Here is a 55,925-nt window from a genome sequence, read left to right on the forward strand (position 1 = left end):
CGGTGGCGGCGCCCTCGTGGGTGTCGAGCAGGCAGGTTTCGCCGGGGGCCAGCTGCACGTAGGCTTCGGCCATGCCCTGCGTGGTGGTGCGCAGCGAGGCCATGCCGGTTTGCTCGGTCATGGGGTTATAGAGGGCGGCCGATTTGGCGGCCGTTGCCAGGGGCACCCACGCGGCCACGGGCTTCTCGCCCCAGTTGGCCAAGAAGTAGGTATGCCCCCCGGCGTGGCGCCGCCGGATGAACTGCAGGCCTTCGTCGACCAGGGTTTCGCGTTTCACGCCGGCCTGGGCCAGCAGCGTGTTCACGTCGGCGCCCAGCAGCACGCGGCCCTTGCCCACGGTGGCCTGGCGCACGCCGTCCTTGCCGTCTTTAAACTTGAACTGCGCCACGAGCTTCTGAAAATTGACGCGCCGGTTTTCCAGGTTGCCATAGCCGGGCACGTCGGCCGGGGCTTGGTTTTGCAGCAGGATGGTGGCGCCGTTGGTGGCCAGGCGCAACAGCTGCTCCAGGGTGAGCAAGGGCATGAGGTGGGCGTCGGGCACCAGCAGCGTCTGGTAGCTGGTGCCGCCGGTGGCCAGGGCGGCGCCCTCGTTTTTCAGGCCCAGCACCTGCTTGTCGGAAATGAAGTCGTAGCCGTAGCCTTTGGCCAGCAGCAGCTCGCTGGTGGCCTCCACAGGCAGGCCTTTGAAGCCGTGCTCGATGCCGTCGAAGTGCTGCAGCAGCACCTTGCCGGGCCGGGTGTAGGCGTCGGACTGCGGCAGGTACAGCAGCACGTCGTTGTCGGGCTGGCCCGCCTGCAGGAACGATTGGCAGCGGGCGGTGTAGTGGTTCAGCTTGCCAAAGTCCGTCCAGAACGGGTTTTGCGGGTTAAACTCCACGGCGGCGTAGAACAGCCAGCCGGGCCACTTGGCGGCCTGCGGCGAATAGGCCGTGCCGTGGTAAAACACGTGGTTGACGCCGCCGAGCAGCATGCGGTCGATGGCCTTTTTCACGTCCGAGAGCTTGCTCAGGAAATGGTCATTCTCCCAGGTTGCGGTTTCGGCCGAGGTCAGCGGCTTGCCCGTGACGTGCGCGGCCGACGACGCAAACTTGATGCGCGTGAGGTTCTCCCCTTCCGTTTCGGGAATGTCGGTGGCCGCGTACAAATCCAGGATATTGGCCGGCGAGCCGTGGGCCTGGTTCCGAATCAGGGCGTCGTGGGTTTTGGCCCAGGCGCCCCAGGTTTTAGTATAGTTTTCGAGCAGCAGCTCCGAGATGGTTTCGCGGTAGTCGGTGAGCACGCGCTGATTTTCGTCCTCCGTGGCTTTGCCAAACAGGGCGGGCAGGTGCTGGCGCAAGTCGTAGCCCCGCCGCCGGCTGAATTCCGAGAACATCAGCGGCGTCCAGTTGGCTTCGCCCTGGGCGTCGTCTACCTCGTAGGAGTCGTTAAAAAAGGCGCGAATGGGCTTCACGTTGTGCCCCGCAAAGGCCTTGTCGAAATGCGCCAGGTAATGGTCGGTGGCCGTTTTGGAAAGGTGGTCGATGACGTCGCCCTCGCCGCCGGGGCCGGCGCGCTCCACCTGCTTGCCGTGCCCGCCTTGGAACAGGGCGTACAGCGTCCAGCTGGAGCCGGCCGGGGCCGTCCAGGCCAGCTTGCCCTTGGCGTCGACTTTGCTGGTCAGGTCTTCGGTGGCGCCTTTGTCGGAGTAGGCAATCAGGGCTTGCAGCGGAATAAGCTTCTCGTAGCGCACCTGGTCGAGGGCCAGGGTTTGCAGGTTTTTGTTGGTGGCCACGGGGTCCGACAGCTGCTTGAGGTCCACCTTGTGGCCCACGGCGTTGGCAATGGGCTTCTGCAGGAACGTGACCGGCTCGGCCAGGCTGGCGCCGCCTTTCACCTCAAAGGTTTTGTAGGTCACGTATTTGGAGGCGTCGGCCGGCGTCACCCAGGGCCCGCCGAAGGGCCAGCCCGAGGCCTGGGCCATGTCGATGCCCAGGCCCAGGCGGCCCGCTTCGGTGAGGGTGTGCGAGAGCATGTCCATCCACTTCGGTGACAGGAAGTTGATGAACTGACTCTCGGTGCCCTTCACGCCGTAGATGGTCGTGATTTCCATGCCGCCCAGGCCCGCCTTCTGGTACTCGGTGAGCAAGTGCGTGAGGTCGGCTTTGTTTACGGCGCTGCCCTCCCACCACCAGCGCGTCCAGGGCTTGGTTTGCTGGGTGATGGCGGGCCATTTGGGGGCCTGCGCGTGGGCGCCGAGCGAGGCCAGGAGAAGAAGGGCGAGGGAGCGTTTCATGGGGTGGTTGCTGTGGCGGGGCGCCAGTCGTTACTTCAGCTTGTAAACTTCGCTCCCGGCCAGCAGAAAGCAGCCGAGGCCGTAGTCCTCAAAGTCGGGCTTGCTGGTGTAGCTCACGGGCTGGCTGTCTTTGGGTTCCTTGCCGGTGCCCTGCACGTAGCCCAAAAAGCCGTCTTGGTGGATGCAGTCTTTCACCATGCCCTGCCAGGCTTTGGCGATGATGGGCTCGTACTGCTTTTTGTCGAGCAGGCCGTTGTTCAGGCCCCAGGCCATGCCGTAGGTGAAGAGGGCGGTGCCGGTCATTTCCTTGCCGCCGAAGTGCGTGGGGTCGTGCAGGCTCACGTTCCAGAAACCGTCGGGGCGCTGCAAGGGCGGCAGGGCCTGCATCATGGCCAGGTACATCTGCTCGTATTCGGCGCGGTGGGGGGCGTCTTTGGGCATCACTTCCAGCACGCGCACCATGGCGGCCACCACCCAGCCGTTGCCGCGGCTCCAGTAGCAGTCTTCGCCGTTGGGCTCCTTGTAGGGCGGCACAAAGTCCTTGTCGCGCCACCACAGCTTGTCCTGCGGGTTGTAGAGGCCGTTGCCGCCGTGCTGGGTTTTCGAGAAGTTGTAGATGGCGTACATTTTCTCGTAATAGGCGTTGTCTTTGGTGATGACGGCGAGCTTGGCAAACACCGGCATGGCCATTTGCAGGGCATCAATCCAGTTCCAGTCGTCCACTTTGTCGCTGGCCACCATGCCATCCACGGCGGCTTTGATGTCGTGCAGGCGCTCGGGCCGGGGGTCAATCTGGTAGAGCTCCAGGTAGGTTTGGCCGGCGCACTGGTTGTCGGCGTTGCGGTCGGTCACGCCGTTGCGAATGCCCCACTGGTGCTTCTGGCCCCAGTCCACGGCGTAGTCGTAATAGCGCTTTTGCTGGTCGGTGCGGTACAGGGCCATCAGGCCTTCGTAGTACACGCCCCGCGTCCAGATGTGGCTGGGACGGGCCTTGTTGGTCACTATTTCCTTGCCCGTGTCCGGCCACTTCGCCATGAAGTAGTCGTTGGTCAGGGTCATGGCCTTGAGCACGGCTTTTTTCTTGGGCAGCTTCTGGGCCGCGGCGGGCAGCGCCAGCAGCAGCGCCGCGCAGAGCAAGGATTGCAGGGTGGTTTTTAAGCGCATTGATTTTTTGACTTGAACGTCATGCAGAGCGCAGCGAAGCATCGCGCGTGCTGCCACTAATTCGTACGATTGAGTTACTGCCACATGCGAGATGCTTCGCTGCGCTCTGCATGACGGTTTGTTATTACGAACCCGTTTTCGCTATTTCCACGGCGTACACCTGCGCCTGGCCCTCAAAGTTGGCCCGGAAAATCAGCCATTTGCCATCGGGCGAAAAGTGCACGTTGGGCTCCAGCTTGTAGTCGTGCGTCTTCAGATTGGCCAGCTTCTCCGACCGGAAATGGTCGCCCTCCGGCGTGAACAGGTAAATCCAGTGGCCTTCGGCCGATTTGGCCACGGAGGTGGGGTAGCCGCCGTCGCCGGCAAAGGTCTTTTGGTCGGCCGAGCTGGTGTAGTGCACCGACCATTCGTCGCGGGTGTGGGCGTAGCTTTTCTCCTGGCCGGTTTGCAGGTTGGCGCCCGTCACCGCGAAAGTTTGGCCGCGGGGCTTCTGGTGGTCGAACCAGATGGTTTTGCCGTCGGCCCCAAACCACTCGTGGCCGGCTATTTCGCGGTCCATCGTGCGCTTGTGCACCAGCTTCACGGCCTTGGTTTTGGTGTCGAGGGTCCAGATGCGGTCCACCTTTTCCCACGGCCCTTCGTGGCAAAACATCAGGCACCGCGGGTCGGTGGGCGAAAACTGCACGTGGTTCAGCCACGCGTTGTCGGTAAACAGCTTGGTGAGCTGGCCCTTGCCGTCGGCGCTCACCATGAAGAGCGTGCGCGGCAGCTTGGCTTCGTAAATGCGATTGAAAAAGTCGCTTTTGGCCGGGTACTGCCGGTAAATTTCCTTCTCGGCATCGCTGCCCCACGCCCCTCCCAGCTGGCTTTCGTCGGCATTGAGCGTGGTGATGTCGGCCTTGAAATCGGACGGAAACACAAACACGCGGCGCGTTTTCTTCGAGTCGATGTGCGTGGCGTACACCGTGTCGCCCACCTGGTAGAACACCTCGCGGCGCTTCTTGCCCACTATTTCGCCGTGCACCCGGGCAAAGGGCCGGGTGAGGGCTTCGCTCTGGTGGGTTTTGAGATTGAGCGCATACAGCTGCTTGCCCGCCGGCGAGCTGTGGTAATACACCATTTTGTCGCCGGCCGCGCCCAGGCTTTTCACAAACGGGTTGTTGTGAAAGTAGAAGCTCTCGTTGGCGCCGTCGAGGGCCGTGAGGCGCACGATTTTATGGCCGGTGTCGGCGTCAATCCACTCGGCGGCGGGCATGGGCTTTTGCGAGCCCGTGGCCAGCTTGGTTTGGGCATGACCGGCCAAGCTGAGCAGCAGGCCACCGGCAACGGGCAGGTAGCGGTTGGTTTTCATGGGGTGGGAATGGAGGTAAGCATCTGCAAGAACCTGCGGGCCTTTGCCCAAACCTTCCTGTACTCTTCGGTGTGCCCGCGTAGCCCCCGGAAACGACAGCGCAGGCTCCAACACCTGGAGCGGGGCGCCGAGGCGGAATGGTAAACGACGGCCCGCGCGTTATCTTGCTGCAGTCTGGTAACTACAACGCTACACTCCTTCGCCTTCTGCCATGCGCCGTCGCCTGCTGTCATTGCCGGCTGCCCTCACCGGCGCCTTGTGCCTGCGGGGAGTGCATGCCCAGGCCCAGCTGCACGTCAGCGTTGGCCCCGCGCTGGGCCTCAATGTGGCCACGGCCCCTTATTTCGAAAGACGGTCTTATACCAGCGCGCATACCCAGGGGATTGAAGCAGGCCTCCGGGCTTCGGTTGGCCAGAACCACTGGGAACTGCAGCCCGCGCTGCTTTTTTCTCAAAAAGGGTTTGGCATCAACGACGACTACACCGAGCAGAACGCGGGGCAGGCAACCACCATCGTGACCAAAGGCACCTACCGGCTCAACTACCTCGCGCTGCCGCTGGACCTGGCCTACACCCAACGGGCCGACGGCCAGGGCTTCCGACTTTTTGCGGGTGGCTACGCTGGGCTTCTGCTCGGCGGCACCTATTCGAAGGGCACCAGCTACTCCGTCCGCACGCCGCATGCGGCGTCGGGTGGCTATTCGGAGGTTTCGGGGCAAGTGGCCGGGGGCGACTATTTCTCTGGCACCGTTGGCGACAACACCTACTATTGCCGAAGCTTCGATTTTGGCGTGCAGGGTGGCCTGGGCTATCGGCACGGCCCTGCCCTGGTGCAGGCGGGCTACAGCTTGGGCCTGCGCGACCTTGGCGCCACCTACAAATTCGGCAATGGCTCGACAGCAGCCGGCCCTGCTTTCCGGAATCGGACCTTTCAGCTTTCCCTGGCCTACTTGTTTGCCCTCACGAAGTAGCGGGCCTGCTGCCAGCCGGCTTCAAGGCCCGGCAATTCTACTACTGTAGCCGGGGTGCACCGCTACCGACGCCCCCGCCGGGTGCCCCGAAAAAGCCGCCCCCGCTCGTTGCTGACCAGAAAGCTGGAATCCGACATCAATACCAACCCCTCGGCCTGCCCGGTGGTGGGCAGCGCCCGGAAGCGTTTGGGCCCGTCGAACAAGCCACGGCCCGGTGCATTGGCGAATAAAAACACGCCGCCGTAGCCCAGCAGGGCCACCGTGCGCCCGTCGGGGCTGATGTCGGCCGCGGTGATGGGACGGCCCAGTCGGAGGCTGTCGCGCAGCACGGCCACGTGCCGGCCGGGGCGGGCCGGCAGCACGTAGTGCTTGGTGTACTGGCGCAGGCTGCGGTCTTTGCTGAACAGGTGCAGGCTGTCCTGGCACCAGTAAAAGGCTTCGCAGTCGAAGTTGCGGCGGCCCCGGCGCGGCGGAAACGCGTGCTGGTCGGGGTAGCGGAAGGCAATGGTGTCGACTACCGGCTGGCCCGCGCGCACGCTCATGCGGTAGATGGCCAGGTCCCGGCGCTGGTTGCGGTTGTTGCCGAAGTCGCCGATGTACAACCGGCCGGCATCGTCGCGGGCCAGGTCTTCCCAGTCGGTATTGGGCAGCGGCGCCAGGTTGAGGCTGCGCCGGATGGTGCCGGGCAGCTCCAGCTGAAACAGTTGCGCGGGCGTACCCGCATCGCCGTGGGTCCAGAAAGCGGCGACTGTGTCGGCGCGGGCCAGGCCCGAGCTTTCGCGCACCGCTCGGGGCAGGCGCCCGGCGCGGTGCACGGCGTAGCGCGCCCGTTCAAAACGGCCCCGCCCGTGGTTGGCCGGCGCGCCAACCAGCACGGCGTGCACGAAGACCAACACCGGAAAAAAAGCGTCGCGCAGCAGGTGGAGCATAAACGGGGCAAAAATCTTTCGCGTATTCCCGCTGTTACGGATGCCCGCCACTTGAGGCTCCTTTCCACCGCATGACCAACCTTCCCCGCCTGTTACGTTCGGCCACCATCATCGCGCTAGCCGGCCTGCTATTCCCCCTTATGCTGCGTGCCCAAGCGCCCAAACCCATGTCGCTGCCACAGACCCTGCGCGCAAGCCAGTGGAAGAAGCGCGTGCTGCTGGTAGCGGCGCCCAACGCGCAGCAAGCCGATTTCCGGCAGCAACAGGCCCTGCTGGCTACGCAGCAAGCCGCTTTGGCCGAGCGCGACTTCCTGGTGCTGCCGGTGCTGTATGAGCAGCTTTCGGCCGCCGACACGCAGTTTTTGACGCGCGAAATTGGCATCAAGCCGCCGGCTTTTGCCGCCGTGCTCATCGGCAAAGACGGCGGCGTGAAAGAGCGCAGCGGCCGGCCCATGAAACCGGAAAACCTCTTCGGCACCGTGGACAAAATGCCCATGCGCCGGCAGGAGATGCGGAAGTAGACGCCGTGATTGCCGCGCTGCGCTCGCACTAACGGTCCCTCCTACCCCAACGACTTCGTGAAGCCCACTTTAATCTTGAGCTGGAAGTCCGAAATGACTTTAAAAATCTCCTTCAGCGTCACCTGCTCCACTTTGGTCAGGGTTTTGGGGTCGAGGTAGTTGTCGGGCGCCACGTTGTCGCTGATGATTTGGGCGGCCTGCTTTTTGAGGCGCACGCCCATGAGGTAGTAGTAGGACTGCAGCAGCTCCTGGGTTTCGCGCTCCGTGAACACGCCCTCGGCGCGCAGGGCTTCGAGGCGCTCGCCGGTGTTGGTGGCGAAAATGCGGTGCCGCAGGGCGTACATGCGCACCAAATCGACGATGGGCGACATGGTGCGCTTGAGGTTGAACACCTGCTGCGAGCCCACGGCAAACGTCCGGATGTTGCGGAAAAACGTGAGCGGCGGCTCGTACTGCAGCGCGTTCACGGCCATGTAGTGGAAAAACCGGTCGCGCGGCTTCTGCAGCTCAGCGGCCAGAAACTCGTGCAGCTCGTCCATGATTTCGGCATCGCCATAGAGGTAGCGGCAGTCGAACGACGCCGCGAACTGCATGCCCGATTCCGGGTTCGAGTCGGTCATCCACTCCACGTAGTTGCGCTTCCAGTGCGAGAGCGAGTGCGTCCACTTGGGGTTCTTGGCCATGAAGCCGCCCTCGCAGTAGCTGAAGCCGATGGCGTTGAGCTGGTCGCTCACCATCTCGGCAAATTTCAGGAAGTAGGCCCGCACTTCCTCGCGGTGCTCGTTGGCCTTGTCTTCGTAAATAATGGCATTGTCCTGGTCCGTGAGCAGGGTTTGCTCTTTGCGGCCTTCGCTGCCCAGCACCATGTACACGAACTTGGCCGGCGGCGGGCCCAGCTCCGCAATGGCCCCCTCGATGAGCTTGAGGGCAATGGTGTCGGAGACGGTGGTGATGACCTGGTTCACGATTTCGGGCTTCACGCCGCGGTTCAGGAGCTGGTACACCATCTCCGGCACTTGTTCCCAGCGGCGCTTCAACTCGGGCACGGCCACGGCCTGCTTCACGCTCTGAATGAAGATGAACGGCGACTGGTCCTGGTCGTCAGTCAGCAGCTTGTTGCGGCTCAGAAAGCCCACGTACTCGCCGTCGGTTTCCACCAGCAGGTAGCGCGTTTTGGTTCGGAACATCAGCAGGATGGCCTCGTACACGAAGGCCCGCGAGCTGATGCTCACCACCGGCGCGTCCACGATGGTTTCGACGGGCTGGTGGGCATCGAGCAGGCCGGCCACCACCTTGTCGCGCAGGGTGATGTCGGTGACGTAGCCGATGATGTGGCCGCCCACGTCGGCGTTGGTGATGAAGTAGCAGCTGGTGCGGGCGGCGGCCATGCGCCGGGCCACTTCGTGGATGGGCGTGTAGGCCGCACACACATCCAGGGGCCGCATTTCCAGCGTCTCGATGCGGCGCGAAAACAGCTGGTCCGACGCCAGGTAGTTCTCGCCGGCGCTGCTGGCCGGCCGCACAAAGTGGGCGTACTCTTCGTTCAGCATGCGCTGCCCGTAGCGCGCCGTGAAAAAATGGAAGAATTTCTCGTAGGCCTTGCACAACGCGCGAAACTCGCGCCGGTGCAGGAAGTACACGCGGGTGTCTTTTTTGGCCCGCACGGTGCGCAAAGAGCGTTTTTTGTTCAGCAGCACCGAGATGCCACCGTAGCACTCGCCGGCCCGGCTGTGCTCAATCACGCGCTTGTTCTGCTGGCTGTCGTAAAAAAACGTCTCGTACTCGCCTTCCACAATGATGTCGATGCCGCGCAGCTTGGTCACGCCCTGGTAGTAGATGATGGCCTCGCGGGGGTGGCGCACCTCTTGCAGGCCCTCGGCCACTTCGGCCAGCACTTCCTCCGGCAGCAGGTCGAAGGGCTTCACGGTGCGCAGAAAATCGAGTTTTTCGGACATGGTATCGGGAATAATCTTCAATTAGCCAATCAGAAAGAACGCCAGCAGCAGCAGCGCCACCGTGCCCAGCAGCAGCCACGGCGCCACCCCGATGCGCAGGCGCTTGGGCCGCAGCGGTTGCGCCGGCCGCGGCTCGGGCACGGTCACGGGCTCTTGGCGGGCCACGGTTTCGTCAGTAATCAGCCCTTGGCGGCGCATCTCAAAATAGCAGCGGGCCGTGGCGCGCACGTCGACCATGGCATCGTGCGCGTTTTCGAGGGGCTCGTGAAAGAGGCGCTGGTACAGCTCGCCCAGGCGCAGAAAGCCTTGCGTGGGGTGGCGCACCAGCGGGCTGGTGGCCCGCATGGTGCAGAAGGTGGGCAGGTTCAGCAGCGGATTTTTGAGGCCGGCCCGGTGAAAACCCACGCCCATCATGTGGAAATCGAGCTGCATGAAATGGGCCACCACCAGCGGCTGGTAGTGCAGCAGGTCGCGGTGCAGGCGCTGCATCACGGCGTGGCGGGGCCGCCCGTTGGCCCGCAGAAAGTCCACGGTGAGGCCGTGCACGCGGCCCGACTCGGGGCTCATGTCGTAGTCGCTGGGCTGAATGTAGTGGTTTTCGGCTTTGATTTCGCGGCCGTCGGGCGTGCACACCACCCAGGCCAGCTGCACGATGTGCGGCCAGTTTTTGCGGCTGGCATACGGCTTGGTCCAGTCGCGCGGGATGCCCGAAGTTTCGGTGTCGACGAACAGCAGGTAGTCTTTCACGGCGCGGGCGGGCCCCTGAGCGGGCAGCTGACAACAAAAGTCCGGGGAATTCCTTCCCGGTCCTAACCGCTCCCGGCCTACGCGTGCTGCCGCCGGCCCGACGACTCGCGCATCAGCAGGTGGGGCTCCAACACGATTTTGCGGGGCGCCAGGCGGTGGCCGGCCTGCTGCACCATTTCCAGCAGCAGGCGCACGGCGGCGCCGCCCATCTCTTCGCACTGCTGGTCGATGGTGGTGAGCTGCGGCTCGGTGAGCGACGAAAACGTTTCGTTGCCGAAGCCGCCCAGGGCCACGTCGTGCGGCACGCGCAGCCCGTGCTCTTTGAGGGCCTGCAAGGCCCCCACGGCCGTAAAATCGCCGGCCGAGAAGATGGCATCGGGCCGCTCGGGCAGGGCCAGCAGCTGCCGCACGCTCACGGCGCCGTCGGCCAAAGACATGTCTTTCGAGAGCACCACCAAATCCTCTTCCACCGACAGGCCGGCTTCGCGCAGGGCCTGGCAGTAGCCCTCGTACCGGTCTTTGTAGATGTTGAGGTGCTGGGGGCCGCCCAGGTGCGCAATGCGGCGGCGGCCCTGTTGCAGCAGGTGCCGGGTGGCCAGGTAGCCCCCGGCCTGGTCGTCCACCACCACGGCGCTCACTTCGCTGCCGTTGAGAATGCGGTCGAAAAACACCAGCGGCATGTTGCGCTGGCGCACCTTTTCGAAGTGCTTGAAGTCGTGCGTGGTGCGCGCCAACGACACCAGAATGCCATCGACCTGCGCGTTTATCAGCGTTTCCACGTTTTTGGCCTCGTGGGCGTAGTCCTCGTTCGACTGGCACAGCATCACGTTGAAGCCGGCCTGGTTGGCCACGGCCTCGATGCCCTTCACCACCAGGGCAAAGAAGTGGCCGTCGATGTTGGGCACGATTACGCCCAGCGTGTTGCTGCGGCCTTTGCGCAGGGCCGCGGCCAGGTGGTTGGGCTGGTAGTTGAGCTGCTCGGCCAGCTCCCACACCCGCGCGCGGGTGGCCTCGCTGATGCGCGAATGCCCGCTCAGCGCCCGCGACACCGTGGAAACGGCGAGGTTCAGCTCTTTCGCAATGTCCGAAATAGAAGCGTGTTTGAGAGCCAAAGCAATTGAAATGAAAAGCGAAAAGTGAGGAGCGAAGGGCAAAAATACGTCTTCGCCGGGCCGGGGCTTTCCCGGCCGTAGTCATGCCAAAACCTTAGTTACCGGCTTCTTTGTAGTGCACTTCCGAGAGCTCGCGCAGGCGCCCGGCGCTGAACTCGGGCGTGACGTCGCGCTGGGGGTCGCCCAGCATCTCGTAGCCCACCATGAACTTGCGCACCGTGGCCGAACGCAGCAGCGGCGGGTAGAAATGCATGTGCAAGTGCCACTCGGGGTGCGCCTGCCCGTCGGTGGGCCGCTGGTGCAGGCCGGCCGAGTACGGGAACGAGATGTTGAACAGGTTGTCGTAGCGAATGGTGAGGCGGCGCACGGCGTCGGCCAGGGCGTCGCGCTCTGCGGGCGTGAGCTGGGTGATGTCCTGCACGGCGCGGCGCGAGACTATCAGCGTCTCGTAGGGCCACACGGCCCAGTAGGGCACCAGCACCACGAAATGCTCGTTTTCGAGCACCACCCGCTCCTGCTTTTCCAGCTCAATTTTGAGGTAGTCGCTCAGCAGCGTGCGGCCGTGCTCCTGGAAGTAGGCCAACTGCTGCACCGTTTCCTGGGCGGGCTCGCCGGGCACGGTGCGCTGGGCCCAAATCTGGCCGTGCGGGTGCGGGTTCGAGCAGCCCATCATCGGGCCCTTGTTCTCAAAAATCTGCACGTAGTTGATGTCGGGCCGCGCGCCGAGCGTTTGGAATTCCTCCACCCACAAATCCACCACTTTCCGGATGGCCGGCACGGTCATTTGCGGCAAGGTCAGGTCGTGGCGCGGCGAGAAGCAGATGACGCGGCAGATGCCCGATTCGGCCTCGGCCCGCAGCAGGCCGCCTTCGTTCACTCCGCCGGTGGGCACGTCGGCCGTGAGGGCGCCGAAGTCGTTGTTGAAGACATAGGTCGACTCATATTTCGGGTTCACCTCGCCGCCCACGCGGGCATTGCCGGGGCACAGGTAGCAGGTGGGGTCGTAGGCGGGGCGCTGGTCCTGCTCGGTTTCTTCCTGCTGGCCCTGCCAGGGGCGCTTGGAGCGGTGCGGCGACACCAGCACCCATTCGCCCGACAGGGCATTGAAGCGACGGTGCGGGTGTTCGGTGGAATCGAAGGAAGGCATGGGGTTGTAGGGTTTCGTTCAACGGTTCGCCTCACCCCCCGGCCCCCTCTCCTCAGGGAGAGGGGGAGCCACGGCGGTGCGGGCATCTAATTGAATAATCTATTCGAGTTGAATAATCTATTCGAGAATCGGCTGGCGCCCCCTATCCCTAAGGAGAGGGAGCCGGCCCCGACGGGGTCCCGTGAGGCGCCCGTTAGGCCGACGCCAGCCCCACCCCGTCCACTATCGTCGTCTGGTAGGTTTCCAGCTTCAGACCAAATTTCTCCTGGTAGGCTTTGCTCACGCTGGCGATGAATTCGTCCACCTTATCGGGCGCCACCAGGTTGATGGTGCAGCCGCCGAAGCCGCCGCCCATCATGCGGGCGCCAAACACGCCGGGCGCAGCCTGGGCCGCTTCTACCAGCACGTCGAGCTCGGCGCAGCTCACTTCGTAGTCGTCGCGCAGGCCGGCGTGGCTGCCGTACATTTCCTGGCCGAAGGCGGCCATGTCGCCGGCCAGCAGGTGGCGGCAGGCGGCCTCCACGCGGGCGTTTTCCTGCACCACGTAGGCGCAGCGGCGGTACACAGTGCCGCCCAGCTCGCTGCGGTGGGCGTCGAGCATCTCCATGGTGGCGTCGCGCAGGGTGCTCACTTCGGGGTGCTTCTGCTGCAGCACGCTCACGCCGCGCTCGCACTCCTGGCGACGGGTGTTGTACTCGGAACTGGCCAGGCTGTGCTTCACGCCTGAGTTGCAGAGCACGATGCGGCAGGCCCGGGTGTCGAAGGGGAAGTATTCGTATTGGAGCGAGCGGCAATCGAGGCGCACCACGTGGGCGTCGCGCCCAAACAGGCTGGCAAACTGGTCCATGATGCCGCACATCACGCCGGCGTAGGTATGCTCGGCTAGTTGGGCAATGCGGGCCAGCTCCATTTTCTCAAAACCAGCTTTCAGCAAGTGGTTGAGGGCGAACGCCAAGCCGCACTCAATGGCCGCCGACGACGACATGCCCGCGCCCAGCGGCACGGTGCCCGCAAACACGCAGTCGAAGCCCGGCACGTTTACGCCGCGCTGCTGAAACTGCGCGGCCACGCCCAGCAGGTAATTGGCCCAGTGCGTGTCGCTGGGGCTGATTTCGGCGGCGTTGGCCAGCTCCAGGGTTTCGTTCAGGTCGTGGGCCACCAGCCGGATTTGCGGGCCTTGGTTCAGCCCCACGGCAAACACGGCCTCCTTGTCGACGGCGGCCGGCAGCACAAAGCCGCCGTTGTAATCGGTGTGCTCGCCGATGAGGTTGACGCGGCCAGGGGCCCGCACCAGCAGCGGCGCGTAGCCGAAATGTTGTTGAAAGTCAGCCGCAACGGCCTGAGCAAGTGACGCAGACATGAGGGAACCGGGTGGGGTGAGGGAAAACGGAAAATACTGCTCCTGCGTACGCAAATCGACCAGCCACGGCCAGCCAGCTGCATTAGAGGCCGAAAGTAACACCTTGGCCGTAGAAACGCGCAAACGTTTGCCGGCACACGCGGTTTCGGTACTTTCGCCGCCCCTCCTACTGGCCGTTTTTCCTCCCGCTCCATGACGCAACGCTGTACGCTGCTGCTCGCTTTCCTTTTTTTCCTTGCTGCATCGCTGCCCATGCTGGCCCAGCCAGCGCCCAAGCAACCCGGGGGCGCGGTGGTTGTGGACAAAAACGGCGTGCTGCGCTGGCAAAAGGGCGGGCAGGAAGTAGCCCTTTTTGGCGTGAACTATACCGCGCCCTTCGCTTATTCTTACCGCGCACTGCAAAAGCTGGGCGTGAACCACGAGCAGGCCATCCGGCAGGACGTGTACCACCTCAGCCGGCTGGGCGTGGACGCCTTCCGGGTGCACGTGTGGGACGTGGAAATCACCGACACCACCGGCAATCTGCTCGAAAACGAGCACCTGCGCCTGCTCGATTTTCTGGTGAACGAGCTCAAGCAGCGCGGCATCCGCATCATCCTCACGCCCATTGCCTACTGGAACAACGGCTACCCCGAGCCGGACACCGGCACCGGCTTTTCCAGCATTTTCTCGAAGGGCGAGGCCTACACCAACCCGCGCGCCATTGCGGCCCAGGAGCGGTATCTGACGCAGTTTCTCAACCACCAAAATCCGTATACCAAAACCCTCAACCGCGAAGACCCCGACATCCTGGCCTTTGAGGTGTGCAACGAGCCGCGCTACCACCAGCCCGAAAGCGAAGTGACCAGCTTCGCCAACCGCATGGCGGCGGCCATTCGGGCCACGGGCTGCCGCAAGCCGGTGTTCTACAACGTGTCGGAAAACCCCGACGTGTACCAGGCCGTGCTCAATGCCAAGGTCGACGGGCTCACCTTTCAGTGGTACCCGCAGGGGCTGGTGGCCAACCACGCGCTGCGCGGCAACTTCCTGCCCTACGTGGACCAGTACCCCATTCCGTACCGCACCGACCCGCGCTTCACCAGCAAGGCCCGGATGGTGTACGAGTTCGAGTCGGCCGACATCACTCAGCCGGTGATGTACCCGTTCATGGCCCGCAGCTTCCGCGCGGCCGGTTTTCAGTGGGCCACGCAGTTTGCCTACGACCCCTTGGCCATTGCCTACGCCAACACCGAGTACCAAACCCACTACCTCAACCTGGCCTACACGCCGGCCAAAGCCATCAGCCTGCTCATCGCCGGCCAGGCGTTCCGGACGGTGAAGCGCGGGCAGAGCTTCGGGCGCTACCCGCAGGATTCGGTGTTTGGCGACTTTCTGGTGAGCTACCGGCGGCAGCTGAGCCAGTTAAACACGCCCGAAGAGTTCTATTACACCGCCAGCACCGCTGCCGCCCCCAAGCAGCCGGGCAAGCTGCGCCACCTGGCCGGCGTGGGCTCCTCAACAGTGGTGCGCTACGGCGGGCTGGGCGCCTATTTCCTCGACCGCCTGGCCCCCGGCGTGTGGCGCCTGGAGGTGATGCCCGACGCCGTGCCCATCCGCGACCCGTTTGAAAAAGCCTCGCTCAGCAAGTCCGTGACGCAGATTCTGTGGAACGAGCAGCCCCTGCAAGTATCGCTGAGCGACCTGGGAAGCAGCTTCTCTCTCAAAGGGCTGAACGAGGGCAACACCGCGCAGGCCCAGGCCGCGGAGGGCCGCGTCAGCGTGCGCCCCGGCGTGTACCTGCTGGCCGCCGCGGGCAAGTCGACGGCGGCCTACACGGCCAAAACCGCATTCAATCATCTTCTGCTGGGCGAATTTGCTGCCCCTGCTCCCAGCGCGCTGGGCGCGCAGGTGCGCCACACGCCCCCGGTGCAGGCCACGGCTGGGCAGCCGCTGCGCCTGCGCGCCACCATCAGCGGCGTGGGCCCCGGCGACAGCGTGCTGCTGGTGGCCCAGCACTATTACGGCCGCACCCGCACGCTGCCCACCACCAGCCCCGCCTACGGCACGGCAGAAGCCACCGTGCCCGCCGACCTGCTCTACCCCGGCCAGCTGCGCTACTGGCTGGTGCTGAAAAAGGGCGCCCAGGCGCTCACCTTCCCCGGTGGCTTCTCCGGCCAGCCCCGCGACTGGGACTACGCCCACGCCGAGCACTGGGAAGTGCCCATTGTGGCGGCGGGCACGCCGCTGCCGCTGTTTGCAGCAAGCCGCGACCAGGAGCAGATAGAGGCGCGCGGCGTGGCCAACAACGCCTGGACCGACTACGTGACCACCCCGGCCGGCACGCTGGCGCTGCGCCTGGTGCAGGGCCCGCCCCGCGCCGGCCAGCCCGCCGCCACCGGCCCGGTGGCCAGCCTGCGGGCTTTTTTTGGCGATAAGCTGGCGGGGCGGCAGGCCGATTTGGCCGGCTTCACGGAGGTGGTGGTGCGGGCCCGCAGCAGCCAGCCCGGCGCCCGCGCCAAAGTAACCCTCACCACCCGCGACGCCGTAACGTACTCGGCCCCGCTGCCGCTGGGCACCGAGCTGCAGGACGTGCGCCTGCCGCTCAGCGCCTTCCGGCCCGATGCGCTGCTGCTCATGCCCCGCCCCTACCCCGGCTTCAATGCGCTGCAGTACCAGCCGGCTTCGGCACCGGCTTTTCGGCTTTCGGAGGCGGAAGTATTGCAGGTGGTATGGGAATCGGGCGCGGCAACGAAAGCGCCGGTTCATCTCGACATCGAAACCATCGGCTTGCGATAAAGCCCCGAACAAGGCAGCTTTCTTTGCAATAAGCACAATCGTTTGCCTTAAAACTTCGTAAATTCAAATCCCTGTACCCGCCTGTCTTGTTGGGTGGGCTACGCGGCCGCCATTCCCCCTTCCTGACATGACCAAACCCGTACTCCTTTTCCTGCTCTTGACCTTGCTAGCCGTGTTTGGCGGGGGCGGGCCGGCGGCCCAAGCACAAACGCCAGTGCCCTTTGCCAAGGGGGCCGACATCAGCTGGATTACGGAGATGGAGCGGGCCAACTACCTGTTCTACAACGAGGCGGGCGTGCAGCAGGACTTGTTTCGCTTGCTGCGCGACCATGACATGAACGCCATTCGGCTGCGCGTGTGGGTGAACCCGGCCGGCGGCTGGAACGGCAAAAACGACGTCATCGCCAAAGCCATTCGGGCCCGCAACCTGGGCTTCCGGCTCATGATTGACTTCCACTACAGCGACAGCTGGGCCGACCCCGGCCAGCAAACCAAGCCCGCCGCCTGGGCCGGCCACTCCTTCAGCCAGCTGCTGACCGACGTGTACGACCACACCTACGACGTGCTGGATTCGCTGAAAGACAACAACATCGTGCCCGAATGGGTGCAGGTGGGCAACGAAACCAACGACGGCATGCTGTGGCCCGAGGGCCGGCGCTCCCTCAACCCGCAGAATTTCGCCCAGATTATTGACCGAGGCTACGCCGCCGTGAAGGCCGTGAACCCCACGAGCAAAGTCATTGTGCACATTGCCAACGGCTTCAATAACGCCTACTTCCGCAACGTGTTCGACGACCTGGTGCTGAAAGGCGCGCGCTTCGACGTCATCGGCATGTCGCACTACCCCACCGACGTGAACTGGCCCACCCTCAACGCCCAGATTCAAACCAACCTGAACGACATGGTGGCCCGCTACCCCGGCAAAGAGGTGATGGTGGTGGAAACCGGCATGCCCGCCAACCGCCCCATCCCGACCCAGCAAATGCTGCTCGACCTGCTGGACAAGGTGCGCGCCGTGCCCGGCGGCAAGGGCCTGGGCGTGCTCTATTGGGAGCCGCAGGCCTACAACTGGATGAACTACGGCCTGGGCATGTGGAGCAGCAGCGGCCGGCCCACGGCGGCGCTCAATGCCTTTCTGAACACCCCGCCCACCCGCGGCCTCGTCTACAACCCCGGGTTTGAGTACACCGGCGCCACCCAAACCGTGCTGGGCTGGACCACCACCGGCGACGCCGACGCCGACCTGACCCAGTTTTACGGCTACTCCAGCTCCTACCAGCTGGGGCACCAGCGCGCCACTCCCTACCAGGTGCGCACCTCGCAGCTGCTCACCAACCTGCCCAACGGCACCTACACCCTGCGGGCCTGGGGCCAAAGCAGCGGCGGCCAAACGCAGTGCCAGCTCTACGCCAGCGGCTTTGGCGGCACCGAGCGGGCCACCACCCTGCCCGCCACCGGCAACTGGGAGCGCGTGGAAGTGCCGGGCATCGTGGTCACGAACGGGCAGTGCGAAATCGGGCTGCGCTCCAACGCCCACGCCAACGAAACGGCCAGCCTCGACGACGTGGAGTTTGTGGCCACGGCCGTATCGGCCACCTCGCCCGCGGCGGCCGTGGCCCGGTCGGTGGCGCAGGTGTACCCCAACCCCGCCACCGGCGCGCGCACCATCCGCTTCGCCCTGGAGCGGGCCGAGACCGTGCAGCTGTCGTTGTTCAGCCTCAGCGGGCAGCTGCTGCGCGTGGTACAGGCCCCCCGCCGCCTGGCGGCCGGCGCGCAAGCGCTGCAGTGGGATGCGCCCGCGCTGGCGGCGGGCACTTACCTGCTGAAAATCTCGCTCGGCGACTACACAGAGTTTCACAAAATCGTGCAGCTGTAAAAACCAACACCCGGCCTTGCCGCTTTTCACCTAGCCTACGTTCTATTTTTTCACCTTTACACCCAAATTCCCATGAAACCTTTACGTACTCTCCTTGCGATGGGCGCCCTCACGGCGGCCTCGCTCACCGCCAGTGCTCAGTTTACGGTCGACGGCGTGGCTTCGGCAACGGAAATCGGGACGGGCGTGGGCAAGTACCAGCTGGCCGGCTCCTACACCGGCACACACCTCGACCCCGACCGCGGCCTGAAAGCCCTCTACGTGGGCTACACCGCCACCACGCTCAACCTGATGCTGGTGGGCTCGGGCGAGTCGTCCACGGCCGGCGCCTACCGCTCGTTCATTCTATATTTCAACACCCCCGCCCGCCCGGGCGTGCCTGCTGGCACCCAGCTGCCCGGCGGCCTCGACACGGGCTCGCCGCTGGCTCACCGCCCCACCCTCGACCTGCAGGTGGACTACGGCATCCGGGCCGTGGTGGGCCCCAGCGCCAGCGACGTGTACTTCAGCGCCGTGTCGTACGTGACGGGCACGGGCACCTCGCCCGTGGGCACCGACCCCTACGTGGGCCAGGGCAACAAGAGCGGCACCGTGGTAACGGCCACCACGGCCGTACTCACCGGCACGCGCTTCGCCTACACCAACACCGTGTCGCTGGCCGCCAACACCACCAATACGGGCGTCGAGGTGGAGATTCCGCTGTCGGCGCTGAACAACGGCAGCACCACGGTGGGCGCCGGCAGCCGCCTCGACTTGTTCGCGGCCTTCACCGACAGCAACGGCAATTTCATCACCGCCGACGTGATTCCGCAGGTGGCGGGCCGCACCACGGCCTTCGGCAGCAACCCCGACTTCACGGCCATTGCCGGCACGCAGGCGGTGGCGTTTGCGCTGGGCACGGGCGTGCTGGCCAACCGCAACGCCGTGGCCAGCGGCCTCGACTTCCAGGTGTATCCCAACCCGGCTTCGGCGGCTTCCTCCACGGTGGCCTACACTGTGCCGGCCGGCCGCCAGCCGGTGTCGCTGGCCGTGTACAACGCCCTGGGCCAGCGCGTGCGCTCCCTGGCCGCGGCCGAGCAGAGCGGCGCGCAGCAGTTTCCGCTGGGCAGCCTGCCCGCCGGCGCCTACCTCGTCAAGCTGCAAGTGGGCGACCAGCTCACCAGCCGCAAAGTGGTGGTGCAATAGCCGGGCAGTAAGAACAAAAAAGGGCGCTTCCGATGCGGAAGCGCCCTTTTTTATTGCCTGCTCCGGCGCTTACTGCGCCAGCGGCTGAATCTCGAACCCGGCGTCCTGCACGGCTTTCACCACCTGGCTGGCGGTGGCCTGCGGGCCGGTCACGGTGAGTATTTTGTCGGGGTTGGCGGTGTCGACCTGCCAGTTGTCGGCGCCTACTTCGCGGTTGAGCGAGGGCGTCACGGCTTTGATGCAGCCGCCGCAGTTGATGGTGGTTTTGAAACGAAGCGTGGACATGACGAAGCAAATTGAAAGTGAAGGCCGGCACGAGGCGGCCGGTCGCTGGGGTATAACCCCATTCAGCGCGTCAAAATTACCCGCTGCCGGCCCGGCCGGGGCATAAAATTGCGGCCAAAACTTGCAGAATCCAGCCCGGCTACCGGCTTAAGACTTCTTTTCCAGGTCCATGCCGCAGGTGGGGCACTTGCCGGGCTGGCTGCTCTGGCTGCCGGCGCAGCCCATGGGGCACTCGTAGCGGGCTTGGGCGGCCGGAGCCGGGGCGGGCGTGCTGGTGCCGGTAGCAGGCGCGGCAGCGGCGGGCTTCTGCTGCTCGCAGCTGCTCAGCAGCAGAGGCCCAGCCGACAAGGCCAAAAAGAAGATGGCGCGAAAGGAAAAACGCATATGGCAGGCGGTGGCAACACCCGCGGCAGAAGTGCCGGCGGCCGCACCGAACCGCAAATTTACGCACCGCGCCCCGCGCCGGCTCCATGGCCCTAGGGCTTGGCGAAGCGCGGGTCCTTGATGAAGGTGGAATCGGTAAGGGTGCGCAGAAAAGCCACGATTTTGGCTTTCTCGGCCTTGGTCAGGTCGAGGCGGGTGCCGCCCACGGTGTTGCTGGCCACTTGTATCTGCGGGTCGAGGTTGGGGGTGCCCAGGGCCACGTGCTCGTTGTAGTGGGCCAGCACCGAGTCGAGGGTGGGAAAGCGGCCGTCGTGCATGTAAGGCGCCGTGAGGGCAATGTTGCGCAGCGACGGCACCCGGAATTTGCCGTTGTCGGAAGCCTGGCCGGTGATGGCGCCCAGGCCCAAATCCGTCAGCGTGGCGTCGAGGCCGTTGTTGCTGAAGGTGAGGTTGGTTTGCAGCGGGCCGGAGTGGCAGTCGCCGCAGTTGCCGCCCCGAATGCGTTTCAACGGGTCGGGGTGGGTGGTGAAGAGCACCAGGCCCTCCTGCTCGGTTGGCGTAAGGGCGGTGCGGTTGCCGTTCAGAAACTGGTCGTAGCGCGAGTTGCTCGACACCAGCGTGCGCTCAAACTGCGCCAGGGCCTTGAGGGTATTGGCCTCGGTGATGGTGCTGCTGCCAAAAGCCTTGCGAAACAGGGCCGGGTAGGTACTGGTGGCCTGCAGCCGGGCCACGCCGGCGCTCAGGCTCTGGTGCATTTCCAGCGGGTTTTCGATGGGCAGGCGGGCCTGGGTTTCGAGGCCGGTGGCCGAGCCGTCCCACATCAGCTTGGGCTCCCAGGCCAGGTTGCTCAGGGCCATGGCGCTGCGCCGCGTCTGGCTGCCGTTCACGCCCGCGGAGCGGGCCAGACCGTCGGTGAAGGCCAGCTCCTGGCGGTGGCAGCTGGCGCAGGCCACCTGGCTGTTCAGCGACAGTGCTTTCTCATAAAACAGCTGGCGGCCCAGGGCCACGCCTTCCTGCGTGAGGGGGTTGTCGGCGGGCTCGGCGGGCAGCGTGGGGAAGTAGCGGGGCACGTCGAGCACGTAGGCCGTGGGTTTCACCACGGGGCCTTCGGGGTCCACCAAGTCGGCGTCGTGTTTGCAGCCGGCCAAGCCCAGCAACACGGCGGCGCCCGCCGCCAGCATCCGAGAAGTAAACGTGTGTAACCGCATAAAACAACGCTAACTGTGTGGCTGGCAAAGCCGAACCATGTGCCTGCAAACGTACAACGGCGCCCGCGAATAGGTTCGCAAACATCGCCCGGCGCCGGGCTTTTGTCGCCGAAATTCCCGGGCCGCTAACGCCGCAAATATCAGTCCGAAAGCGCCTCACACGTTCAGCTCGAAGCTGACGATGGTGCCCTGGCCCAGCCGCGACTGAATGCTGAGCTCGCCGCCGAGCAGCGCCACCCGGTTGCGCACCCCCGAAAGGCCAATGCCCGCCAGCGGCTGGCTGGCCAGCGTGCTCGGGTCGAAGCCGCGGCCGTTGTCCTCCACGCTCACTTCGAGGCGGTGGCCTTCGCGCACCACGTGCACCACCGCCTCGGTGGCGTCGGCGTGCTTCATCACGTTGTTGAGCAACTCCTGCACCACCCGGTACACCGCAATTTCGACCGGCGCGGCCAGGCGCTGCTCCAGGCCCAGCAGGTGCAGGCGCACGGGCAGGCCGGTGGGCCCCATGCGTTTCACCAACGCTTCCAGCGCGGTGTGCAGGCCAAAGTCTTCGAGCACGCCGGGCGTGAGCTCGAAGGAAATGGTGCGCGCAGCCCGGATGGCGTCTTCGAGGAGCTTGAGCGAGGCGTCCGGCGCCGCGGGCCGGACGGCCTGGTTTTCCAGGCTGAGCTTGGTGGCGTAGAGAAGCTGGCCCAGGCCGTTGTGCAGGGCTTCGGCAATGCGCTTGCGCTCGGTTTCCTGGGTGGCCAGAATGGCGGCCAGCACCTCTTGCTGCTGGCGCAGGCGCAGCTGGGTGGCTTCTTCGGTCAGGCGGTCGCGGTCGGTCACGTCGCGAATGATGGCCAGCACGCCGCTGGGTTCGTCCTCGCCGTCGTCTTTCAGGGGCACCAAGTAGGCGTCGAAGTGGCCGGGGCGCACGAGAAAGGGCTGGGCCAGGCAGGTCACCCGCTCGCCGGCCAGCGCCCGGCTCACCTCGAGGCAGGCGGTTTCGCTCAGGGAGGGCAGCACGTCGAACAGGGGGCGGCCCAGCACGGCGGCGGCCTCCAGCCCAAAATAGCGGGCCGCCTCGGCGTTCCAGGCCGTGATGCGGGCGTGGCGGTCGAGGGCCAGGATGCCATCGACGGAGTTGTCGAGCAGGCTTTCGGTGAAGTCTTTTTCCCGCCGCAGGGCGTTTTCGGCTTCGCGCCGGGGCGTCACGTCGTGCATGATGCCGATGAGGCGTAGCGGGTGGCCCTGCTCGTCGTGCACCACCTTGCCCAGCGCGGCCACGTAGCGCACCGTGCCGCCGGGCCACACAATGCGGTATTCCAAATCGAAGGGGCGGTGCTCGGCCAGGGAGCGTTTCAGACCCACCGCCATTTCCACCAGGTCTTGCGGGTGCACCGCGCCGCGCAGCACCTCAAACGACACCGGCCCGGGGTCGTAACCCAGCCCGAAGATGGCCTGGGCGCGGGCGTCCCAATGCAGCTGGTGGCCCGCCAGCTCCCACACCCACACGCCGCTCTCGGCCGCGGCCAGGGCCATTTGCAGGCGCTCCTGGCTGAGGCGCAGCTCTTCGCGGGCGGCGCGGGCGGCCGTCACGTCGCGCCACAGAATGTGCACCAGCGGCTGCAGCCCTCCCAGCTCAATGGGCGTGAGCACGGCCTCGACCCAGATTTCCTCGCCCGTTACCTTGGTCATCAGCGCTTCGCAGCGTTGCGAGCCCGTGCGAATGGCCGCCTCGGTGGTTTCGCGAAACAGGTCGATGGTGCGCTGGCCGCCGGGCTGGTGCTCCGGGGCGTGGGCCCAGGCGGGCCGGCCCACCAGCTGCTCTTTGGCGTGCGCACCCAGCAAGCGCAAAGCGGCCGCGTTGCAATCCACAAACTGGTGGCCCTGCAGCAGCACCACGGCGTCGTTGCTGTCGGCAAAGAGCTTGCGAAACCGGGCTTCGCTGGCCGCCAGCTGCTGCGTTGCCGCGCGCCGGGCCGTCACGTCCAGCACGGCCAGGCGGCACTGCAGCTCCTCGGCGCGCTGGGCCCGCAGGCCCTCGAGCTGGGCGTAGAAGGTGCTGCCGTCTTCGCGCTGCAAAGAAAACTCGGCACTCTGGGTACCCCCGTTGGCAAACACCCTGGCCAGAAACTGCCCGAATGCCAGGCGCTCGGCCGGCGCCACAAACAGGGCAAAGCGCCGGCCCAACAGCTGCTGGCGCACCGCGCCCAACTGCTGGCTGGCGCACAGGTTGAGCTGTTCCACCGTGCCCCCCTGGCTGAGGGTGAAGTAGCCGATGGGGGCAAAATCGTAGAGGTCGTGGTACTCGGCCCGGGCAGCCTGGGCATCGGCCTGGGCCAGCAGCAGCTCTTCGTACTGCATTTCGAGCTCAATCTGGTGCACTTGCAGCTCCTGCAGCAGCCGCCGCACTTCGTCAGGCGTGTGCTGCTCGGCGGCCTGCGTCACAAGGTAGCGGCGCTGCTCGGCGCGGGCCCGCAGGGCGCGCAGCGCCTCGTGCGGGTCGGCGGGGTTGGTCCACGGAGTCGGAGGGGTATGGTCGGAAGCCATGGCATGCGGGGAGAGAGGAGGGAAAAGATACGTAAAACCAGTACTTACCGCATAAAAATGAACGTTTTACATCCGCCAGCCCACCCTTTTTACCTAAACCCTATTTTATCTTTTTCGCACGTGCCCACCCACTTTCGCGCGGGCTTTGCTGGCCGGCGGCTGGCGGCCGTTTCCCTGCTCGTAGCCGGATGTGCAGCGGGGGCACCGCTCCTACCCCAGCCGGCCCAGCAGCCAGGCCACGGCGGCGCCCTCGTCGGTGAAGGTGCGCAGGTCGAAGGCGTGGCCAGGGGCGTAGGCGGCTTCCATCACGGCGCGCAGGGCGGGGTCGTCGCGCAGGTTCTCGGCGCGCACGGGCGCCACCAGGAAGGCCACCCGCAGGCGCGCGGGGTTCAGCAGGGCCGCGGCGCGGGGCAGCCACTCCCCGGTGACCCAGCGGGCCGACTCCAGCGTAATGATGGGCCGGCGGCGCACGTCGAGTAGCCAGTGCGGGGTGCCCAGGGCCTCGGGGGCCTGCAGCAGCAGGTTGTATTCGGCCTGCGTGGTGGCGGCGGCCTGCGTGAGGCTGAGCCAGCGGGCAGTGAAGAGGTCGAGGTCGGGCCGGTAAGCGAATTCCACGGGACAACAACTAAAAAGCAAGACGGCCACCACGGCCGGGGCCAAAGCTACACACGGCCCGGTGCCGGGCGCCGGCCTTCAAGTGCCGGCGGGCGCCAGCAGCCACGCCAGGGCCAGGGCCTCGTTCTCGAACAGGCGGAGGCGGTAGGCGCCGGGCTGGCGCAGCAGCTCTTCCACGCGGGCGTTGAGGGCGGGGGCGGCGCGGCGCAACACTTCGCGCTGCGGCGGCAGCCAAAAGGCAATGCGCAGGTCGGGCGGCGCCACGCCCAGGAGGTGGGGCAGCCAGGTGGTTTCCATCCAGTCGGTGAGGCCCACGGGCAGGGCGGGGCGCCGGCGCAGGTCGAGCAGCCAGCGCTGAGCGCCGCAGTAGAGGCCTTCTTTCAGGAGGTCTTCGTAGTCCTGGCGCAGCTGTTCGGGGTCGGGGTCGAAGAGCCAGCGGCCGGTGAGCAAATCGAGGTCGGGCCGATAGTCGAGGTGCAGCGAGGGCGAACCGGGCATGGGGAATGGCAGAGTGGCAAGGGAAGGGAGCGGCAAGTTATTCGCCGGAGGCATCGGGTGTAGCCCGGTGGCGCGTTTTTTTGTGTGGACCGGCAGCGGGCGGTAGGGCCGCTCCCCGGTCCGGCCCGGGGCCGCGCGGACTTGTTTTCGGTGGGCGCGAAACTACGCAGAAGGTCAACCGACGGCTCCGGCACCTTTCCGAACAAGGAACCGGCCGGGCGCGGCGTTTCGCCCGCATTTTGGGTATTTACCACCTTCAATATCCGTATTAGCCCTTTGGCGCGCAAGCAGTCCTCCCCGGAAATTTGCCCTGCGCTTTGGCTCCTTTCCATCCACGGCGTTCTACCAATGCCTCACGACCCTCGTTTCGGCCCCAATGCCCAAACGCCGCAGCAACGCGCCAACGTGCTACGCCAGCTGCAGCTCACCCACCCCCGACTCAAAACCAAAGCCACTCCCTTCGCCCAGCACCTCTACGCCCGCTACGTGGCCGGCGAGCTGAGCTGGCCCGACGTGCGCCGCGCCCTCGACGAAGCCGCAACCTAAACGCGGGCCCCTCGTTTGGTAAGCATATCTGCTTATACTAATAAGGCGTTTTTCTGCCTCGTGTGGTTTTCGGCTTATGCGTATTCCTCCCTTTTACTCGCCCCTGCGCGGCATCGCCCTCACCGAGGTGTGGCACGACAACGACGAGTGCCCCGTGGCCCGCAGCATTGCCCCGGCCGACCGCGTGCCCGGCACGGGCCAGCCCCGTCCGCGCTGCCCCTACTGCTCCCTGCTCGACCGCCCGGTCACGGCGTTTTCGCCCGCGCATCGGGCCGGCCGGTAGCGGCCCGCTACTCTTCCTGCACCTCGCGCACGCCCAGCAGCAGGGGCCCCGTGCGCGCGCCGTGGCTCATCAGGCTGCGGCCGTAGAGGCGCAACGCGCGCCGCCCGGCCCGCGGGAACTCGGCCGCGAAGGCAAAGTCCTCGAAGGGCGCGCCGGGGTGGGCCAGCGCCTCGTCGAGGCGGCGGCGCAGCACGGGCTGCTGCCACACGCCGCCGTCGAGCTCGCGCAGGGGCTGCCCTTTCACCGCCGCCGCGTCGAGGCCAAAAAGCTCGGCAAACGCGCCGCTGATGGCCAGCACGCGCTGCTGGGCGTCGAGCACGAGCAGGGGCTCGCGCATGGTTTCCACAATGCTTTCGGCAAAGCGGGCGCTTTCCTGCAGCTGGGCTTCGAGGGTTTTGAGGCCGGTGATGTCGGTGAAGGTGATGACGGCCCCGCTGATGTAGTTGTCGAGGGTGCGGTAGGGCAGGATGCGCATGGCGTACCACTCGCCGCGGGTGGTCTGGATGTTGGCTTCCACGCTCACCAGGCGGTCGAGCACCTGCTGCACGTCGGCGGCCAGGCTTTCGTGGCGCAGCGTGCTGGCAAAGTGCGTGATGGGGCGGCCCACGTCGGCCGGCAGCAGCGAGATGATGCGGTGCACCGGCGGCGTGAAGCGCTTTATCACCATGTCGTTGTCGAGGAAGATGGTGGCAATCTCCGTGGCATCGAGCAGGTTCTTCATGTCGTTGGCGGCCTGGCTCAACTCCTCGGTTTTGCTCAGGTACTGCATGTTCAGGGTCATCAGCTCCTCGTTCAGGCTCTGCATCTCCTCCTTGTTGGTCATGGCCTCCTCGTTGGTGCTTTGCAGCTCCTCGTTGGCGCTTTGCAGCTCTTCGTTGGTGCTCTTGAGCTCCTCCACGCTGCTTTCCATCTCTTCGATGGTGGTTTGGAGGCGGTGCTTGGTGTATTGCAGCTCCTTTTCCAGGGCTTGCAGTTGCGCGTCGTGGCCGGGGTCGGTGGCGAGGCGTGCTTTGCCCAGGCGCACCTTGTGGGGCGTGGGCTGCTCCTCAAACACCACCAGCAGCAGGCCCGCCAGCTGCTCGCTTTCTTCCAGGGGTTTCACCGTGAGGCGCACCAGCTGCACGCCGGTGTCGAGGCGCAGCTTCACGTGGTCGGCCACCACGGGCTCGCGGGTGGCGACGGCCTTGTGCACGGCCGCGCTCAGCTCGTAGTTGAGCTCCTCGCGGGCCATGTCGAAGACGTTCATGCCCGAGAGGCCGGGGGCCGGCTCCAGGTAGCGGCCGGTGCGGCCGTTCACGTACATGATTTCGCCCTTGCCGTTGATGACCACGGCGGGCGGGGTGTAGTGGCGCAGCAGCACGCGCTGCACCAGGGTGGCAAAGGTGCCTTCCTTGCGAACGGAATTCGGGTTCATGGAGCCGGAAGCGGATGCGGGCGCGGAAGGGGCTTGCTGCCGGGCCAGGGTGAAGGGAAACGCCGCGAGGCGCGTGACGGAGGAAGGCGTGTCGGTACGCCGCGAAATCTTCCACTTCACGTCCAGGCTCTGAAACAAGTCCTGGAAACCGGTGAGGTTTTCGCTGGGCCCCAGAAACAGCAGCCCGTTGGGGTTGAGGGCGTAGTGAAACACGGGGATGAGGTTGCGCTGCAGCTCGGCGCTCAGGTAAATGAGCAGGTTGCGGCACACCAGCAGGTCGAGCTTGGTGAAGGGCGCGTCCTTGTTGAGGTCGTGCACGGCAAACACCACCGCGTCGCGCACGTCCTTCTTGATGCGGTAGCCTTCGTCGGTTTTGGTGAAGAAGCGGCGCAGGCGCTCGGGGCTCACGTCGGCCACGATGTTGTCGGGGTACAGCCCGGCCCGGGCAAACCCAATGCCGTCGGGGTTGATGTCGGTGGCGAAGAGCTGAATCTTGAGGTACTTCTGGCGGTCCACGCCGTCGAGGCACTCGAGCAGCGTCATGGCCAACGAGTAAGCTTCCTCGCCGGTGGAGCAGCCCGGCGCCCACACGCGCACCACGCTGTCGGCGGGTTTCTGGCGCAGCAGCGGCAGCAGCCGCGCCTTGAGGATATCGTAGGCCTCGCGGTCGCGGAAAAACTTGGTCACCCCAATCAGCAATTCCTTGAACAAGGCCTCTACTTCGGCGGGGTTTTCCTGCAGGTAGCGCACGTAGAGGGTGAACTCCTGAATCTGGTGCGAATTCATGCGCCGCTCGATGCGCCGAAACACCGTGTTGCGCTTGTAGTAAGAAAAGTCGTGCCCGGTCTGGGCCCGAACGAGCAGGAAAATTTTCTGCAGGGCGTGGGCGGGCTTGCTCACGCTTTCGGGCTCGTCGCGGCGGGGGCGCGTGTCGGGGTGCCGCACGTAGTGCAGCAGCTTGGCCGGCAGCTGCTCGGCGGGCAGCACGTAGTCCACAAACTCGGTGGCCAGCGCCGAGCGCGGCATGGCGTCGTACTCGGCCGTGGCGGGGTCCTGCACCATCACCATCCCAAAGTTTTCCATCACCATCTTCAGGCCCAGGGTGCCGTCGGTGCCCAGGCCCGAGCACACCACGCACACGGCCCGCTCGCGGGCGTCCTTGGCCATGCTCTGAAAAAAGATGTCGATGGGCAGGCGGCGGCCCGGCGGCTGGGTGGGCGCAAACAGCAGCAGCGTGCCGTGCAGGATGCTCATGTCGCGGTTGGGCGGAATGACGTAGACGTGGTTGGGGCGCACGCGCAGGCCGTCCTCGGCTTCCAGCACCGGCATCGGGGTGAAGCGCTGCAATACCTGCGGCAATTCAGAGGGCTGGTCGGGCAGCAGGTGCGTCACCACCACGAAGGCCATGCCGCTGTCGGGCGGCATGGCCCGAAAAAACTGCTCGAACGCGGCCAACGACCCCGCCGAGCCGCCGATGCCCACCAGCGGGAACTTGTCGCTCGCGGCTTCGTCGGGGCGGCTGGCCTCGCGCAGCAGCGCGGGCGGGCCGACGCCGTCGCGCGGCAACTCTTCGGGCGGCGTGACAACGATGCCAGGCTCGTCGGTGGAGGGCGTCAGGTCGTTGGGGTTCATCGGGTGGGGCATGGGCAGCAGGACCGGCGGACCGGAAAAAACAAATGCGCAACGGGGCCAGAGCCCGTCGGCTGCCTGCAACAAATTTATCTTTTTATCTTAAAAACCTGCCACCAACGCCCCACTTGCCCAATTTTGCGTAGTACGCTAGCTCCGTTTCCTGCCCTGCTCCATGCCCGCTCCTTCCCACCTGATTGTAATCGGCACGTCGGCCGGCGGCATGCCGGCACTGGTCCAGCTAGTGGGCCAGCTGCCGGCCACGCTGCCCGCCGCCGTGCTGGTGGTGCAACACTTTTCTACCGATGCCGACGGCCAACACTTCGTCGAACGACTGGCCCGCCACAGCCCCATGGCCTGCCGCCTGCCCGCCGATGGCGACCCCATTGAGGCCGGCACCCTCTACCTCGCGCCCCCCGACCGCCACCTGCTGGCCAAAGACGGCAGCACGCCGCACCTGCTCGTGACCAAGGGCCCGCGCGAAAACCACTACCGCCCGGCCGCCGACGCCCTGTTCCGGTCGGCCGCCGTGGCCTTCGGGTCGCGCGTGGTGGGCGTGGTGCTCACCGGCATGCTGCACGACGGGGCCGCCGGCCTCGAATTCATCAAGCGCTGCGGCGGCCTCGCCGTGGTGCAAGACCCCCACGAGGCCGAATACCCCAGCATGCCCGAAACCGCCCTCCGCAACGTGGACGTCGATTACGTGGTGCCGCTGCATATGATGGGTGCGCTGCTGGAAGAGATAACCGCCCGCCCCCTGCCCGAACGCAAAGGAGAAGTACCCGAAGACCTGAAGCAGGAGGCCGCCATTGCGGAAAGAGTTGTGGGAACCACCGACGAGGTACTGCAAATTGCACATCCCGTGCCCCTCACCTGCCCCGATTGCGGCGGCAGCTTGTTTGAGGTGAACAACGGCAAGCTGCTCCGCTACCGGTGCCACACCGGGCACGCCTTCACGGCCGATGGCCTGCTGCACAGCGCCCAGCAAACCCTGGAAGAAACCCTCTGGGTGGCCCTTCGCATGATGGAGGAACGCAAAAACCTGCTCAGCAGCATGGCCGCGCGCGGCGCGGGCCCCTACCCGGTGCAGCAGGAAGAACGCATCGAAGAAATCAAAAAGCACATCAACCGCCTGCGCGAGTTCTTGCTGAATGGCAACACGGGCAACGCCCCGAAGGGCACGTCCGCAGGCTGAGCGCCGCACGGGTTTCCGGAAAGCCCGCGGCCGAAGCGGTGCCTAAATGATGTTGCGCCGGTTTAGAAACTGGCGGTAGTTCTGGTGTTCCTGCGCCATTTGCTCGCGCACCTGGTCAATGGCTTGGGCCAGCGTGATTTCGCCGCGCACGTAGCGTTGCAGCGACGCCACGGTATCGGCGTTGGCCGGGGTACCGGTCAAGGCCTGAATGTCGAGGGTGTTGCGGGCGGTGAGCTGGCGGCGCTGCCAATGGGCGCGCTGGTCGGCCGGCAAGTCGTCCGGAATCGGACCAAAGAAGGCGGGTAACATAAGAATGAACTGCAGCTGAATAGGGATAAGGCGAAGGGAAGCAACCACTCAGACGGCTTGGTCGTCGCGCTGCTGGGCCGTTTGGCGGGCGGCGTCGAGCAGGGTGGGCACCATGCAGGGCGCCGGGCCCAGCTCGCGCTTCAGCAGGTCTTTTTTCACACGCTCGGGCACGTGCACCAGCACCAGCTGGGAATGTTTTTCTTCGAGCTGGTGGTGAGCGCCCCACAGCAGCTGAGCCGCTTCGTCGGAGAGGGAGTGCAACATGCCGCAGTCGACCCACACGGCCGGTTTGCCGCTGCGCTGGGCGCAGTGCAGGGAGTGGGCCAGGGCGGCTTCGGGTTCGTCGGAGCGGCTGGGGGCCAGGATGAGCAGGTAGCTGTCGGGCAGCAGTTCGTGATACACAACGGTCATAAAACGGAAAGGGAATAAGGACTCGGCAGCCTGAGAATCGGTAGCGTGGCGCCTGGCACAATATGTTCAGCGAGAGGGTGCTACCCCTAGCTTTACAAATTTCCGTAATCCTATATTGTAAAAACAGGGGATAAGTACGGGTTTGTGCCTGCGAAAAATACTGAAACTCAACCTCGGATAAATTCCATTTGGCCCATTCCTTGGCAGGCCTTGCCCTTTCCCACGTTGCCCTTAAAACATTTCTGCCGGCCCTGCGTCTGCCGCAGGCAGTTGGCCGGAAACCGGTAATTTGGCCATCCACGGCGCGGTGCCCTGCCGCGCGGCTTGTTTCACCCTTTTTTCTTTTTCGTTTATGAGCCCATCGGTACGCAACGTCATTGCCTGGATTCTGCAGGCCCTGCTGGCCGCCATGTTCATCTATGGCGGCTTCTCGAAGCTAATGCAGCTCGACGCCACCATGAAAATGTTTGGCAGCTTGGGCTTGCCGGGCTGGTTTGGCGGCTTCATCGGGGTGGCTGAGCTGCTGGGCGGCATCGGGCTGCTGGTGCCGCGCACGGTGCGCCCGGCGGCCCTGGGCCTCATCGTCATCATGCTGGGCGCGGTGTTTATGCACGCCACCAAAATTCCCGGCGGCCTGGCCAAGGGCGTGCCGGCCATTGTGGCGCTGGTGCTGCTGGTGGTGGTGCTGGTGCTGCGCAGCCGCCCCGTGCCCCGGGCACTGTAACTGCGCCGCCCTCTTTCCCAAACCATTGCCGCCCGGCCGGGTTGCTTGCCTTCTGGCCGGCCCGGCCGGGCTACTTGTGCTCTCATGAAAATACTCTATAGCTACCTGCGCAACTACTGGCCGCTGCTGGTGCTGGCCCTGGTGCTGGCCGCCGTCAACCAGGTGTTCTCGCTGCTCGACCCATACTTTTTCCGCCAGCTCGTCGACCACTTCACGGCCAAGTACCCCGATGTGGCCGGGGTGCGGCTGGTGCAGTTCTGGCCGTTCTTCTGGGAAGCCATTCCCCTCATCGGCATCATGCTGGGCGTGGCCATGGTGTCGCGCATTGCCAAAAACTTTCAGGACTACTACGTCAACGTCATCACCCAGCGCCTGGGGGCCAAAATGTACTCCGACGGCCTGCGCCACTCGCTGGAGCTGCCCTACCAGGTGTTTGAGGACCAACGCTCGGGCGAAACCCTGGGCAAGCTCCAGAAGGTGCGCATCGACGTGGAAAAGCTCATTCAGAGCTTCGTCAACGTGCTGTTCACGGCCCTGGTGGGCATTGTGTTCGTGATGTGGTACGCCGTCACGGTGTACTGGCCCATTGCGCTGGGCTATTTTCTCACCATTCCGCTGCTGGGCATTCTGAGCTTTTTCCTGAGCAAGCGCATCAAGGTGATTCAGAAAACCATTGTGGCCGAAACCACGGCCCTGGCCGGCTCCACCACCGAAAGCCTGCGCAACATCGAGCTCATCAAGAGCCTGGGCCTGGCCCAGCAGGAAACCGAGCGCCTGAACGCCACCACCGACAAAATCCTGAAGCTGGAGCTACGAAAGGTGCGCTACCTGCGCTCGCTCAGCTTCGTGCAGGGCACCTTCGTGAACCTGCTGCGCAACATCATCATCCTGCTGCTCTTGTACCTGCGGGTGCAAAACCACATCAGCCTGGGCGAGTTCTTCTCCTTCTTCATCTACTCGTTCTCCATCTTCGGGCCGTTGCAGGAGCTGGGCAACATCATCGGGGTATACCGCGAAACCGAGATTTCGCTGGGCAACTTCCAGACCATCCTCGACACGCCCAAGGACGTGAAGCCCGCGCACCCCAAGTCGGTGGCGCACATCAACGACCTGGCCTTCGAGCACGTCAGCTTCAAGCACCTCACGGCCAAGGGGCCGGCCCTGTCCGACATCTCCTTCAGCACCCGGCTGGGCGAAACCATTGCCTTCGTGGGCCCCTCGGGCTCGGGCAAAACCACGCTGGTGAAGCTGCTGGTGGGCCTCTACCCGCCCCTCTCGGGCCGCATTCTCTACAACGGCATTCCCGGCGCCGAAATCGACCTCGACGAACTGCGCGAGCAAATCGGGTTCGTGACGCAGGACACGCAGCTGTTCAGCGGCACCATCCGCGAAAACCTGCTTTTTGTGGCTCCGCAGGCCACCGACGAGGAATGCCTGCTGGCCCTGCGCCAGGCCGCGGCCGACTCGCTGCTGGCCCGCGCCCCGCTGGGCCTCGACACCGTAATTGGCGAGGGCGGCGTGAAGGTATCGGGCGGCGAAAAGCAGCGCCTCAGCATTGCGCGGGCGCTGCTGCGCAAGCCCACGCTCATGGTGTTCGATGAAGCCACTTCGGCCCTCGACTCCCTCACCGAAGAAGAAATCGGCAAGACGGTGCGGGAGCTCTCGGGCTCGCGTCAGCACATGACCATCCTCATTGCCCACCGCCTCAGCACCATTCTGCACGCCGACCGCATTTTTGTGCTGGAGCGCGGCACCGTGGCCGAGCAGGGCCGCCACGAAGAGCTGCTGGCGCAAAAAGGCCTCTACTACGCCATGTGGCGCCAGCAGATTGGCGAGCGCAAGGAAACCGCGGCTACCAGCGCGGTAGCCGTGTAGCGGCTCTGGCAAACATAAAAAAGCCCCGACTCCATCCGGCGTCGGGGCTTTTTTGCAAGTGGCGTCCGCACATGCGCGCTTCTAACAACATCATGCCAGGCCCAGGTCTTATACAATTACCTGCTGTTTAGGGTCGAAATCGGGCTTCGGCGGCTGGGGGTTCATGGCTTCCAGGGCGGCCACCACTATTTCCGACATGGCCAAGTCGCGGGCCCACTTGTGGTTGGCGGGTATCACAAACCAGGGCGCGTCCTCCGAGGAGCAGTGGCGCATGGCATCTTGGTAGGCCTGCTGGTAGTCGTCCCAGTAGGCGCGCTCCTTCAGGTCGTTGGGGTCAAATTTCCAGTTTTTGGCGGGGTCGTCGAGGCGGGCCTGCAGGCGCTGGGCCTGCTCGTCTTTGGAGATGTGCAGAAAGAACTTGAGCACCACCGTGCCGTTGCGGGTCAGCAGCTGCTCGAAGTGGTTGATGTCGTCGTAGCGCTCCTGGCAGGTTTTTGCATCAATCAGGCCATGCACCCGGGTGATGAGCACGTCCTCGTAGTGCGAGCGGTTGAACACGCCAATGTGCCCGCGCTTGGGCGTTTGCGCGTGAATGCGCCACAAAAAATCGTGCTTGAGTTCCTCGGTGGTGGGCGCCTTGAAGGTGGCCACCTGCACGCCGGCCGGGTTCACGCCCGTGAGCAGGTTCTCGATGGCGCCGTCCTTGCCGCCGGTGTCCATGGCCTGCAGCACAATGAGCAGGCTGCGGCGGTGCTCGGCGTAGAGCAGTTCCTGCAACTCGCTCAGGCGGCGGCGCAGCTCCAGCAGGCGCGGCGCCACGTCCGATTTATCGTCGGGCCGGTTGGCAAAGGGCGTGATGTCGTCCGGGCCCACGTCGGCCAGGCGAAAAGACTTGCTCTTGACGTAGACGGCGGGTGTTTTGGGGAGCTTGAAATTCATGAAACGGTACTGAAAACACAGGGAAGGTAAAACGGCGGTTGTTCGCAGGGCCGCGCGGCTAGCCGCCCACCGCCCGCGCGATGCCGAACGCCGCGGCCGCTGCCAGCGCGCCCACCACGGCCATTTTGATGGCGCCCGCCACCGGCGGCTGGCCCGTCATGCGGCTTTTAAAGTAGCCAAACACCAGCAGGCACACCAGCGTGATGGCCGCCGACCACACCAGCCCCTGCGTGGGCGAGTTGGTGAGAAAATAGGCGCTGAGCGGGATGAGGCCGCCCAGCGCATAGGCCAGGCTGATGGTGACGGCGCTTTTGGGCGCCTGTTTGGGGTCGGGCTCTTCAAGACCCAGCTCGTACTTCATCATGAACTTCACCCATTGCTCGGGGTCGGCGGTGAGCTCGGCCACGGCCTGGCGGCGGGTGGCTTCCGACAGGCCCATGTCGGCCAGCAGCTCGTCGACCTCGGCGCGCTCTTTTTCGGGCACTTCGCGCACTTCGCGGTGTTCGCGGTCCAGCTCGGAGGCGTAGTGCTCTACCTCGGTGCGGCCGGCCAGGTAGCCGCCCAGGCCCATGGCAATGCTGCCGGCCACAATTTCGGCCAGCCCTGCCGTGATGACCAGCCCCGACGAGGCCACGGCCCCGCTCAGGCCCGCGGCCAGCGCAAACGGCACGGTCAGCCCATCGGAGAGGCCGATGACGATGTCCTGCAGCATGGCCGAGCTGGTCATGTGCAATTCGGGGTGCGGGTCTTCGGCCAGCGCGGGGGCCGTGGTACGGGGCTCAGTCATGGAACACGTTTACAAGAAGGCAACCTTAACCCGACGGGGTGCTTTACGTACGCAGAAACAGAATTTTTCGCCGCCGGCCCGTTCCGGTTTTCTTTCACCTCACTCCTTCCCATTCCTATGGCATCCTCCGCCAAAACGGCTGCCCCCAAAGCCGCGGCCGCTAAAAAAGCCCCGGCCGCCCAGGCCAGCGGCCAAAACGCCCGTTCCAACGCCGCCGTCAACATTCAGCCCGTGCTGGGCCAGCAAAACAACGCCCCCGCGCCCACCCAGCGCTACGGCACCGTGAGCCAGCGCCTGCCCATCGGCCTCGACGAAAAAACCCGCCAGGAAAGCGTGACCGGCCTCAACCAGCTGCTGGCCGACACCATCACCCTGCGCGACATGTACAAAAAGCACCACTGGCAGGTGGTGGGCCCCACGTTCTACCAGCTGCACCTGCTCTACGACAAGCACTACGAGGAGCAGTCGACGCTGGTCGACGCCATTGCCGAGCGCATCCAAATTCTGGGCGGCGTGGCCGTGGCCATGGCCCACGACGTGGCCGAGCTTAGCAGCATCCCGCGCGTGCCGCGCGACCGCGAAGAAGCCCCCGTGCAGGTGTCGCGCCTGCTCGACGCCCACCAGCGCCTCCTCAAAAACTGTCACGAATACGCCGACACCGCCGATGAAAACGGCGACGACGGCACCAACGACCTCATCGTGAGCCAGCTCATTCGCACCAACGAGATGCAGGTGTGGTTCGTGTCGGAGCACGTGGTCGACTCGCCCCTGATTCAGGCCAAGTAGCCGCCTAAGCGCGTCCCTGCAAGGGGCGGCCGATGGACCGAAGCGCCCGCCCGGCGCAACGGAGCCATCGGCCGCCCTTTTTTCGTTATTGCAGGTGAGCGGCCAGCTTGTCGTTGTGGTTGTCCTGGGCTTCCTCCACGGTGTGGGTCTTGCCCAAGTCGTTGTCTTTTTTGGCCATCTCGGCCAGCGCGCAATAAAAGTCGTGCAGCAGCCGGATTTCTTCTTCCGAAAAATCCTGCGCGTTGATGAGGCGGTTGCTGGCGCCTTTTTGAGCCGCAATCAGCTCATTGAGCTTGAGGTGCAGCACCAGCGAGTCTTTATTTTGGGCGCGCTGAATGAGAAACACCATCAGAAAAGTGATGACGGTGGTACCCGTGTTGATGACCAATTGCCAGGTTTCGGAATAATGAAAAAGCGGCCCCGTGAGGGCCCACACCAGCACCAGCCCAGCCGCAATCACAAACGCCGGCGTCGACCCCGAAAACTCGGTGATGGCGCTGGCCATGCGTCCGAAGAAGGATGAGGGAGCGGGTTTTTCGGGAAATTTCATAACGAAAAGAGGTCGAAGGTGAACAAGGGAAGGCGGAAGGCGCCAAATTTCGGCAAGGTAACCTGCTGAATCATGGAAGTTTGGTGAAAAAGCGCGGCGATGTTTGGTAAGTGCGGTTTTCGCCGGCTATCTTTGCACCCGCTTCGCCGCCTCAGCGAAGCCGGTTTCGGCCGAATTGCCCGGTTTAGTTGCCTTTTGCGCACGTGGTGAAACTGGTAGACACGCCATCTTGAGGGGGTGGTGCCTTCGGGTGTGGGAGTTCGAATCTCCCCGCGCGCACGCAAAACGGAAAGCCCGCTGCAAGTACTTGCAGCGGGCTTTTTCGTTGCTGGTTTCCTGAAGTGGCAATGTCATGTGTCGGCTGCGCTCGGCATGACGCTCTTTTCAGCTTGGCCCTACTCGCGCTCAAACGGGTTGCCGGGCTTTACCAGCACCACCCGCTCGCGCTCCACCAGCACCTGCCCGGGCAGAGCACCTTTGGGCTTGCGCACGTACTTTTTAGGCGTCACGGTCACGGGGCACAGCGTGTCGTGCTGGCGGCGCGAATACCAGCCGGCCAGCTGCGCGGCGTGCTCTATCACGGGTTCGGGCACGGTGTGCCCGGCTCGCTGCCGGATGACAACGTGCGACCCCGTCACGTCTTTGGCGTGCAGCCAGAGGTCGTCCTTGTGCGCATATTTCTGGGTGAGCAGGTCGTTGTTGGCGGCATTGCGGCCCACCAGAATGGTGAAGCCCCGGTCTTCAAACACTTTGAACGGCAGTTCCGTGGGGGCTTTGGCCGCCGTGGGCGCGGGGTCGAGGCCGTGCAGCTTACGCCAGGCGCGCAGGCCGCGCAGCTCGGCGAGCTGAGGCTGGGTGTCCAATTCCTCCAGTCGCTCCAGGGCCGTCAAGGCTTCGGCTTCGCGCCGGGCAATGCGCTCGGTGAGTTGGCGCTCTTCAATTTGCTGATTCTTGCCCTTGCGGTACAGGTTTTCGGCGGTGAGCTGGGGCTTCTCGTTGGGCTTTAGCTTGATGGTCCGGGGCTGGTTGGTGTAAAAGTCCAGCACCTCAATCTGCTCGGCGCGGGCCGGAATGGCGTGCAGGTGCGCCATAATCAGGTCGGCGGTGTGGCGGTAGCCGGCTTCGTGGGCCAACGCGTGCAGGCGCTGGCGAGCGTGGGCAGCGGCCGTGCTGGCTTCGTCGGCACGGCGCTCCAGCAGTTGGCGCAGCTGCTTGGTTTCCATCTCCAGCGCCCGCCGGCCCAGGGCCATGGGCACGAAGCGGCGCAGGGCACCGATGGGGTCGTCGCCGGGCAGCGTTTCGAGGATGTCGCCGAGGGGCAGCAAGCTCAGGCGGGTGCGGCCATCGAGCTGAATGAGGTAATAATGCGCCGGCTTTTCCAACTGCGCCAGCACTTGGTTCACCAGCCGGGTTTTCACTTCGGGCGGCGCCTGGTCGTAGCCCTGGGTACGCAGGTAGCGCAGGGGCAAGTCGGCCAGCGGGGGCGGCAGCTTGCCGGCTGCTACGGGTACGGGGGCGGCTTGCGGTTTCAGGTCGGCGTCGGCCAGCAGCTTTTGCTGAAACAGCTGGGCGGGCGCCTCAGCCGCCGTGCAAAAAATGGCATTCGGCCGCGGGCCGTAGAGCTTGAACACCAGCCGGGCACCGCTCCGAAAATTCACTTGCAGCACCCGGTCTTGCGGCCAAGCGGCCACGCTTTCCACTTGCTCCCCCAGCAGGCCCGGAAATAAATCCACCGAATTTGAACGAGCGCGCTGAAAGGTATCGGGCAGGGCCAGGGCCGGAAACGTAGCGCCCAGCTGCGCCTTCAGCCAGAACTCCTTGCCGCCATCCGTGAGGCCAATCACCAGCTCATCCTTTTCCTGCGTGAAACACACGGCCACGCGGAAGCCCCGCAGCCGCTCGGTGAGTGCGGGGGCCAGCTGGCGCAGGAAATAGTAATTGGTGTGCATAAATAAACCGGCAGGAATGTGCCGCGATGCGTTCCTACACCGTCACTTTCAGCCCATCATACGCCAGCCGAATCCACTCCGGCAGCTCGGCTTCCACTTCCTGGTGGCGGCCCAGCTGGTGGCTGATGTGCGTGAGGAAAGCCCGCTTGGGCGCGGCCTCTTCCAGCACCGCAATGGCCTGGGCCAGCGTGAAGTGCGAAATGTGCTCCTCGCGCCGCAGGGCGTTGAGCACAATCACGTCGGCGTCGCGGAGCTGGGCGCGGGTTTCGGGCCCGATGTGGTTGGCATCCGTCAGGTAGCAGAAGCCGCCGATGCGGAAACCCAGCACCGGCAGGCGGTGGTGCATGGCCCGCAGGGGCAGCACCGAAACCCCCAGCACGTCAAACGGCGCGTCGTCGCGCTCGATGGGGTGCAGCGTCACGCGCGGCACGCCAGGGTACTTGTTTTCGGCAAAAATGTAGGCAAACTCCTGCTGCAACTGGCGCAGCACGCGGGGCTCGGCAAAAACCGGCATGTCCGTCTGCTGCCGGAAGTTGAAGGCCCGGATGTCGTCGAGGCCGGCGGTGTGGTCTTTGTGCTCGTGCGTGAAGAGCAGCGCGTCGAGGTGCGTAATGCGGGCGCGCTGCATCTGCTGCCGAAAATCGGGGCCGGAGTCAATGACGAAGCTGTGGCTGCCTACCTCCACATGCACCGACACGCGCAGGCGATGGTCGCGGTGGTCGAGCGAGCGGCACACCGCACAGGTGCACCCTATCATGGGCACGCCCGACGAGGTGCCCGTGCCAAGGAAGGTTACAACCATTTTAAAGAGTGAATGGGTGCGTGAGTGGGCGAATGAGCAAGGAGCCATTCGCCCATTCACGCACCCATTCATCAATTAGCCTACGTATTGCTTCACCACGCGCACGAGGGCGTCGAAGTCGAGCGGCTTGGGAAGGTAATCGGTCACGCCGGCCTCGCGAAACTGGTCCATCGAGTAGTTGTTGGCGTTGCCGGTGATGGCGATGATGGGCAATTTATTGATGGCTGGGTCGGCGTGGGCGCGGATTTCGCGGGTGCATTGCATGCCGTCCTTCACCGGGATGTTGATGTCCATGAGCACACAATCGACCGGGGTGGCTTCGAGTTGCTTGAGGACTTCGCCCCCGTTTTTGGCCAGCACGATTTTGTACTTCTGCAACTCCAGAATCTTACGGGTGAGGTTGAGAATCACCGAGCTGTCCTCAGCAATCAGAATGGTTTTGGATTGGGTATCGACGGACATGAGCGTTGGGGGTTGGATTGGGTTGGGGGTAGAAAAATAGAAGAACGGACCGAAATCATTCGGCAGGGGTACTGATGGCTCGCTCAACGGCGCCGGGGTATTCGGCTACGAACTGTGCAAAGTAATGTTCCAGAAGTTGAAATCCCGCCGCGCCCTCTTCCATGCGGCCGCCCTTGAGCTGGTGCTCGAGGTAGCGGGCCTGGGCCGCCAGGGCCACGCCGCCCAGCGTGGCGGCCGTGCCTTTGAGCTGGTGTAGCATGGGCAGCAGGTCGCGGAAATTGCCCTCGGCGGCCGTGGGGGCGGCGTCGCGCAGCAAGTCGCCGGCCTCTTGCTCAAACTCCTGGTAGAGGTCGGACGTGAACTCGGTGCCGCCCAGCTCCACCAGCTGCCGCAGGATGGTTTCGTCGAGCGTGGGCTCCTTAGCCACCTCGGGCGCGGGCGTGGGCAAGGGCGGCGGTCCGCCGGCCAGCGTAACCGGCGCGGCCGGCGCATTGGCCAGGGCCGACCCTTCGCCCACGGGGCGGCCGGGGCGCGGGCGCAGCCAGCGGTGCAGCACTTCGTAGAGGTGGCGGCTTTTCACGGGCTTGCCCACGTAGTCGTCGAGGCCCTGGCGCATGAAGCGGCCGGCGTCTTCCTGCATGGAATACGCCGTCATGGCCACCACGGGCGGGCAGCTTTCGCCCAGCAGGCGCCGGATTTCGGCCGTGGCGGCCACGCCGTCCATGTCGGGCATCTGGATGTCCATGAAGATGATGTTGAAGTCGGCCCCGGGGGCCGTCACCATTTCAATGGCTTCGGGGCCGCCGCCGGCCACGCTCACCTGGCAGCCCAGCTTGGTGAGCAGGCGCTGGCCCACTTTCTGGTTGATGGCGTTGTCGTCGACGAGCAGCACGCGCGGCGAAGCTTCAAACGGCTGGAACACGGGCTCGCGCACCTGCGGCGCGGCGGGCAGCTCGCTGCTCACGGCCTCGCGGGCGCTGATGGTGAACCAGAACACCGAGCCTTCGCCCTCATCCGACAGCACCCCGATTTCGCCGCCCAGCAGTTCGGCCAGTTGCCGGCTGATGCTCAGGCCCAGGCCCGTGCCGCCGTAGGCCTTGCTGGGCGTGGTGTCGAGCTGCGTGAAGTTGGTGAAGAGCAGGCTGGCGTTGTCGTTGGAGATGCCGATGCCCGAGTCCTGCACCGCGAAGCGCAGGGTGTGGTGCTCGCCGTCGGTGCTCACGCTGCTCACCACAATGGCCACGGTGCCCTCGTTGGTGAACTTGATGGCGTTGGCCACCAAGTTGGACAGAATCTGGAGCAGGCGCACCTCGTCCGTTATCACGAAGCGCGGCGTGTGCGGCGTGATGTGGTAGGTGAAGCGAATGTGCTTCTGCTCGGCCCGGTAAATGAACAGGGCCCGGATGCGCTCCATCACGGCCTGCAGCTCGATGGCCGTTTCGTGAATTTGCAGCTTGCCAGCCTGAATTTTCGACAGGTCGAGGATGTCGTTCAAGATGGTGAGCAGCGCGTCGGAGCTCTTGCGCAGGGTGTCCACGTAGTCGAGCTGCTCCTCGGTTTCCACCGTCTGGTCGAGCAGGTCAATCATGCCGATGATGCCGTTCATGGGCGTGCGCAGCTCGTGGCTCATGTTGGCCAGAAACTGCGTTTTGGCTTCCAGGGCGGCTTCGGCCTCGTCCTTGGCCTTGCGCAAGTCGTCCTGCATCTGCCGGATTTCGGTCACGTCGCGGGCAATGCCCTCGGTGCCGAACTGGCCGGGCTCGCCGGTGGCTTCCTCGCCTTCGGGCGGGGTGGCCATGCGGGCGTTCACGAGCACGCTCACCGGGTAGCCGTCCTTGTGCCACATCTGGGTTTCGAAGTTGCGCAAGCCCCCGCTGCGCTCGGCTTCCGCGTTGGCGCGGGCCATGTCGTCGGCGTCCACGAAATAGCTGCTCACCGGCTGGCCAATGACTTCTTCGGGCTCGTAGCCCAGTACGTCGCGCACCGAGGGGCTCACGATGGTGAGCAGGCCGTTGCCGTCGGTGCGGTAGTAGATGTCCTGAAACGACTCGAAGATGTTGCGAAACTTCTCCTCCTGGGCCTCCAGGGCCAGCTGGGCGCGCTTCTGCTCGGTGATGTCGTGCGCAATGGCCGAGATTTCCTCAAACGAGCCGTCGCCCAGGTAAATGGGGTTCAGGTGAATGTCGGTCCACACGTCGTAGCCGCGGGCGTCGCGCAGGCGCATCTCAAAGCGCTGGGCCTGGCCCTTGGCGGCGGCGTCGTAGTGACGCACAAAGATGTCGCGCTCGTGCTCGGGCATGTGGGCCAGGTCGGCCTCCCACAGGTTGAGGCCGCGCACGGGGTAGGTGCCGTTGCGCCGCAAGAACAGGGCCGCGTAGTTGCGGTTGAAGTTCATGAGGTGGGCGCGGGTGTTCACCGTCCACATCACGTGCGAGCCGCTTTCAAAAATGGCGTTCAGGCGGGCCGTTTGCTTGCCAATCTGCTCCTCGTTGCGCTTGCGCTCGATGGCCAGGGCCACCTGGTTCGAAATGAAGTGCAGCACGTCCAGGTCGCCGGGCGTGTAGGCGTCGGCGCGGGTGTAGTCCTGCACGGCCAGCACCCCGATGATGCGGTCGCCGATGCTCAGCGGCGAGGCCAGCATCACCTCGGGCACCAGGCCGTGGGCCGTGACGGTGCCGCTGCGCACCAGCTGCTGAAAGTCGGTGTGCGTGAGGTAGCGGGGCTGGCCGCCGGCAATGATGTACTCCGACACGCCATTGCTGAACGGCAGCGCGCCCAGCGGGCGGTGTTGCGGGTGCTGGTCGACGTGGTAGGCAAACTGCAACTGCGTGCGGGCGTCGTCGCACAGGGCAATGAACAGGTTGCTGGTTTCGATAATCTTGCTCAGCTCGCGGTGAATGGCGCCGTAAAGACTGGGCAGGTCCTTGGCCGAGATGGCCAGGTTGGCGATGCTATAGTAGACTTTCTGCAGGCGCTCGGCCTTGATGCGGTCGGTGATGTCGTGCAGAATGGCGCGGCTGCTCACCGGCTGGCCTTCCTCGCGCACCACGCTCATGCTCCCGATGAGGTGCACGGGCTTGCCCTGGTTGGTCAGAAACACGGTTTCGACCTTGTTCACGGGCTCGCCGTCGTAGAGGTTGCGCAGCTGGTAGAGCAGCTTGGCCTTGTAGTACGGGTGCACCACGTCGGCCAGGGTGCGGGTGGCCAGCTCGGCGTCGGAATAGCCCAGCTTTTCCTTCCAGGCCTTGTTCACAAACAGGAAGCCGTTGTCGGCGCTCAGGTGCTGCACCAGGTCCTGGGCATTGTCAAGAAAGTCTTGCAGGTGGGTGCTGTCGCCGGCCAAGGCGGGGCTGGCCAGCAGCTGCTCGTTGGGCACTTCGCCGGCCATCCACATGCCCGTGATGGTGCCGGCCACGTCGCGCGTGAACCCCGTGCGCCAGTGCACCTGCCGGAGCTGCCCGGTGCGCGTGAGCACGGGGCGCTCGGCGTTGGGCGCGAGGGTTTCGTTGGCAATGGCCTCCAGGTAGGCTTGGTGCTGGGCTGCGCGCTCGGCCTGGGGCGTAAACATCTCGTAGCCGATGCGGCCCACTACCTGCTTGCGCGTGTAGCCGGTGAGCGCCAGGAAGGCTTCGTTCACGTCCATGACGGTGCCCACCACGTCGAGCAGCACGTACACTTGCCCCAGTTGGTCGAGCAGCGCTGTCAGCGGCGGCGCCACGGGGCGAGTCGAAGAAGCAGCCGGGAATGAAGCCATACAATAACGCGTCCTGCCTGTTGAATTTCCTGCTAATATAACCACCGCCGTGCCGGGCGGCGGCGTAAATTTGGCCAAAATAAAATAACTAACGCGGCGCTGCCCGGGCGGCGCCAGCTTCTGCTCTTGCCGCCCCCGTCCGCGCCGCGCCTGCTCTTCGCCGTCACCACCGACCTGTGCTTCGACCAGCGCATGCAGCGCATTTGCGGCAGCCTGGCCGCGGCCGGCTACCAGGTGCAGCTCGTGGGCTGGCAGCGGCCCGCCTCGCCCCCGCTCACGCCCCAGCCCTACCAACAGCACCGCCTGCGCGGTTGGTTTCGGAAGGGCAAGCTGTTTTATCTGGAGTACAACCTGCGGCTGCTTTTCTATTTGCTCAGCCAGCGCGCGGCCGCCTGGTGCGCCTGCGACCTGGACACCGCCCTGCCCGTGTGGCTGCGGGCCCGGCTGGGCGGGCAGCCGCTGGTGTACGATGCCCACGAGCTGTTCACGGAAGTGCCCGAGGTGGTGGCCCGGCCGGCGGTGCAGCGCGTGTGGCGCTGGGTGGAAAGCTTCATCGTGCCGCGGGCCCGGCTGGCGTATACCGTGGGCCCGGCGCTGGCCGGGGTGTTTAAGCAGCGCTACGGCCGGCCGTTTGCGGTGGTGCGCAACGTGAGCCGGCGGCGCGAGGAAGACGTGTTGCCACCTGCTCCGGCGGCCGCACCGCCCGGCGGCTACATCCTGTACCAGGGGGCCCTGAACGTGGGCCGCGGCCTCGAAAGCCTGCTCGACGCCATGCCCCAGGTGGCGGGCCGGCTGGTGCTTTGCGGCGAAGGCGACCTTTCGGCGGCCCTGCGCGCGCAGGCCGCACGCTTGGGCCTGCTGGCGTCGGGCAAAGTGGAATTTCGCGGCTTCGTGCTGCCCGAGGCACTGCGCGAGGTGACGCGGCACGCGGCCGTGGGCATCATGTTGCTCGAAAACATCGGCCTGAGCTATTACTACTCGCTGGCCAACAAGTTCTTCGACTACGTGCACGCCGGCATCCCGCAGGTGCTCATCGACTTCCCCGAATACCGCGCCCTCAACGACGAGTTCAACGTGGCCGAGCTGGTGACGGACCTGGCCCCCGCCACCCTGGCCCGGGCCCTCAACCGCCTGCTGCGCGACGAGCCCGCCCGCTACCACCATTTGGCCGAAAACTGCCGCCGCGCTGCGCCCCAGCTGAGCTGGCAGCACGAAGAGCAGGAGCTGCGCCGGCTGTGGGGTGGCGTGGTACCGGTGGCACCTGCCGGGCGGCTACCCAATCAGGAACAACCCCACGCCTAACATGAAAAACGTTCTCCTGCTTGCGGCCATCGGGGCTGTGCTGGTCATCGGCTTCTACGCCCGGCAAATGTGGAGTTGCCATGCCTCGCTGACCCCGGCCCAGGCCAAGCGGCTGCGCACGGAGTACAGTCGAGAAGACCTTTCCTACTTTGGGCAAATTGCTTTTGGGAATGATTTGGGCACATTGAGCGAAACCATTCATCGGTGGAACCGGCCGGTTGTGCGCGTTGCAATCATGACGGCCTGCACCGCAGCCGAAAAGCAGGAAGTGCGGCGGGTTTTGGCAGACCTGAACACCATTAGCCGCAGCACCAAGTTCCAACTGCAGCCCGACGAGCCGGACCTGCGCATCTACTTTGCGCCCATTCAGGATATTCCGCAGCTGTTTCGGGGCCACGATGGTAGTGCAAACGGCATTTTTGCTTTTCGCACCACGCCGTGCGGCGAGATTACCAGCGCCACAGTGGCCGTGGCCAACAACTTAACTTTCGCGGGCCATGAGGAAGCCATTATCCGAGAGGAAATAGCGCAAAGCATTGGGCTTCCCAAAGACACCAACCGCTACCCCAAAAGCGTATTTTCCTCCAATCGTCAAATTGTCATCGACCAAGTTTCCGGCGACACCTACCACCTTTTTGCCACCAAGTTTTTGCCCATTGACCGACGCATAATCAGCATTCTTTACAATTCGGGGATACCGGTCAATACGTCACGGGCTGATTTCACCCGCCACGTGCTTGCGGCGCCAGAATAGCGGGTGAGCGAAACGCGGGGCCCTGCCCATGAAACCTCAGCCCAGCGGGCAGCACGAGGCGTGGGAGCTGCGCCGGTTGTGGACGCAAGTGGTGCCGCTGACCGATTAGCCAAGGGCAATTGCCCGACTTCCTGCATTAGCTATGCCGCATGCCTGCACAATCAACTGCCGGCAGATTCAGGGGCGGCCCGGACCGAGCAATGCGCGGCAGAGGGCGGCGCAGGGCAAGGCCACCGGAAAAACGGCCAGCAGGCCAGCGGCTCGGGGCAAGGCCACGCCCAGCAGGTTTTGCCCGTAGAGCGGCGCGGCGTTGAACAAGAAGCTCAGGTCCGAGGTGTGGGCCGTCACGCCCAGCTGGCCCAGCCGCAGGTAGGCGCCTACCACGGGCAGCAGCAGCCCCGCGCTGAGCCAATACCCGGCGCGAAAATCCCGCCGCGGCGCCCGACGCCACCGGTCGATGCAGCGCAGCAACGCGGCGGCGGTGAGGCCCACCAAGAGCACGAGGGACAGGAGTTGGGGCAACATATAAGGCAGTGGAAGAAGCGCTACAAAGGCACGGGAAACGGGGCAGGCCCCTGTTGCGCAAAGAAACGGCCGGACAGCTAATTCAAGATTCACTGGCACGTGGGTGCCCGGGCCGGCGCCGTGTGGCCTAACTTCGTACGACCGTTTTTGCCACTGCCAGCCGCGGCGCGGGGCAGTGCCGGCGGGCACCTCCCACCCGCATTTTATATGCTAGTCTTGAAAAAACTGACTCTTGCCCTGCTCCTCGGCACGGCCTGCTTTGCCGCCGGCGCCCTGGTGGCGCGGCCCACGGCCCCGGAAGAAATTACGGTGCCCATGCTCCGCGCCGCCCAGCAGCTCATGGGGCTAAGCTTTTCCGAGGCCCAGCTCGACTCGACCCGCCGCAACCTGACCGGCTACCGCGACAGCTACGAGGCCTTGCGCAAGCTGGACATGCCCAACAGCGTGGCCCCGGCCGTGGTGTTCGACCCGCGCCCGCTACGGCTGCGCCAGGCCAGCCTGGCCGCTGCCACCACCACCCCCGGCAAGCTGCCGGAAATGGCCAAGGTGAAACTTCCCGCCACCCGCGACGACCTGGCATTCTACACCGTGCGGCAGCTGGGCGAGCTGCTGCGCACCAAGCAGATTTCGTCTGAGGAGCTGACCACGTTCTTCCTGGCCCGCCTCAAGAAGTACGACCCCAAGCTGCACTGCGTCATCACCCTCACCGAGGAGCTGGCCCTGCAGCAGGCCCGCCAGGCCGACCAGGAAATCAACGCCGGCAAATACCGCGGGCCGCTGCACGGCATCCCCTACGGCGCCAAGGACTTATTTAGCGCCAAAGGCTACAAAACCACCTGGGGCTCGGTGCCCTACAAAGACCAAACGCTGGACGAGGACGCCGCCGTGGTGGTGCGCCTGCGCGCCGCCGGGGCCGTGCTCTGCGCCAAGCTCACGCTGGGCGAGCTGGCCCAGGGCGACGTCTGGTTTGGCGAGAAGACCCGCACGCCCTGGGACGTCACCAAGGGTTCCAGCGGCTCGTCGGCGGGCTCGGCCTCGGCGGTGGCGGCGGGGCTGCTGCCGTTTGCCATTGGCACCGAAACGCTGGGCTCTATCATCAGCCCCAGCACGGCCTGCGGCGTCACCGGCCTGCGCCCCACCTACGGCCGCGTGAGCCGCGCCGGCGCCATGGCCCTGAGCTGGACCATGGACAAAGCCGGCCCGCTGGCCCGCTCGGCCGAGGACTGCGCCATCGTGCTGGCCGCTCTCACCGCCGCTGGCCCCGACGCCCGCGACCCGGCCACGATGCAGGCGCCCAACGCTTTCCGCTACGCCTTCGGCACCAACCTCAAAAAGCTGCGCGTGGGCTACGTGAAAAAGGCGTTCGACCAAGACTACCCCACCAAGGCCAACGACCAAGCCAGCCTCGACGTGCTGCGCAAGCTGGGCGTGGAGCTGGTGCCCATCGAAATGCCGGCCATCGCGGCGGGCAGCCTGCGCTTCGTGCTCACGGCCGAAGGCGCGGCGGCGTTCGACGCCCTCACCCGCTCGGGCCGCGACGGCCAGATGGTGCTCCAAAACCGCTTCGCCTGGCCCAACACCTTCCGGTCGTCGCGCTTCATCCCGGCCGTGGAATACCTGCAGGCCCAGCGTGCCCGCAGCCTGCTCATCGAGCAGATGGACGCCCAGCTTAAGGGGCTGGATGCCTACATCACGCCTTCCTTCAGCGCCAGCCTGGTGGTCACCAACCTCACCGGCCACCCCGCTATTGCGTTGCCCAACGGCTTCACGGCCCAGGGCCTGCCCACCACCATCACCTTCATCGGCCAGCTCTACGAAGAAGGCACCCTGCTGGCCCTGGCCAAGGCCTACCAGGACGCCACCGAGTTCGACGAAAAGCATCCCCCTCTGACTTTTTAAATGGCGGACCTGCTTCCCCCTTCCATTCTTGCCCAGCTGGCGCCCACGCCCACCGACCCGCGGCCCGTGCTGCTCACCATTGCCGGCCCCACGGCCGTGGGCAAAACGGCCCTGTGCGTGCAGCTGGCCCAACAATTCAACACCGAAATCGTATCGGCCGACTCGCGCCAGTTCTTCCGCGAACTGAGCATTGGCACGGCCAAGCCTACCCCGGAGGAGATGCAAGGCGTACCTCATCATTTCATCGACAGCCACGGCATCAGCGAGGACTACAGCGCCGGCCGCTTCGCCGCCGATGCCCTGGCCGTGCTCGAAAAGCTATTCCAGCGGCACCCGCTGGTCATCCTCACCGGCGGCTCGGGCCTCTACGTGCAGGCCGTCACCGACGGGCTCGACGAGCTGCCCAGCGTGCCGCCCGAAATCCGGGCCCAGCTCCACACCGAGCTGGCCGCCCACGGCCTGCCCCACCTCGTGGCCGAGCTAGCCCAGACCGACCCCGTGGCCCACGCCCGCATCGACCAGCAAAACCCGCAGCGCATCGTGCGCGCCCTGGAAATTACGCGCGCCACGGGCCGGCCGTTTTCCAGCTTCCACACCAGCGCCCCGCCGCCCGAGAACCCGCTCTTCCGCAACGTGAAAGTGGCCCTTACCCGCGAGCGCGAAGTCCTTTACGCGCGCATCAACCTGCGCGTGGAGCACATGCTGGCCGCCGGCCTGCTGGAGGAAGTGCGCGGCCTCCTCCTCTACCGCCACCACCACGCCCTGCAAACCGTGGGCTACCAGGAAATTTTCGGCTACCTCGACGGCGACTACGACTGGGCCGAGGCCGTGCGCCTGCTGCAGCGCAACACCCGGCGCTACGCCAAGCGCCAGCTTACCTGGCTGCGAAGGGACGCGGCGTACAATTGGGTGGAGTTGGGATAGGAAAGCAGCATGACGTGCTGCTTTCCGTCTTGGCTTACACGCTCAAGATTTCTACCATCCGCATAAAGCTCTGGTTGATGAGCTTCTTCTTGTTGATGGTGTCGATGAACGGCGTGTACACCAGCTTCTTGTCGATGATACCGGCCATGACGTTGCGCATGCCATTCATCAGGCCTTCCACGGCGGCAATGCCGAGCTGCGAGCCCAGCAGGCGGTCGGCGGCCGTGGGCGAGCCGCCGCGCTGAATGTGCCCAATCACGGTCACGCGGGTGTCGAGTTGCGGGATGGCTTCCTTTACGCGGGCCGCCACCTGGGTGGCGTTGCCTTCCTCGTCGCCCTCGGCCACGATGACGATGAACGAAGTTTTGGAGCGGTGCCAGCCGGCCTGCAGGGTTTCCACGGCCACGTCGGTGCTCATCTGGGTTTCCGGAATCATCACGATTTCGGCCCCGCCGCCGATGGCGCACGGAATGGCGATGTAGCCCGAGTCGCGGCCCATCACCTCCACGAAGAAGCACCGGTCGTGCGAGTCGGCCGTGTCCCGGATTTTGTCGATGCACTCCAAAGCGGTGTTCACCGCCGTGTCGTAGCCAATGGTATAATCGGTGCCGTACAGGTCGTTGTCGATGGTGCCGGGCGCGCCCACGGTGGGGATGCCGAATTCCTCCTCAAAAATCATGGCGCCGGTGAAGGTGCCGTTGCCGCCGATGGCCACCAGGCCCTCGATGCCGTGATTCACCAGCTGGTCGAAGGCCTGCTGCCGGCCTTCTTTGGTCATGAACTTTAGGCTGCGGGCCGATTTCAGGATGGTGCCGCCCTTCTGCACCGTGTTGGAAACCGACGCCGAATCGAGCCGCACAAACTCGCCCTTAATCATGCCGCTATAGCCGCGCATGATGCCATATACCTCAATGCCGTGGTACGTGGCGGTGCGCACCACGGCCCGGATGGCGGCGTTCATGCCCGGCGAGTCGCCACCGCTGGTAAATACTGCTATTCTCTTCATCAACTTGTTCTTAAATCATGCGGGCAGGCCAATGGCGCCCAAACCCCGCAAAGTTGGCGAAACGATTGCATATCCGCTGCAGCCTGCCCCAAAATACCCACCGGCGGCGCATCATCTTTTTTTTACCTTTTGCGTAACAATGGCAGAAATCAGCCGGTTTTTTTACTACATTGACTCAACAATCGGCCCGATTGCTGTAAAATCATCTTCCACCTCTTAATTCCCACGTTTTATGTTCGGTTTTTTCGAAAATGAGCAAGCCAAAAAAATTAAAGGCCACCTGCTGAACCTGGCGGCCCTGGCCAAAGCGGACGGCCACATCGACGCGCGGGAGATGAACTTCATCCTGGCCGTGGGCAAGAAGAACGGTCTGAGCCAATCGGAGGTGCAGGCGCTGGTTTCGGGGGCCAAAGGCACGAGCAACGACCTGCCCACCAACGATTCCGAGCGGTTCGACCAGATTTTTGACCTGGTGGACATGATGCTGGCCGACGGCATCGTGGACGAGACGGAGATGGAGTTCTGCATCATGATGGCCGAAAAGCTGGGCTTCCGCAAAGCCATTGTGGGGGTGCTGGTCCGCAAAATCTCGCAGGGCGTGAAAGACGGCCTGCCGCGCGAACGCATCAAAGAGGAAAGCAATTCCTTTTTGAATTACAACGAGTTGCCCCGGCCCCAGGTAGTCTTGTAGGCTTATGGCACAAGCTTACTCTTGAGTGCTTGCCCTCCGTTGCCGGCCCGCCGCTTTCCGACTTTGTCGGCATCGCGGCGGGCCGGTTTGCGTAGCTGGCAACCTAGCTGATGCCCGTGACGTGCGAAATGGCCCGCAATAGGGCCGCACAGGCCTCGTCAATCTCGGCGTCGGTGATGATGAGCGGCGGCGCCAGCCGCAGGGAATTGTCGCAAAACAAGAACCAATCGGTGAGAATGCCTTCGTGCTCCAGCGCATGGTCGATGATGGGCTTGAGCACCGCGAAGGACTCGAACTCCACCGCCATGAGCAGGCCGCAGCCGCGCACGGCCCGGATGGCCGGGTGCCGTAGCTGCCCCCGAAACCGGGCCGCCTTGGCCGCCACGCCCTCGGCCAGCCGCTCGTCCTGAATGACTCGCAGGGTGGCCAGCGCCGCCGCGCAGCTCACCGGGTGCCCGCCAAACGTGGTGCAATGCCCCAAAATGGGGTTGGTTTTGAAACCCGACATGATTTCGGTGCTCGAAATGAACGCCCCGATGGGCATGCCGCCGCCCATGCCCTTGGCACACACCAGTATATCGGGCTCTATGCCGAACTGCTCGAAGGCCCACATGCTGCCCGTGCGCCCGTAGCCGCACTGAATTTCGTCCAGAATGAGCAGCGCGCCCACTTCGGTGCAGCGGGCGCGTAGCGCCGGCAGGTAGTCGGGGGCGGGCACGCGCACGCCGGCTTCTCCCTGCACCGTTTCGATGACCACGGCGGCGGTGCGCTCGGTGATGAAGGCCAGGTCGGCCAGCTCGTTGTGGCGAATGTGGCGCACATCGGGCAGCAGCGGGCGGAAGCTGTTCTTGAAGCCCTCGGAGCCGGTGATGGACAAGGCGCCGTGCGTGGAGCCGTGGTAGGCGTCGAGGCAGGAAATGAGCTCGGTGCGGCCGGTGTGGCGCTTGGCCAGCTTCAGGGCGCCCTCAATGGCCTCGGTGCCGGAGTTGGTGAAGTATACCGAATCGAGCTGCGCGGGCAGGGTTTGGTGAATGGCCTCGGCCAGTTGGGCGGGCACGGCCTGCACCAACTCGCCGTACACCATCAGGTGCAGGTACTTGTCGAGCTGGGCCTGAATGCCGGCCAGCACGCGCGGGTGGCGGTGGCCCACGTTGCTCACGCCAATGCCCGAAATCAGGTCGAGGTAGCGGCGGCCGTCGGGGCCGTACATGTAGATGCCTTCGGCCCGCTCAATTTCCAGCAGCAGCGGAAAGTCGGAGGTCTGGGCCTGGTGGCGCAGAAATAATTGGCGGGGTGTCAGAACCACAGATTTTTCGGATTTAAGCGTATAATCGGATTTTGTATATAGCCGTTTGTCATCCTGAGCGCAGCGAAGGACCTTATCACGTCTGAGCCAGATTGGTTATAACGTGATAAGGTCCTTCGCTGCGCTCAGGATGACGAACAACTTTCAAAACCAGCGAAAAATGATTTCGATTATTCCGCAAAAATAAAGAGGCCGCTGCGGGGGCAGCGGCCTCTGGGCATAGCTCAGAAAGAAAAGCCTCAGTTGGTGTCGACGGCCGCTTGGCCACCTGCACCGGCCACGCGCTTGATGACTTCCTTGGTGAAGTCGCGCTCGGCCTGAAACAATTGGGCGACTTGGCGCAGCGAAATCACCTTCTGAAACTTATCGAAGTACTCCTTTTCCAGATTCAACTCCTGCTGGCGCATGGCGAAGGCCTGAGTGAACGTGTCGCGAATCTGCTGGTCGGTCATGCCCTCGGATACGTCGCGGCGCAGCAGCCGGCCGCTGCGGTTGAGCTCGCGGCGGCGGGCCGAAAACTCGTTGTAGAGCGGCCAGAACTTCTGGGCTTGTTCCTGCGTGAGCGAGACGCGGTTGGTGATGAAGGCAATTTTGGCGTTTTCGAGCTGGCCGAGGCGCTGTCCTTTGCGGCCTCCGCCCAAGCCTTGGCCGCCCAGACCGCCGCCGCCCTGGGCGTGGGCAGCCGGCGCCGCGGCCGCCAGCAAGGCAGCGAGGCTAACTAATCGCAGTACAGATGAAATAGCGGGCATAATAGAGGAAAGGAATTACAAATACGTCAAGTCTTCCGAGGGCTGGTCGTCGAGGGCCTGGGCCAGTTCCTCTTCCGACGCGTGCAGGAAGCCTTTGGTGATGTTGGGGTGGGCGGCCGTGAGCACGGCCAGGTCAGTATTCTCGACGCGGGCGCCGCTCGTGAGCAGGTAGCCCACCAGCTCGGTGCGCGGCACGGCGTCGAGCGAAGCCACGGCTACGGGGGGTTCCGGTGCCGGCCCGCTCAAGAAAAAAGAGGCCGCAAAACCGCCCAGCACGGCCACCGAAGCCAGGCCGGTGCGCATAGCTGGCGTGAGCCAGGCCAGCCAGCCGGGCACGGCCGGGCGGGCGTCGGCCTGGGGCAGCCGGGCCATTATCTGGGTCGGAAGCTTATCGAAATAGCCAGCGGGCGGCTCGCTCAGCAGCGGGCGGGGCCGCCGGGGGTGCGCGTCTAGCTTGAAAGTAGGTTTCATGGCAGTTGGATGAAGAACAGTGGGCGGCGTTTAACTCCGCAGGTAAAAATTTGTCTTTTGGCCGATTAATCGTCGGTGCTGCGGGTCACGTATTCCTCCACTTTCTTCACGGCGTGGTGGTAGCTGGCTTTCAACGCGCCCACGCTGGTGCCGGTTATTTCGGCCATTTGCTCGTAGGGCATCTCGTCGTAGTAGCGCAGGTTGAACACCAAGCGCTGCTTGTCGGGCAAGCGCAGAATGGCTTGTTGCAGCTTCAGCTCGATGGCGTCGCCGGCAATGGCCGGGTCGGCTTCTACCTTGGCGGCCAGCTCGGCGCCCACGTCGGTGAGCGGCAACAGAAACTTGCGCCGCTTGCTGCTCAGGAAGTTGAGGCACTCGTTGGTGGCAATGCGGTATATCCAGGTGAAGAGGGCCGCGTCTTGCCGGAAATTCTCCAGGTGCTTCCACACCTTCACAAACACGTCCTGGGTAAGGTCGTCGGCGTCGTCGTGGTCTATCACCATCTTGCGCACGTGCCAGTACACCTTGCTCTGGTACTTGCGCACGAGCTGGTTGAACGCCAAGTTGCGCGAAGCCGGGTCTTGAAACTTGAGGAGGATGTCGTGGTCTTCCAAACGGAGAGGCCGGGTTGAAGGCAGTAACGAACGCGGGTTGGATGGCCGTTGGGCCGTCAAGTTTAACACCACAGCTCAACAATAGTCCGGCCTGTGTTTTTTAAATATTTTTAATTATATATTTACATCATTTACCACAAACCGTTCTCTCGACCATGATGAATCCCAATAAAGCCCTGTGGGAGAAAGGAGATTTCACGCAAATTGCCCAAACCATGCGCCAAAGCGGCGACGAACTGGTGGCAAAGCTCGGCATCACCGAAGGCATGCGAGTGATTGACCTGGGCTGCGGCGACGGCACCACGGCCCTGCCCGAAGCGCTGCGCGGGGCCCACGTGCTCGGGATTGACATTGCCCACAACCTGGTGGAGGCCGGCAAACGGCGGGCGGCAGCAGCCGGCCTGGCCAACTGCACCTTTCAGGAAGGCGACGCCTGCCACTTGAGCGACGTGGCCGACCATTCGGCCGACCTGGTGGTCAGCATTTTCGGGGCCATGTTTGCCCCGAAGCCCTTCGACGTGGCCAAAGAAATGGTGCGCGTTACCAAGCCGGGCGGCAAAATTGTGATGGGCAACTGGATACCCGGCGACCCCACGCTCGTGGCCCAGATACTCCGCATCAGCTCGGCCTATACCCCTCCCCCGCCCGAAGGCTTCGTCAGCCCCATGACCTGGGGCGTCGAAAGCAACGTGCTGGAACGCTTCGGCCAGGCCGGCATTCCGCCCCAGCGCATTGCGTGCGACAAGGACACGTTCACCTTCGTGGCTCCTTTCGCGCCCAGCGAGTTTGTGCGGCTGTTTCAGAACTTCTACGGCCCGACGATGAATGCCTTTGAAGCGGCCGAGCGCAACGGCAAAGCAGCCGAGTTGGAACGGGAGCTAACGGAACTGTTCATCAGCCAGAACAAGGCCGCCACGCCGGACAGCACGCTAATCCCGGCCGCCTACCTGCGCGTGACCGTGAGCTGCTAGCCCCCGAGGGCACGTGGGCCTGTCGCCACGCCGGAGCGATTTGCAGAGCAGACAGCCCGTCGATGAAAGCGCCGCTATTTGCCGACGTAAGCGCAGGTCCAGCGGTTGTCGGGGATGGTCGGGAAAACCAGGAAAAATTTATCGGGCCGGTCTATTTTTTCGGCTTTCCCTTTGTCGAAATATCCCCCGGCAAACAGCAGGTTGCCGTCCTTGTCGACGCTGAATTTTCCTTTGCTGGGTTTTTCAAAGCCCGAGTAGAAATAGGTGCCGTCGGGGCTGATGGTGAACGAGCCCCGGGGGGTGTACTCAACCATGCCGCCGCGGTATTTACTGGCCGTGCAGCCGTATTTGCCGTATTTGAGGGGCGCTTTGGGTGCAGCCTGCGCCCAACTGCCAGCCGGGGCCAGCGTGAGAAATGCACTGCCAATGGCGGCGAGTAGTAGGCGTTTTTTCATCGCAAAGAAGCGCTGATTGAGTGGTTGCAGGCGCTAATCAACGACATCTTCTATAAATTAAAAAGCGCGTCACTACCCGCAGGTGAAAGCCCGGGTGAGAAACGTGACCAAAACGCAAAAAGCCCCGCGGCCAATAGACCACGGGGCTTTCCGTAGAACCATTGCTTACCTATTTCCGGCGTTTCATCACCGCTTCTACGGCGGCCACGATGGCGGCTTCGTTGAGCTTGTATTTCTCCATCAGTTGGTCGGGGGTAGCGCTTTCGCCGAAGCTGTCGTTCACGGCCACCATTTCCAGGGGCAGCGGCTCTTCGCGGGCCAGCAGCTGGGCGATGCTGTCGCCGAGGCCGCCGTTCATCTGGTGTTCTTCGGCCGTCACCACGCAGCGCGTTTTGCGCACCGAGGCGAGGATGGCTTCCGCATCGAGCGGCTTGATGGTGTGGATGTTGATGATTTCGGCGTTGATGCCTTTCTCGGCCAGGAGCTTGCCGGCCAGCACGGCCTTCCACACGAGGTGGCCGGTGGCGAAGATGCTCACGTCGGTGCCTTCGTTGAGGGTCCAGGCTTTGCCGATTTCAAATTTCTGGTCGGCGGGCGTGAAGTTGGGTACCACGGGGCGGCCGAAGCGCAGGTACACGGGGCCTTCGTAGTCGGCGATGGCGATGGTGGCGGCTTTGGTCTGGTTGTAGTCGCAGGGGTTGATGACGGTCATGCCGGGCAGCATTTTCATCATGCCCAGGTCTTCCAGAATCTGGTGGGTGGCGCCGTCTTCGCCCAGCGTGAGGCCGGCGTGCGAGGCGCAGATTTTCACGTTTTTGCCCGAATAGGCAATGCTCTGGCGAATCTGGTCGTACACGCGGCCGGTGCTGAAGTTGGCGAAAGTGCCCGTGAAGGGGATTTTGCCGCCAATGGTCATGCCGGCGGCCACGCCCATCATGTTGGCCTCGGCAATGC

The 55,925-nt window shown here is 64.5% G+C and carries 50 protein-coding genes and 1 tRNA gene (2 of these 51 cut by a window edge); 18 read left to right on the forward strand and 33 right to left on the reverse strand.

Annotated elements, in window-relative coordinates:
• The 3 genes from JAO73_RS03350 to JAO73_RS03360 form a co-directional block, all read right to left on the reverse strand.
• Positions 1–2,272, reverse strand: the 5' portion of a protein-coding gene (locus JAO73_RS03350; RefSeq protein WP_198975759.1) for a glycosyl hydrolase. Its footprint begins 569 nt before the window's first position; only the first 2,272 of its 2,841 coding nucleotides appear in the window; its start codon is at positions 2,270–2,272; the stop codon falls past the left edge of the window.
• Between the two features lie 30 nt (positions 2,273–2,302).
• Positions 2,303–3,436: a glycoside hydrolase family 88/105 protein gene (locus JAO73_RS03355; RefSeq protein WP_198975760.1), complete on the reverse strand. Its 1,134-nt coding sequence runs from the start codon at positions 3,434–3,436 to the stop codon at positions 2,303–2,305.
• 124 nt (positions 3,437–3,560) lie between these two features.
• Positions 3,561–4,787, reverse strand: coding sequence for an oligogalacturonate lyase family protein (locus JAO73_RS03360; RefSeq protein ID WP_198975761.1), 1,227 nt, complete (start codon positions 4,785–4,787; stop codon positions 3,561–3,563).
• Between the two features lie 211 nt (positions 4,788–4,998).
• On the opposite strand from JAO73_RS03360, the gene JAO73_RS03365 reads away from it, so the two are divergent.
• A complete protein-coding gene (locus tag JAO73_RS03365; RefSeq protein ID WP_198975762.1) occupies positions 4,999–5,757 on the forward strand; it encodes an outer membrane beta-barrel protein in 759 nt (252 codons plus the stop codon).
• A gap of 62 nt (positions 5,758–5,819) precedes the next feature.
• Here the strand turns inward: JAO73_RS03365 and JAO73_RS03370 are convergent, their stop codons facing one another.
• Positions 5,820–6,686: an NHL repeat-containing protein gene (locus JAO73_RS03370; protein WP_198975763.1), complete on the reverse strand. Its 867-nt coding sequence runs from the start codon at positions 6,684–6,686 to the stop codon at positions 5,820–5,822.
• Between the two features lie 71 nt (positions 6,687–6,757).
• Here JAO73_RS03370 and JAO73_RS03375 point away from each other — a divergent pair, with 71 nt between their 5' ends.
• Complete coding sequence (locus JAO73_RS03375; RefSeq protein WP_198975764.1) at positions 6,758–7,207, forward strand: DUF4174 domain-containing protein; 450 nt, start codon at positions 6,758–6,760, stop codon at positions 7,205–7,207.
• A 41-nt stretch (positions 7,208–7,248) separates the two neighbouring features.
• Here the strand turns inward: JAO73_RS03375 and JAO73_RS03380 are convergent, their stop codons facing one another.
• From JAO73_RS03380 to galK, 5 genes are all read right to left on the reverse strand, one after another.
• On the reverse strand, positions 7,249–9,162 hold the full coding sequence (locus tag JAO73_RS03380; RefSeq protein ID WP_198975765.1) for a DUF294 nucleotidyltransferase-like domain-containing protein: 1,914 nt from the start codon (positions 9,160–9,162) through the stop codon (positions 7,249–7,251).
• A gap of 21 nt (positions 9,163–9,183) precedes the next feature.
• Complete coding sequence (locus tag JAO73_RS03385) at positions 9,184–9,909, reverse strand: 3'-5' exonuclease (RefSeq protein ID WP_198975766.1); 726 nt, start codon at positions 9,907–9,909, stop codon at positions 9,184–9,186.
• A gap of 77 nt (positions 9,910–9,986) precedes the next feature.
• Positions 9,987–11,021, reverse strand: coding sequence for a LacI family DNA-binding transcriptional regulator (locus tag JAO73_RS03390; protein ID WP_190923301.1), 1,035 nt, complete (start codon positions 11,019–11,021; stop codon positions 9,987–9,989).
• Positions 11,022–11,115: 94 nt separating this feature from the next.
• Positions 11,116–12,168: a UDP-glucose--hexose-1-phosphate uridylyltransferase gene (locus JAO73_RS03395; protein WP_198975767.1), complete on the reverse strand. Its 1,053-nt coding sequence runs from the start codon at positions 12,166–12,168 to the stop codon at positions 11,116–11,118.
• A gap of 193 nt (positions 12,169–12,361) precedes the next feature.
• Positions 12,362–13,528: a galactokinase gene (galK, locus tag JAO73_RS03400; protein ID WP_198975768.1), complete on the reverse strand. Its 1,167-nt coding sequence runs from the start codon at positions 13,526–13,528 to the stop codon at positions 12,362–12,364.
• 192 nt (positions 13,529–13,720) lie between these two features.
• On the opposite strand from galK, the gene JAO73_RS03405 reads away from it, so the two are divergent.
• The 3 genes from JAO73_RS03405 (at position 13,721) to JAO73_RS03415 (ending at position 19,364) form a co-directional block, all read left to right on the forward strand.
• Positions 13,721–16,303 (forward strand): cellulase family glycosylhydrolase, encoded by a 2,583-nt coding sequence (locus JAO73_RS03405; protein WP_198975769.1) that lies wholly within the window; start codon positions 13,721–13,723, stop codon positions 16,301–16,303.
• A gap of 127 nt (positions 16,304–16,430) precedes the next feature.
• Positions 16,431–18,179 carry a glycosyl hydrolase 53 family protein gene (locus JAO73_RS03410; RefSeq protein ID WP_198975770.1) on the forward strand — a complete coding sequence of 583 codons (1,749 nt, stop codon included), beginning with the start codon at positions 16,431–16,433 and terminating at the stop codon, positions 18,177–18,179.
• A 72-nt stretch (positions 18,180–18,251) separates the two neighbouring features.
• Positions 18,252–19,364, forward strand: coding sequence for a T9SS type A sorting domain-containing protein (locus JAO73_RS03415; protein WP_198975771.1), 1,113 nt, complete (start codon positions 18,252–18,254; stop codon positions 19,362–19,364).
• Between the two features lie 69 nt (positions 19,365–19,433).
• Here JAO73_RS03415 and JAO73_RS03420 read toward each other — a convergent pair whose 3' ends face one another.
• The 6 genes from JAO73_RS03420 to JAO73_RS03445 all read right to left on the reverse strand — a co-directional run bounded on the left by JAO73_RS03420 (position 19,434) and on the right by JAO73_RS03445 (position 24,889).
• The gene (locus tag JAO73_RS03420) at positions 19,434–19,649 is read right to left on the reverse strand and encodes a heavy-metal-associated domain-containing protein (RefSeq protein ID WP_190923295.1); all 216 of its coding nucleotides are present in this window, start codon (positions 19,647–19,649) and stop codon (positions 19,434–19,436) included.
• Positions 19,650–19,796: 147 nt separating this feature from the next.
• Positions 19,797–20,033, reverse strand: coding sequence for a heavy metal-binding domain-containing protein (locus JAO73_RS03425; protein WP_198975772.1), 237 nt, complete (start codon positions 20,031–20,033; stop codon positions 19,797–19,799).
• Between the two features lie 92 nt (positions 20,034–20,125).
• Positions 20,126–21,241, reverse strand: a complete 1,116-nt coding sequence (locus JAO73_RS03430; RefSeq protein WP_198975773.1) for a cytochrome-c peroxidase — start codon at positions 21,239–21,241, stop codon at positions 20,126–20,128.
• Between the two features lie 156 nt (positions 21,242–21,397).
• A complete protein-coding gene (locus JAO73_RS03435; RefSeq protein WP_198975774.1) occupies positions 21,398–23,776 on the reverse strand; it encodes a PAS domain-containing sensor histidine kinase in 2,379 nt (792 codons plus the stop codon).
• 210 nt (positions 23,777–23,986) lie between these two features.
• The gene (locus JAO73_RS03440; protein WP_198975775.1) at positions 23,987–24,391 is read right to left on the reverse strand and encodes a hypothetical protein; all 405 of its coding nucleotides are present in this window, start codon (positions 24,389–24,391) and stop codon (positions 23,987–23,989) included.
• A 78-nt stretch (positions 24,392–24,469) separates the two neighbouring features.
• Positions 24,470–24,889 carry a hypothetical protein gene (locus JAO73_RS03445; protein WP_198975776.1) on the reverse strand — a complete coding sequence of 140 codons (420 nt, stop codon included), beginning with the start codon at positions 24,887–24,889 and terminating at the stop codon, positions 24,470–24,472.
• A 348-nt stretch (positions 24,890–25,237) separates the two neighbouring features.
• On the opposite strand from JAO73_RS03445, the gene JAO73_RS03450 reads away from it, so the two are divergent.
• Both JAO73_RS03450 and JAO73_RS03455 read left to right on the forward strand, forming a co-directional pair.
• On the forward strand, positions 25,238–25,435 hold the full coding sequence (locus JAO73_RS03450; RefSeq protein ID WP_198975777.1) for a hypothetical protein: 198 nt from the start codon (positions 25,238–25,240) through the stop codon (positions 25,433–25,435).
• Positions 25,436–25,511: 76 nt separating this feature from the next.
• Positions 25,512–25,718 (forward strand): hypothetical protein, encoded by a 207-nt coding sequence (locus JAO73_RS03455; protein ID WP_198975778.1) that lies wholly within the window; start codon positions 25,512–25,514, stop codon positions 25,716–25,718.
• A 7-nt stretch (positions 25,719–25,725) separates the two neighbouring features.
• On the opposite strand, the gene JAO73_RS03460 is transcribed toward JAO73_RS03455, so the two are convergent.
• Complete coding sequence (locus JAO73_RS03460; RefSeq protein WP_198975779.1) at positions 25,726–28,776, reverse strand: CheR family methyltransferase; 3,051 nt, start codon at positions 28,774–28,776, stop codon at positions 25,726–25,728.
• Positions 28,777–28,936: 160 nt separating this feature from the next.
• Between JAO73_RS03460 and JAO73_RS03465 the strand changes: the two genes are divergently transcribed.
• On the forward strand, positions 28,937–29,956 hold the full coding sequence (locus tag JAO73_RS03465; protein WP_198975780.1) for a chemotaxis protein CheB: 1,020 nt from the start codon (positions 28,937–28,939) through the stop codon (positions 29,954–29,956).
• Positions 29,957–29,998: 42 nt separating this feature from the next.
• Here the strand turns inward: JAO73_RS03465 and JAO73_RS03470 are convergent, their stop codons facing one another.
• Positions 29,999–30,265, reverse strand: coding sequence for an antitoxin VbhA family protein (locus JAO73_RS03470; protein ID WP_198975781.1), 267 nt, complete (start codon positions 30,263–30,265; stop codon positions 29,999–30,001).
• A 48-nt stretch (positions 30,266–30,313) separates the two neighbouring features.
• Positions 30,314–30,676 (reverse strand): hypothetical protein, encoded by a 363-nt coding sequence (locus JAO73_RS03475; RefSeq protein ID WP_198975782.1) that lies wholly within the window; start codon positions 30,674–30,676, stop codon positions 30,314–30,316.
• 352 nt (positions 30,677–31,028) lie between these two features.
• Here JAO73_RS03475 and JAO73_RS03480 point away from each other — a divergent pair, with 352 nt between their 5' ends.
• Together JAO73_RS03480 and JAO73_RS03485 are read left to right on the forward strand one after the other, a co-directional pair.
• Complete coding sequence (locus JAO73_RS03480; protein ID WP_198975783.1) at positions 31,029–31,400, forward strand: DoxX family protein; 372 nt, start codon at positions 31,029–31,031, stop codon at positions 31,398–31,400.
• An 84-nt stretch (positions 31,401–31,484) separates the two neighbouring features.
• Positions 31,485–33,275 (forward strand): ABC transporter ATP-binding protein, encoded by a 1,791-nt coding sequence (locus JAO73_RS03485; RefSeq protein WP_198975784.1) that lies wholly within the window; start codon positions 31,485–31,487, stop codon positions 33,273–33,275.
• 108 nt (positions 33,276–33,383) lie between these two features.
• On the opposite strand, the gene JAO73_RS03490 is transcribed toward JAO73_RS03485, so the two are convergent.
• Both JAO73_RS03490 and JAO73_RS03495 read right to left on the reverse strand, forming a co-directional pair.
• A complete protein-coding gene (locus JAO73_RS03490) occupies positions 33,384–34,214 on the reverse strand; it encodes a polyphosphate kinase 2 family protein (RefSeq protein WP_198975785.1) in 831 nt (276 codons plus the stop codon).
• Positions 34,215–34,272: 58 nt separating this feature from the next.
• Positions 34,273–35,001, reverse strand: a complete 729-nt coding sequence (locus JAO73_RS03495) for a VIT1/CCC1 transporter family protein (RefSeq protein ID WP_198975786.1) — start codon at positions 34,999–35,001, stop codon at positions 34,273–34,275.
• A gap of 117 nt (positions 35,002–35,118) precedes the next feature.
• On the opposite strand from JAO73_RS03495, the gene JAO73_RS03500 reads away from it, so the two are divergent.
• On the forward strand, positions 35,119–35,787 hold the full coding sequence (locus JAO73_RS03500) for a Dps family protein (protein WP_198975787.1): 669 nt from the start codon (positions 35,119–35,121) through the stop codon (positions 35,785–35,787).
• An 85-nt stretch (positions 35,788–35,872) separates the two neighbouring features.
• Here the strand turns inward: JAO73_RS03500 and JAO73_RS03505 are convergent, their stop codons facing one another.
• Positions 35,873–36,337 (reverse strand): low affinity iron permease family protein, encoded by a 465-nt coding sequence (locus JAO73_RS03505; protein ID WP_198975788.1) that lies wholly within the window; start codon positions 36,335–36,337, stop codon positions 35,873–35,875.
• 197 nt (positions 36,338–36,534) lie between these two features.
• On the opposite strand from JAO73_RS03505, the gene JAO73_RS03510 reads away from it, so the two are divergent.
• Positions 36,535–36,616: transfer RNA gene (locus JAO73_RS03510), tRNA-Leu, on the forward strand.
• A 116-nt stretch (positions 36,617–36,732) separates the two neighbouring features.
• Here the strand turns inward: JAO73_RS03510 and JAO73_RS03515 are convergent.
• The 4 genes from JAO73_RS03515 to JAO73_RS03530 form a co-directional block, all read right to left on the reverse strand.
• Complete coding sequence (locus JAO73_RS03515; RefSeq protein ID WP_198975789.1) at positions 36,733–38,286, reverse strand: NFACT RNA binding domain-containing protein; 1,554 nt, start codon at positions 38,284–38,286, stop codon at positions 36,733–36,735.
• Positions 38,287–38,320: 34 nt separating this feature from the next.
• Positions 38,321–39,088: an MBL fold metallo-hydrolase gene (locus tag JAO73_RS03520; protein ID WP_198975790.1), complete on the reverse strand. Its 768-nt coding sequence runs from the start codon at positions 39,086–39,088 to the stop codon at positions 38,321–38,323.
• A gap of 75 nt (positions 39,089–39,163) precedes the next feature.
• A complete protein-coding gene (locus JAO73_RS03525; protein WP_190923274.1) occupies positions 39,164–39,550 on the reverse strand; it encodes a response regulator in 387 nt (128 codons plus the stop codon).
• Positions 39,551–39,605: 55 nt separating this feature from the next.
• On the reverse strand, positions 39,606–43,304 hold the full coding sequence (locus JAO73_RS03530) for a PAS domain S-box protein (protein ID WP_198975791.1): 3,699 nt from the start codon (positions 43,302–43,304) through the stop codon (positions 39,606–39,608).
• Positions 43,305–43,430: 126 nt separating this feature from the next.
• Between JAO73_RS03530 and JAO73_RS03535 the strand changes: the two genes are divergently transcribed.
• Positions 43,431–44,606 (forward strand): glycosyltransferase, encoded by a 1,176-nt coding sequence (locus JAO73_RS03535; RefSeq protein ID WP_198975792.1) that lies wholly within the window; start codon positions 43,431–43,433, stop codon positions 44,604–44,606.
• A gap of 37 nt (positions 44,607–44,643) precedes the next feature.
• Positions 44,644–45,360, forward strand: a complete 717-nt coding sequence (locus JAO73_RS03540; RefSeq protein WP_198975793.1) for a DUF2927 domain-containing protein — start codon at positions 44,644–44,646, stop codon at positions 45,358–45,360.
• 177 nt (positions 45,361–45,537) lie between these two features.
• Here the strand turns inward: JAO73_RS03540 and JAO73_RS03545 are convergent, their stop codons facing one another.
• Positions 45,538–45,885 carry a hypothetical protein gene (locus tag JAO73_RS03545; RefSeq protein WP_198975794.1) on the reverse strand — a complete coding sequence of 116 codons (348 nt, stop codon included), beginning with the start codon at positions 45,883–45,885 and terminating at the stop codon, positions 45,538–45,540.
• Between the two features lie 216 nt (positions 45,886–46,101).
• Between JAO73_RS03545 and JAO73_RS03550 the strand changes: the two genes are divergently transcribed.
• Entirely contained in the window at positions 46,102–47,784 is a 1,683-nt protein-coding gene (locus tag JAO73_RS03550; protein WP_410504848.1) for an amidase, read from the forward strand.
• Positions 47,785–48,708: a tRNA (adenosine(37)-N6)-dimethylallyltransferase MiaA gene (gene miaA, locus JAO73_RS03555; RefSeq protein WP_198975796.1), complete on the forward strand. Its 924-nt coding sequence runs from the start codon at positions 47,785–47,787 to the stop codon at positions 48,706–48,708.
• A 34-nt stretch (positions 48,709–48,742) separates the two neighbouring features.
• On the opposite strand, the gene pfkA is transcribed toward miaA, so the two are convergent.
• A complete protein-coding gene (gene pfkA / locus JAO73_RS03560) occupies positions 48,743–49,714 on the reverse strand; it encodes a 6-phosphofructokinase (protein ID WP_190923267.1) in 972 nt (323 codons plus the stop codon).
• Between the two features lie 232 nt (positions 49,715–49,946).
• Between pfkA and JAO73_RS03565 the strand changes: the two genes are divergently transcribed.
• Positions 49,947–50,405: a tellurite resistance TerB family protein gene (locus tag JAO73_RS03565; protein ID WP_198975797.1), complete on the forward strand. Its 459-nt coding sequence runs from the start codon at positions 49,947–49,949 to the stop codon at positions 50,403–50,405.
• A 103-nt stretch (positions 50,406–50,508) separates the two neighbouring features.
• Here JAO73_RS03565 and JAO73_RS03570 read toward each other — a convergent pair whose 3' ends face one another.
• The 4 genes from JAO73_RS03570 to JAO73_RS03585 form a co-directional block, all read right to left on the reverse strand.
• Positions 50,509–51,705 carry an aspartate aminotransferase family protein gene (locus JAO73_RS03570; protein WP_198976108.1) on the reverse strand — a complete coding sequence of 399 codons (1,197 nt, stop codon included), beginning with the start codon at positions 51,703–51,705 and terminating at the stop codon, positions 50,509–50,511.
• Positions 51,706–51,950: 245 nt separating this feature from the next.
• Positions 51,951–52,460, reverse strand: a complete 510-nt coding sequence (locus JAO73_RS03575) for a hypothetical protein (RefSeq protein WP_198975798.1) — start codon at positions 52,458–52,460, stop codon at positions 51,951–51,953.
• Between the two features lie 15 nt (positions 52,461–52,475).
• Positions 52,476–52,931 carry a hypothetical protein gene (locus JAO73_RS03580; RefSeq protein ID WP_198975799.1) on the reverse strand — a complete coding sequence of 152 codons (456 nt, stop codon included), beginning with the start codon at positions 52,929–52,931 and terminating at the stop codon, positions 52,476–52,478.
• Between the two features lie 65 nt (positions 52,932–52,996).
• Positions 52,997–53,545, reverse strand: coding sequence for an RNA polymerase sigma factor (locus JAO73_RS03585; protein ID WP_198975800.1), 549 nt, complete (start codon positions 53,543–53,545; stop codon positions 52,997–52,999).
• Positions 53,546–53,700: 155 nt separating this feature from the next.
• Between JAO73_RS03585 and JAO73_RS03590 the strand changes: the two genes are divergently transcribed.
• Positions 53,701–54,516, forward strand: a complete 816-nt coding sequence (locus tag JAO73_RS03590) for a class I SAM-dependent methyltransferase (RefSeq protein WP_233168678.1) — start codon at positions 53,701–53,703, stop codon at positions 54,514–54,516.
• A gap of 74 nt (positions 54,517–54,590) precedes the next feature.
• Here the strand turns inward: JAO73_RS03590 and JAO73_RS03595 are convergent, their stop codons facing one another.
• Both JAO73_RS03595 and JAO73_RS03600 read right to left on the reverse strand, forming a co-directional pair.
• Positions 54,591–54,971 (reverse strand): hypothetical protein, encoded by a 381-nt coding sequence (locus JAO73_RS03595; RefSeq protein WP_190923261.1) that lies wholly within the window; start codon positions 54,969–54,971, stop codon positions 54,591–54,593.
• A gap of 169 nt (positions 54,972–55,140) precedes the next feature.
• Positions 55,141–55,925, reverse strand: the 3' portion of a protein-coding gene (locus JAO73_RS03600) for a transketolase family protein (protein WP_198975801.1). 172 nt of this gene lie beyond the right edge of the window; 785 of the gene's 957 nt are visible here — the last part of the coding sequence; its start codon lies off the right edge, out of view — the gene reads right to left on this strand; its stop codon occupies positions 55,141–55,143.

The sequence above is a fragment of the Hymenobacter miniatus genome, from assembly GCF_016427455.1.
GTDB classification, from domain to species: Bacteria; Bacteroidota; Bacteroidia; order Cytophagales; family Hymenobacteraceae; genus Hymenobacter; species Hymenobacter armeniacus.

Bases quoted from the DNA above. Each gene is read 5' to 3' on its own strand.
- JAO73_RS03355 (WP_198975760.1), bottom strand. From the start codon at position 3,436: ATGCGCTTAAAAACCACCCTGCAATCCTTGCTCTGCGCGGCGCTGCTG.
- JAO73_RS03360 (WP_198975761.1), bottom strand. From the start codon at position 4,787: ATGAAAACCAACCGCTACCTGCCCGTTGCCGGTGGCCTGCTGCTCAGC.
- JAO73_RS03365 (WP_198975762.1), top strand. From the start codon at position 4,999: ATGCGCCGTCGCCTGCTGTCATTGCCGGCTGCCCTCACCGGCGCCTTG.
- JAO73_RS03370 (WP_198975763.1), bottom strand. From the start codon at position 6,686: ATGCTCCACCTGCTGCGCGACGCTTTTTTTCCGGTGTTGGTCTTCGTG.
- JAO73_RS03375 (WP_198975764.1), top strand. From the start codon at position 6,758: ATGACCAACCTTCCCCGCCTGTTACGTTCGGCCACCATCATCGCGCTA.
- JAO73_RS03380 (WP_198975765.1), bottom strand. From the start codon at position 9,162: ATGTCCGAAAAACTCGATTTTCTGCGCACCGTGAAGCCCTTCGACCTG.
- JAO73_RS03395 (WP_198975767.1), bottom strand. From the start codon at position 12,168: ATGCCTTCCTTCGATTCCACCGAACACCCGCACCGTCGCTTCAATGCC.
- galK (WP_198975768.1), bottom strand. From the start codon at position 13,528: ATGTCTGCGTCACTTGCTCAGGCCGTTGCGGCTGACTTTCAACAACAT.
- JAO73_RS03405 (WP_198975769.1), top strand. From the start codon at position 13,721: ATGACGCAACGCTGTACGCTGCTGCTCGCTTTCCTTTTTTTCCTTGCT.
- JAO73_RS03410 (WP_198975770.1), top strand. From the start codon at position 16,431: ATGACCAAACCCGTACTCCTTTTCCTGCTCTTGACCTTGCTAGCCGTG.
- JAO73_RS03415 (WP_198975771.1), top strand. From the start codon at position 18,252: ATGAAACCTTTACGTACTCTCCTTGCGATGGGCGCCCTCACGGCGGCC.
- JAO73_RS03420 (WP_190923295.1), bottom strand. From the start codon at position 19,649: ATGTCCACGCTTCGTTTCAAAACCACCATCAACTGCGGCGGCTGCATC.
- JAO73_RS03425 (WP_198975772.1), bottom strand. From the start codon at position 20,033: ATGCGTTTTTCCTTTCGCGCCATCTTCTTTTTGGCCTTGTCGGCTGGG.
- JAO73_RS03430 (WP_198975773.1), bottom strand. From the start codon at position 21,241: ATGCGGTTACACACGTTTACTTCTCGGATGCTGGCGGCGGGCGCCGCC.
- JAO73_RS03435 (WP_198975774.1), bottom strand. From the start codon at position 23,776: ATGGCTTCCGACCATACCCCTCCGACTCCGTGGACCAACCCCGCCGAC.
- JAO73_RS03445 (WP_198975776.1), bottom strand. From the start codon at position 24,889: ATGCCCGGTTCGCCCTCGCTGCACCTCGACTATCGGCCCGACCTCGAT.
- JAO73_RS03450 (WP_198975777.1), top strand. From the start codon at position 25,238: ATGCCTCACGACCCTCGTTTCGGCCCCAATGCCCAAACGCCGCAGCAA.
- JAO73_RS03455 (WP_198975778.1), top strand. From the start codon at position 25,512: ATGCGTATTCCTCCCTTTTACTCGCCCCTGCGCGGCATCGCCCTCACC.
- JAO73_RS03460 (WP_198975779.1), bottom strand. From the start codon at position 28,776: ATGCCCCACCCGATGAACCCCAACGACCTGACGCCCTCCACCGACGAG.
- JAO73_RS03465 (WP_198975780.1), top strand. From the start codon at position 28,937: ATGCCCGCTCCTTCCCACCTGATTGTAATCGGCACGTCGGCCGGCGGC.
- JAO73_RS03470 (WP_198975781.1), bottom strand. From the start codon at position 30,265: ATGTTACCCGCCTTCTTTGGTCCGATTCCGGACGACTTGCCGGCCGAC.
- JAO73_RS03475 (WP_198975782.1), bottom strand. From the start codon at position 30,676: ATGACCGTTGTGTATCACGAACTGCTGCCCGACAGCTACCTGCTCATC.
- JAO73_RS03480 (WP_198975783.1), top strand. From the start codon at position 31,029: ATGAGCCCATCGGTACGCAACGTCATTGCCTGGATTCTGCAGGCCCTG.
- JAO73_RS03485 (WP_198975784.1), top strand. From the start codon at position 31,485: ATGAAAATACTCTATAGCTACCTGCGCAACTACTGGCCGCTGCTGGTG.
- JAO73_RS03490 (WP_198975785.1), bottom strand. From the start codon at position 34,214: ATGAATTTCAAGCTCCCCAAAACACCCGCCGTCTACGTCAAGAGCAAG.
- JAO73_RS03495 (WP_198975786.1), bottom strand. From the start codon at position 35,001: ATGACTGAGCCCCGTACCACGGCCCCCGCGCTGGCCGAAGACCCGCAC.
- JAO73_RS03500 (WP_198975787.1), top strand. From the start codon at position 35,119: ATGGCATCCTCCGCCAAAACGGCTGCCCCCAAAGCCGCGGCCGCTAAA.
- JAO73_RS03505 (WP_198975788.1), bottom strand. From the start codon at position 36,337: ATGAAATTTCCCGAAAAACCCGCTCCCTCATCCTTCTTCGGACGCATG.
- JAO73_RS03515 (WP_198975789.1), bottom strand. From the start codon at position 38,286: ATGCACACCAATTACTATTTCCTGCGCCAGCTGGCCCCCGCACTCACC.
- JAO73_RS03520 (WP_198975790.1), bottom strand. From the start codon at position 39,088: ATGGTTGTAACCTTCCTTGGCACGGGCACCTCGTCGGGCGTGCCCATG.
- JAO73_RS03525 (WP_190923274.1), bottom strand. From the start codon at position 39,550: ATGTCCGTCGATACCCAATCCAAAACCATTCTGATTGCTGAGGACAGC.
- JAO73_RS03530 (WP_198975791.1), bottom strand. From the start codon at position 43,304: ATGGCTTCATTCCCGGCTGCTTCTTCGACTCGCCCCGTGGCGCCGCCG.
- JAO73_RS03545 (WP_198975794.1), bottom strand. From the start codon at position 45,885: ATGTTGCCCCAACTCCTGTCCCTCGTGCTCTTGGTGGGCCTCACCGCC.
- miaA (WP_198975796.1), top strand. From the start codon at position 47,785: ATGGCGGACCTGCTTCCCCCTTCCATTCTTGCCCAGCTGGCGCCCACG.
- pfkA (WP_190923267.1), bottom strand. From the start codon at position 49,714: ATGAAGAGAATAGCAGTATTTACCAGCGGTGGCGACTCGCCGGGCATG.
- JAO73_RS03565 (WP_198975797.1), top strand. From the start codon at position 49,947: ATGTTCGGTTTTTTCGAAAATGAGCAAGCCAAAAAAATTAAAGGCCAC.
- JAO73_RS03575 (WP_198975798.1), bottom strand. From the start codon at position 52,460: ATGCCCGCTATTTCATCTGTACTGCGATTAGTTAGCCTCGCTGCCTTG.
- JAO73_RS03580 (WP_198975799.1), bottom strand. From the start codon at position 52,931: ATGAAACCTACTTTCAAGCTAGACGCGCACCCCCGGCGGCCCCGCCCG.
- JAO73_RS03590 (WP_233168678.1), top strand. From the start codon at position 53,701: ATGATGAATCCCAATAAAGCCCTGTGGGAGAAAGGAGATTTCACGCAA.
- JAO73_RS03595 (WP_190923261.1), bottom strand. From the start codon at position 54,971: ATGAAAAAACGCCTACTACTCGCCGCCATTGGCAGTGCATTTCTCACG.